General features: G+C 51.8%; 52 protein-coding genes and 4 pseudogenes (1 of these 56 cut by a window edge). 32 read left to right on the plus strand and 24 right to left on the minus strand.

Annotated features, from left to right (window positions below):
* The 5 genes and pseudogenes from C7434_RS03625 to C7434_RS03645 all read left to right on the plus strand — a co-directional run.
* A pseudogene (locus tag C7434_RS03625) lies at window positions 1-125 on the plus strand (phosphatase); the annotation flags it as partial.
* A gap of 331 nt (window positions 126-456) precedes the next feature.
* Window positions 457-861 carry a hypothetical protein gene (locus C7434_RS03630; RefSeq protein WP_133745139.1) on the plus strand — a complete coding sequence of 135 codons (405 nt, stop codon included), beginning with the start codon at window positions 457-459 and terminating at the stop codon, window positions 859-861.
* 202 nt (window positions 862-1,063) lie between these two features.
* Window positions 1,064-1,267, plus strand: coding sequence for a hypothetical protein (locus tag C7434_RS03635; RefSeq protein ID WP_133745140.1), 204 nt, complete (start codon window positions 1,064-1,066; stop codon window positions 1,265-1,267).
* A gap of 933 nt (window positions 1,268-2,200) precedes the next feature.
* Window positions 2,201-2,443: pseudogene (locus tag C7434_RS03640) on the plus strand (phosphatase); the annotation flags it as partial.
* Window positions 2,444-2,470: 27 nt separating this feature from the next.
* Window positions 2,471-3,040, plus strand: a complete 570-nt coding sequence (locus tag C7434_RS03645) for a molecular chaperone (RefSeq protein WP_006119701.1) — start codon at window positions 2,471-2,473, stop codon at window positions 3,038-3,040.
* Window position 3,041: 1 nt separating this feature from the next.
* Here C7434_RS03645 and C7434_RS03650 read toward each other — a convergent pair whose 3' ends face one another.
* Window positions 3,042-4,403 (minus strand): CoA transferase, encoded by a 1,362-nt coding sequence (locus C7434_RS03650; RefSeq protein WP_033737509.1) that lies wholly within the window; start codon window positions 4,401-4,403, stop codon window positions 3,042-3,044.
* A 47-nt stretch (window positions 4,404-4,450) separates the two neighbouring features.
* A complete protein-coding gene (locus C7434_RS03655) occupies window positions 4,451-5,335 on the minus strand; it encodes an EamA family transporter (protein WP_006119699.1) in 885 nt (294 codons plus the stop codon).
* 176 nt (window positions 5,336-5,511) lie between these two features.
* Between C7434_RS03655 and C7434_RS03660 the strand changes: the two genes are divergently transcribed.
* Window positions 5,512-6,234, plus strand: a complete 723-nt coding sequence (locus tag C7434_RS03660; protein ID WP_033737507.1) for a glutamine amidotransferase — start codon at window positions 5,512-5,514, stop codon at window positions 6,232-6,234.
* On the opposite strand, the gene C7434_RS03665 is transcribed toward C7434_RS03660, so the two are convergent.
* A complete protein-coding gene (locus tag C7434_RS03665) occupies window positions 6,222-6,785 on the minus strand; it encodes a methyltransferase domain-containing protein (protein WP_133745141.1) in 564 nt (187 codons plus the stop codon). The genes C7434_RS03660 and C7434_RS03665 overlap by 13 nt on opposite strands.
* 234 nt (window positions 6,786-7,019) lie before the next feature.
* On the opposite strand from C7434_RS03665, the gene C7434_RS03670 reads away from it, so the two are divergent.
* The 3 genes from C7434_RS03670 (at window position 7,020) to C7434_RS03680 (ending at window position 10,577) form a co-directional block, all read left to right on the plus strand.
* The gene (locus C7434_RS03670) at window positions 7,020-8,540 is read left to right on the plus strand and encodes an aldehyde dehydrogenase family protein (protein WP_133745142.1); all 1,521 of its coding nucleotides are present in this window, start codon (window positions 7,020-7,022) and stop codon (window positions 8,538-8,540) included.
* A 174-nt stretch (window positions 8,541-8,714) separates the two neighbouring features.
* Window positions 8,715-8,903 (plus strand): hypothetical protein, encoded by a 189-nt coding sequence (locus tag C7434_RS03675; RefSeq protein WP_039340978.1) that lies wholly within the window; start codon window positions 8,715-8,717, stop codon window positions 8,901-8,903.
* 465 nt (window positions 8,904-9,368) lie between these two features.
* On the plus strand, window positions 9,369-10,577 hold the full coding sequence (locus C7434_RS03680; protein WP_133745143.1) for a cupin domain-containing protein: 1,209 nt from the start codon (window positions 9,369-9,371) through the stop codon (window positions 10,575-10,577).
* A gap of 42 nt (window positions 10,578-10,619) precedes the next feature.
* On the opposite strand, the gene C7434_RS03685 is transcribed toward C7434_RS03680, so the two are convergent.
* The 7 genes and pseudogenes from C7434_RS03685 to C7434_RS03715 all read right to left on the minus strand — a co-directional run bounded on the left by C7434_RS03685 (window position 10,620) and on the right by C7434_RS03715 (window position 19,598).
* On the minus strand, window positions 10,620-11,312 hold the full coding sequence (locus C7434_RS03685; protein WP_033737501.1) for a DUF4440 domain-containing protein: 693 nt from the start codon (window positions 11,310-11,312) through the stop codon (window positions 10,620-10,622).
* A gap of 51 nt (window positions 11,313-11,363) precedes the next feature.
* A complete protein-coding gene (locus tag C7434_RS03690) occupies window positions 11,364-12,314 on the minus strand; it encodes an alpha/beta hydrolase (protein WP_033737758.1) in 951 nt (316 codons plus the stop codon).
* A 127-nt stretch (window positions 12,315-12,441) separates the two neighbouring features.
* Entirely contained in the window at window positions 12,442-13,914 is a 1,473-nt protein-coding gene (locus C7434_RS03695) for a glycoside hydrolase family 1 protein (RefSeq protein ID WP_033737500.1), read from the minus strand.
* A gap of 10 nt (window positions 13,915-13,924) precedes the next feature.
* On the minus strand, window positions 13,925-15,772 hold the full coding sequence (locus C7434_RS03700; RefSeq protein ID WP_033737499.1) for a beta-glucoside-specific PTS transporter subunit IIABC: 1,848 nt from the start codon (window positions 15,770-15,772) through the stop codon (window positions 13,925-13,927).
* Window positions 15,773-15,895: 123 nt separating this feature from the next.
* On the minus strand, window positions 15,896-16,750 hold the full coding sequence (locus C7434_RS03705) for a PRD domain-containing protein (protein ID WP_033737497.1): 855 nt from the start codon (window positions 16,748-16,750) through the stop codon (window positions 15,896-15,898).
* Window positions 16,751-17,757: 1,007 nt separating this feature from the next.
* Window positions 17,758-18,213, minus strand: a pseudogene (locus tag C7434_RS03710) (LysR substrate-binding domain-containing protein); the annotation flags it as partial.
* A 683-nt stretch (window positions 18,214-18,896) separates the two neighbouring features.
* On the minus strand, window positions 18,897-19,598 hold the full coding sequence (locus C7434_RS03715) for a helix-turn-helix transcriptional regulator (protein WP_033737494.1): 702 nt from the start codon (window positions 19,596-19,598) through the stop codon (window positions 18,897-18,899).
* Between the two features lie 127 nt (window positions 19,599-19,725).
* Here C7434_RS03715 and C7434_RS03720 point away from each other — a divergent pair, with 127 nt between their 5' ends.
* A complete protein-coding gene (locus tag C7434_RS03720; RefSeq protein WP_133745145.1) occupies window positions 19,726-21,102 on the plus strand; it encodes an MFS transporter in 1,377 nt (458 codons plus the stop codon).
* A 173-nt stretch (window positions 21,103-21,275) separates the two neighbouring features.
* Window positions 21,276-21,563, plus strand: coding sequence for a chorismate mutase (locus tag C7434_RS03725; protein WP_033737493.1), 288 nt, complete (start codon window positions 21,276-21,278; stop codon window positions 21,561-21,563).
* A gap of 111 nt (window positions 21,564-21,674) precedes the next feature.
* Here the strand turns inward: C7434_RS03725 and C7434_RS03735 are convergent, their stop codons facing one another.
* Window positions 21,675-22,274, minus strand: coding sequence for an alpha/beta fold hydrolase (locus C7434_RS03735; RefSeq protein WP_226375480.1), 600 nt, complete (start codon window positions 22,272-22,274; stop codon window positions 21,675-21,677).
* 76 nt (window positions 22,275-22,350) lie between these two features.
* On the opposite strand from C7434_RS03735, the gene C7434_RS03740 reads away from it, so the two are divergent.
* The gene (locus tag C7434_RS03740; RefSeq protein WP_033737491.1) at window positions 22,351-22,794 is read left to right on the plus strand and encodes an Lrp/AsnC family transcriptional regulator; all 444 of its coding nucleotides are present in this window, start codon (window positions 22,351-22,353) and stop codon (window positions 22,792-22,794) included.
* Between the two features lie 109 nt (window positions 22,795-22,903).
* Here the strand turns inward: C7434_RS03740 and C7434_RS03745 are convergent, their stop codons facing one another.
* The 3 genes from C7434_RS03745 to C7434_RS03755 form a co-directional block, all read right to left on the minus strand.
* Entirely contained in the window at window positions 22,904-23,113 is a 210-nt protein-coding gene (locus C7434_RS03745) for a DUF6434 domain-containing protein (protein ID WP_033737489.1), read from the minus strand.
* A 342-nt stretch (window positions 23,114-23,455) separates the two neighbouring features.
* On the minus strand, window positions 23,456-23,764 hold the full coding sequence (locus C7434_RS03750; protein WP_033737488.1) for an NIPSNAP family protein: 309 nt from the start codon (window positions 23,762-23,764) through the stop codon (window positions 23,456-23,458).
* A gap of 252 nt (window positions 23,765-24,016) precedes the next feature.
* A complete protein-coding gene (locus C7434_RS03755; RefSeq protein WP_033737487.1) occupies window positions 24,017-24,937 on the minus strand; it encodes a LysR family transcriptional regulator in 921 nt (306 codons plus the stop codon).
* Between the two features lie 119 nt (window positions 24,938-25,056).
* On the opposite strand from C7434_RS03755, the gene C7434_RS03760 reads away from it, so the two are divergent.
* The 11 genes from C7434_RS03760 to C7434_RS03810 all read left to right on the plus strand — a co-directional run bounded on the left by C7434_RS03760 (window position 25,057) and on the right by C7434_RS03810 (window position 38,228).
* Window positions 25,057-25,446, plus strand: coding sequence for a tautomerase family protein (locus C7434_RS03760; protein ID WP_033737485.1), 390 nt, complete (start codon window positions 25,057-25,059; stop codon window positions 25,444-25,446).
* Window positions 25,447-25,836: 390 nt separating this feature from the next.
* Complete coding sequence (gene dgcN / locus C7434_RS03765) at window positions 25,837-26,844, plus strand: N-acetyltransferase DgcN (RefSeq protein WP_033737483.1); 1,008 nt, start codon at window positions 25,837-25,839, stop codon at window positions 26,842-26,844.
* Window position 26,845: 1 nt separating this feature from the next.
* A complete protein-coding gene (gene dgcA / locus C7434_RS03770; RefSeq protein WP_058708467.1) occupies window positions 26,846-27,811 on the plus strand; it encodes an N-acetyl-D-Glu racemase DgcA in 966 nt (321 codons plus the stop codon).
* Window positions 27,812-27,826: 15 nt separating this feature from the next.
* Complete coding sequence (locus C7434_RS03775) at window positions 27,827-29,692, plus strand: ABC transporter ATP-binding protein (RefSeq protein WP_033737482.1); 1,866 nt, start codon at window positions 27,827-27,829, stop codon at window positions 29,690-29,692.
* Window positions 29,693-29,714: 22 nt separating this feature from the next.
* Window positions 29,715-31,256 (plus strand): glutathione ABC transporter substrate-binding protein, encoded by a 1,542-nt coding sequence (locus tag C7434_RS03780; protein WP_015065582.1) that lies wholly within the window; start codon window positions 29,715-29,717, stop codon window positions 31,254-31,256.
* 81 nt (window positions 31,257-31,337) lie between these two features.
* Window positions 31,338-32,270 carry an ABC transporter permease subunit gene (locus C7434_RS03785; RefSeq protein WP_015065583.1) on the plus strand — a complete coding sequence of 311 codons (933 nt, stop codon included), beginning with the start codon at window positions 31,338-31,340 and terminating at the stop codon, window positions 32,268-32,270.
* The gene (locus C7434_RS03790; protein ID WP_033737479.1) at window positions 32,267-33,151 is read left to right on the plus strand and encodes an ABC transporter permease subunit; all 885 of its coding nucleotides are present in this window, start codon (window positions 32,267-32,269) and stop codon (window positions 33,149-33,151) included. The genes C7434_RS03785 and C7434_RS03790 overlap by 4 nt, the downstream gene beginning before the upstream one ends.
* Before the next feature lie 2 nt (window positions 33,152-33,153).
* Window positions 33,154-34,197, plus strand: a complete 1,044-nt coding sequence (locus C7434_RS03795) for a P1 family peptidase (protein WP_033737478.1) — start codon at window positions 33,154-33,156, stop codon at window positions 34,195-34,197.
* Window positions 34,194-35,015, plus strand: a complete 822-nt coding sequence (locus C7434_RS03800) for a M55 family metallopeptidase (protein WP_033737477.1) — start codon at window positions 34,194-34,196, stop codon at window positions 35,013-35,015. The genes C7434_RS03795 and C7434_RS03800 overlap by 4 nt, the downstream gene beginning before the upstream one ends.
* Window positions 35,016-35,281: 266 nt before the next feature.
* The gene (locus C7434_RS03805; protein WP_033737475.1) at window positions 35,282-36,277 is read left to right on the plus strand and encodes an IS110 family transposase; all 996 of its coding nucleotides are present in this window, start codon (window positions 35,282-35,284) and stop codon (window positions 36,275-36,277) included.
* A 367-nt stretch (window positions 36,278-36,644) separates the two neighbouring features.
* Window positions 36,645-38,228, plus strand: a complete 1,584-nt coding sequence (locus C7434_RS03810; RefSeq protein ID WP_133745146.1) for a hypothetical protein — start codon at window positions 36,645-36,647, stop codon at window positions 38,226-38,228.
* Window positions 38,229-38,521: 293 nt separating this feature from the next.
* On the opposite strand, the gene C7434_RS03815 is transcribed toward C7434_RS03810, so the two are convergent.
* On the minus strand, window positions 38,522-39,589 hold the full coding sequence (locus tag C7434_RS03815; RefSeq protein ID WP_033737134.1) for a hypothetical protein: 1,068 nt from the start codon (window positions 39,587-39,589) through the stop codon (window positions 38,522-38,524).
* A 450-nt stretch (window positions 39,590-40,039) separates the two neighbouring features.
* Here C7434_RS03815 and C7434_RS03820 point away from each other — a divergent pair, with 450 nt between their 5' ends.
* From C7434_RS03820 to C7434_RS03830, 3 genes are all read left to right on the plus strand, one after another.
* Entirely contained in the window at window positions 40,040-40,381 is a 342-nt protein-coding gene (locus C7434_RS03820; protein WP_033737135.1) for a cupin domain-containing protein, read from the plus strand.
* A 996-nt stretch (window positions 40,382-41,377) separates the two neighbouring features.
* Window positions 41,378-42,286 carry a LysR family transcriptional regulator gene (locus C7434_RS03825; RefSeq protein ID WP_033737140.1) on the plus strand — a complete coding sequence of 303 codons (909 nt, stop codon included), beginning with the start codon at window positions 41,378-41,380 and terminating at the stop codon, window positions 42,284-42,286.
* Window positions 42,287-42,611: 325 nt separating this feature from the next.
* Window positions 42,612-43,070 carry a hypothetical protein gene (locus tag C7434_RS03830; protein ID WP_033737137.1) on the plus strand — a complete coding sequence of 153 codons (459 nt, stop codon included), beginning with the start codon at window positions 42,612-42,614 and terminating at the stop codon, window positions 43,068-43,070.
* Window positions 43,071-43,129: 59 nt separating this feature from the next.
* Here the strand turns inward: C7434_RS03830 and C7434_RS03835 are convergent, their stop codons facing one another.
* Window positions 43,130-43,312: a hypothetical protein gene (locus C7434_RS03835; protein ID WP_133745147.1), complete on the minus strand. Its 183-nt coding sequence runs from the start codon at window positions 43,310-43,312 to the stop codon at window positions 43,130-43,132.
* Window positions 43,313-43,395: 83 nt separating this feature from the next.
* Window positions 43,396-45,315 carry a methyl-accepting chemotaxis protein gene (locus C7434_RS03840; RefSeq protein WP_133745148.1) on the minus strand — a complete coding sequence of 640 codons (1,920 nt, stop codon included), beginning with the start codon at window positions 45,313-45,315 and terminating at the stop codon, window positions 43,396-43,398.
* Window positions 45,316-47,098: 1,783 nt separating this feature from the next.
* On the opposite strand from C7434_RS03840, the gene C7434_RS03845 reads away from it, so the two are divergent.
* The 4 genes and pseudogenes from C7434_RS03845 (at window position 47,099) to ycgZ (ending at window position 49,330) form a co-directional block, all read left to right on the plus strand.
* Window positions 47,099-47,266: a general stress protein gene (locus C7434_RS03845; protein ID WP_033738455.1), complete on the plus strand. Its 168-nt coding sequence runs from the start codon at window positions 47,099-47,101 to the stop codon at window positions 47,264-47,266.
* 126 nt (window positions 47,267-47,392) lie between these two features.
* Window positions 47,393-47,651: pseudogene (locus C7434_RS22105) on the plus strand (hypothetical protein).
* Between the two features lie 253 nt (window positions 47,652-47,904).
* Complete coding sequence (locus C7434_RS03855) at window positions 47,905-48,744, plus strand: MBL fold metallo-hydrolase (RefSeq protein ID WP_133745149.1); 840 nt, start codon at window positions 47,905-47,907, stop codon at window positions 48,742-48,744.
* Window positions 48,745-49,078: 334 nt separating this feature from the next.
* Entirely contained in the window at window positions 49,079-49,330 is a 252-nt protein-coding gene (ycgZ, locus tag C7434_RS03860; protein ID WP_033738451.1) for a regulatory protein YcgZ, read from the plus strand.
* Window positions 49,331-49,657: 327 nt separating this feature from the next.
* On the opposite strand, the gene C7434_RS03865 is transcribed toward ycgZ, so the two are convergent.
* Together C7434_RS03865 and C7434_RS03870 are read right to left on the minus strand one after the other, a co-directional pair.
* The gene (locus C7434_RS03865; RefSeq protein WP_133745150.1) at window positions 49,658-50,467 is read right to left on the minus strand and encodes a Brp/Blh family beta-carotene 15,15'-dioxygenase; all 810 of its coding nucleotides are present in this window, start codon (window positions 50,465-50,467) and stop codon (window positions 49,658-49,660) included.
* Window positions 50,464-51,177: a bacteriorhodopsin gene (locus C7434_RS03870; RefSeq protein WP_133745151.1), complete on the minus strand. Its 714-nt coding sequence runs from the start codon at window positions 51,175-51,177 to the stop codon at window positions 50,464-50,466. The genes C7434_RS03865 and C7434_RS03870 overlap by 4 nt, the downstream gene beginning before the upstream one ends.
* A gap of 912 nt (window positions 51,178-52,089) precedes the next feature.
* Here C7434_RS03870 and C7434_RS03875 point away from each other — a divergent pair.
* Window positions 52,090-52,497: a nuclear transport factor 2 family protein gene (locus C7434_RS03875; RefSeq protein ID WP_133745152.1), complete on the plus strand. Its 408-nt coding sequence runs from the start codon at window positions 52,090-52,092 to the stop codon at window positions 52,495-52,497.
* Window positions 52,498-52,718: 221 nt separating this feature from the next.
* On the opposite strand, the gene C7434_RS03880 is transcribed toward C7434_RS03875, so the two are convergent.
* Window positions 52,719-53,462: an SDR family oxidoreductase gene (locus tag C7434_RS03880; RefSeq protein WP_039340887.1), complete on the minus strand. Its 744-nt coding sequence runs from the start codon at window positions 53,460-53,462 to the stop codon at window positions 52,719-52,721.
* A gap of 160 nt (window positions 53,463-53,622) precedes the next feature.
* Window positions 53,623-54,474, minus strand: a complete 852-nt coding sequence (locus tag C7434_RS03885) for a LysR family transcriptional regulator (protein WP_133745153.1) — start codon at window positions 54,472-54,474, stop codon at window positions 53,623-53,625.
* A 174-nt stretch (window positions 54,475-54,648) separates the two neighbouring features.
* Here C7434_RS03885 and C7434_RS03890 point away from each other — a divergent pair, with 174 nt between their 5' ends.
* Window positions 54,649-55,134, plus strand: a complete 486-nt coding sequence (locus C7434_RS03890; RefSeq protein ID WP_226374481.1) for a hypothetical protein — start codon at window positions 54,649-54,651, stop codon at window positions 55,132-55,134.
* A gap of 78 nt (window positions 55,135-55,212) precedes the next feature.
* On the opposite strand, the gene C7434_RS03895 is transcribed toward C7434_RS03890, so the two are convergent.
* The 3 genes from C7434_RS03895 to C7434_RS03905 form a co-directional block, all read right to left on the minus strand.
* Window positions 55,213-55,707 carry a GNAT family N-acetyltransferase gene (locus C7434_RS03895; RefSeq protein ID WP_133745154.1) on the minus strand — a complete coding sequence of 165 codons (495 nt, stop codon included), beginning with the start codon at window positions 55,705-55,707 and terminating at the stop codon, window positions 55,213-55,215.
* A gap of 277 nt (window positions 55,708-55,984) precedes the next feature.
* Window positions 55,985-57,259: an MFS transporter gene (locus C7434_RS03900; protein ID WP_039340877.1), complete on the minus strand. Its 1,275-nt coding sequence runs from the start codon at window positions 57,257-57,259 to the stop codon at window positions 55,985-55,987.
* A protein-coding gene (locus tag C7434_RS03905) for an amidohydrolase family protein (RefSeq protein ID WP_133745155.1) crosses the window boundary here: on the minus strand, window positions 57,234-57,671 show its end. Its footprint extends 633 nt past the window's final position; only the last 438 of its 1,071 coding nucleotides appear in the window; the start codon falls outside the window, past its right edge — the gene reads right to left on this strand; the stop codon is at window positions 57,234-57,236. The genes C7434_RS03900 and C7434_RS03905 overlap by 26 nt, the downstream gene beginning before the upstream one ends.

Consider the following 57,671-nt stretch of genomic DNA (forward strand, 5'->3'; position numbering starts at 1 on the left):
GTCTGCGTATCGCCAGAGAAGTGGATTTTCCGGAGGATCGCGTGTTAAATGTCACGCCGCGTCGCCTGCTCGATTTTCTGGCACTGCGCACGGGCAAGACGATCCCCGAGCTGGCGGACTTTTAATTTTTCTCCTTCAAGGGATTGCTGGAAATTACTTCACTAAAAGATATTAGCGGCGCGAGATTAACTGACTTACAGGCTGGTCTTTTTTTAGATGCCTGCCATCTGGCGTTACTAAGTTTAGAGCCAGCCTGTGACAGATAAATAAGAGGTAGGAAAAGCATTTTGAACAAACAATGCATGATTATTATCGCGCTTGATAGTTCTGGTGACGCGGTTACCGGTTAGTCGACTCGTGGCCCCGTCGAAATTCCCAGGCGGCGATATACACCTGTTTGAAAACAGTCTTGTATCTCAGATAAGATTAAGCATTGCTCACCTTAAGGATGAAGACATGGACGCATCGAACATCGCACATGGCATATGGGACAGCATCAAGGGAATTCCTCAGAGCGCCTACTACGGAGCTAAACGCACTTACATCAGTACTGGTGCATTGGGTTATGATCGGCAGCTCAGAAATGAGCGGGAAAACGAGCGGTTCTATCAGGTCGTCAAATCACTTGCGAGCAATGAAGAACCTTTACGTCGTCTCGTCACCACTGTCATTACGGAGTTTTACAACAAACTTGATGAGCAGGGGAAAGAGAAAGTTCAAAATCAGGTAGCCTATGGTGCTGGACGTATCGGTGGACGAATTGGCGGTCAAGTGGTCGTGTCTCAGTCGATCGCAATGTTAATCATTAAAAATGCTCGCAGTAGCTACGCATACAAAGCACTGTTCCGCTTCAGTACTTAATTTGCTGTCAGTACTGCCTTGTGGCAAGGACTTATAGAAGAAGCAGCCCTTGCCAGCAGGCGTATGGCAAATCATTACAGTTCGACGTATTGGAAGGTACAGCCGCAAGGGCTTGATATGATTTACTTCGTAGTTGAAGATCAATTGAAACCCTACCTGGACTTTATCAGCAGCCATCCACAGACATGTAAAAGGATTAACGATGAAATCTGTAAATTTGCTGGCTAAGCTCTCGGCACATCTTCTTGAAGGAACAATTACAGTGATAATGAGTTTTCTTGCTCTTGCTTCGCTGTACGTCTTCGATAGCTGGCCATTGAAACTCTGCGGCTTCGTCGGATGTTTCCTCGTAGGTTATGGTGCTGCTTACTGGCTTGGTAAAGTCAGGGGAGAGCACAAGGAATGAATTAACGCTTTTTATCTTTAGCTCTGACATTGATAAATAATTATGCTGATCCAGCTTACTATTTTGATGTTGGCGAAAACGTAGCAAAAAGAAGGGGATTCTATTTTTTAATAATAGTAGTGATTCTTTTACAGAGTTAGTTCCAATGATCGTTGTTTCAGCAGTGTTAACCGAGCGATGAGCTTCTTTATCTCTCTAGAACTATGTTTCTATGTCGAGAAAAATTAAACCTGAAATTTATATGATGAAATAAATTTAATTTCTGAAGTCGTCTTTTTCTGCTCCTGAAGCCCAAGGTCCAATAACAGCATAAATAGCGATAGCATTGAAAATATCTATCTTACGCCTTTGCTATTGATCTTATTCCCATTTTTTAGTCCATCAGCCTAAACCTAACAGGGTGAGGATTAAAGATTCGACACCAAATATAAAGCTTCTTTATAAATTGATGAAAAGCATTAAGAATGCATTGGTTACTAGAAAAAAAGGGGGTAAAAATTAAAATGAACATTAACTCCTGTCCTTAATAGAATATTTCTACTTTATGGAATTTTTTATGTGAATCTTTATGTCCTGTTAAAGTTACTATATACACTAGCTCATCGGTTTACTTTAAGTTAATCTCAACCTCTTCAAGTTCGTGTTGATCCATAGTTCCTGTTAAAAGAATGTTGAGATTTATGTATTGGAATAATTTATGCGTGAAAGTAAGTTAAAATCATTAATTATATATTTTTATTGTCTGAGAATGATCATCACATGCTCTGATTATTAATCTTTCTTGTGCGTTTTAACAGAAAAATCGATCATTCTATAATGAGTTTTAGATAACAAGAAAATTTTAAAGTTAATAGGGAGTAAGAGGGTGTCTCTTGTTTAAAAAATTTTGAAATAGAGCTTTATCATTATATTCTGTATAGGATTTCCTCTTGGCACCCGAAATATCCCGTTAATATCACGGCGATTGCCGAAGCCGTCGGCAAGGCGGGTGGACGCCTGGCCGTCGGCTCTGATTCCCATACAGCATTTATACTGGGCAATTTTGAGCACTGCCTGCGTATCGCCAGAGAAGTGGATTTTCCGGAGGATCGCGTGTTAAATGTCACGCCGCGTCGCCTGCTCGATTTTCTGGCACTGCGCACGGGCAAGACGATCCCCGAGCTGGCGGACTTTTAATTTTTCTCCTTCAAGGAATTCTGACTCATGAATGAGTTTTCCATTCTGTGCCGCATTATCGGCTCGCTGTTTAACCGCCATCCGCAGGATCCCCTGCTGGCACCGCTGTTTACGCTGATTCGCGAAGGCAAACTGGCGGCGCAGTGGCCGCTGGAGCAGGATGCGCTGTTGAAACGGTTACAGCAGAGCAGCGATCCGCAGGCACTGACTGCCGACTATGAGGCGCTGTTTGTTGGCGAATCATGTAACGTTTCGCCCTTTGCCTCACACTGGCCGGAAGGAAAGCCGGAGTCCGAGATCCGCGCCTTTTTAACCTCGCGCGGTATGCCGCTGGGTGAAGCACCGACGGACCATTTTGGCGCGCTGTTGCTGGCGGCGTCATGGCTGGAAGATCAGTCTGCGGCAGACGAAAGCGCCGCTCAACTGGCGCTGTTTGATACGTTTCTGATGCCGTGGTGCGGCGCGTTCCTGGGCAAAGTCGAGGCGCATGCCACCACCGCCTTTTACCGCACCCTGGCCGAGTTGAGCCGTGAAGCGATTCAGGCCATGTACGATGAGCTGGTGGAAAGCGCCAGCGAGCAGGGCGACGACGCCTGATTTACCACGTCGCCGGATGGCTACCGGGTGGGCAGCCGGGCGTGGCACACTTCAGGGCGGTGCCGGGCAGCCATGCGGCGGAGTGCAGACGTACGCCGATTCCCCACGGTGTCAGTTCCAGGCTGGGCTGATTGTCGCTGTGCTGCGGGATGATCCCCGAATGGGCCATGTCGCTGGCGTAACGGTGCTGCTCCAGCAGCCAGGCGGTGCGCGCCAGCGACAGGCGCGTCTGGCTTCCGCTGCCTTCATGAAGGCGCTGACGCAGACCGGCCAGCACGGCCGCCGCTATCAGGTAACCCGTGGCATGATCCAGCGCCTGAACCGGCAGAGGCACCGGTGCAGTATGTTGCTTCCAGCGCATGCCCTGTTCGGCAATACCGCAACCCATCTGCACCAGACTGTCGAAACCGCGCCGGTTGCGCCAGGGGCCCTGCCAGCCCCAGGCATTCAGGCCCACGTCCACCAGGCCGGGACACAGGCTTTGCAGCGATTCCGCATCAAATCCCAGCTTTTCCAGCGCATCGGCACGGTAACCGTGCACAAGCACATCGGCCTGTTTCAGCAACCAGATAAACTGCGCACGGTCAGCGGGCTGTTTCAGGTCCAGCACGGCGCGGCGCTTGCCGCAGGCGAGCTCCTCATCCGCGCCCGGCTCCTGCCAGCCGGGTGGATCGATACGCAACACATTTGCCCCCAGGCCGGCGAGAAAGCGCGTGGCCACCGGGCCCGCGATGATGCGCGTCAGATCCAGCACCCTGATGCCCAGTAACGGACGCGCGTCGGGCAGCGCCCAGTCGACCGCAGGGCCTTCGGTCATGGTCTGCCGGGCAAACAACGGTTCATGTATGACGGCCAGTCCCTGCGGATGCTGTCGCCAGGCTTCAGCACTGCGCATTTCGGCAGCGCAACCGCCAGCGTCAATCACGGCCTGCTCCAGCTCGGAGGCCTGCCACTGCGCCACTTCCCGCGCCAGCGCATCCCGATCCGGATGCTGACCCAGCACGCTCTCCATCGCCAGGCGATGGTGGGGCGCATTGGTATGCAGACGGATCCAGCCGTTGCGGCAGGCGTAATCGCCCGCGAAAGCATCCCACAGTGCGGGTGCAGGGCGGTTAAGCGGCATAAAACTGTGCTGGAACCAGCGTGAGGCAAGGCGGACATTGATCTGTGCACGGACAGGACGATTGAGTAATTCAGCGATGCCCTGCGTCGCTAATCCCAGACTGGTGGCCGCCAGTTCACTGACGGCATAGGCGGAGGAAAAGGCCGCGTGATCGGTGAAAACGGGCAGCGCATGTGGCGCAGGGTTGCCATGCAATCCTTGCCACATCTGCTGCCAGAGTGCGTTGGCCAGATGATTCATGCTACAGGCTCCTGAAGCGGACGATTCCTGAAGCATAGCATGTGCCTTTAACGACGTCGTAAGCGCGGAAACCGGGCGTGCATGCGCAGATTACGCAGGTTGATTACCGCAATGGTAGTGCCGAGGATCACCAGCGAGGCACCAATAATTTTGAAACTGTTCAGGCTGTCGCCCAGCACCACAATGCCCATGATCACTGCCAGCACCGGTGTCAGCAGGGAGTAGGGCATAATCAGGTTAACGTTGTATTTCTTCAGTAGTGAATACCACAAGGTATAGGCGACTACCGAAGAGGCAATCGCACTGTAGAGAATGGCAAACCAGCCGCGCCAGCCCGCATGTTGCAGGGCATAAAGCTGATGTGATTCGGACATATAGCTGGCCGCGCCGACAATGGGCAACGCCAGAAACGCGATCCAGCCCGTCATGGTCAGCGGCTTAATCGGGGGCGATTTTTTCACAATCAGATTGCTCACCGCCCAGCCCGTGGCGCTGCACAGCAGGATACAGAGCACCCACCAGGCGGGGATCGTCGGGCTGCCGGACAGCACCACTACACCGCTCAGCGAAATCATAATGCCGATAAGCTGGATAAGCCGCAGCTTCTCTTTCAGGAATACCATCGCCAGCAGCATCGCAATCGGCGTGCCCAGTTGCACCACAATCGCTCCTGTTCCGGCATCGGTATAACGCATGCCGAGAAACAGCAGCGAGAAGTGCATAAAGCCAAACGTAAAGGCCAGCAGTAACAGCCAGGGAAACTGTTGACGGTTAATCCGGCAAAACGGTACCAGGACAATCGCCACGACGAAAAACCGCATCCAGGTCAGGAACAGGGGCGGTAAATCCACTAAGCCCCATTTCACCGCCACGTTATTAAAGGCCCAGATGGACACGACCATCAGAACCGTAAAGAAATGCCGCACTGCCACAATGTCATCCTTTGAAAAAACACGTTACCCGATAATCATGGCATGAACCCGCGCGGTTAAGACAATGATTAACGTTTTTTTTATTTAGTTAACTCTAAAAATTCATAAGACTTTTACAACAGTTGCTGTCAGACTGATTTTCCGAAACGTTAACGCCTGTGAGGATCCGATTCGGTATGACTTATGCACCTGCCTTGCCGCTTGCCCTGATTCAGTTAGATGTTCCTCCTGCCAGTGTGGTCGAAAAAATCGGTGAACAACCGGTCTGGTTTATTGATGCTCTGAATTTACAGCCTGAAGATTACCTTATCGTCCGTCCGCATCTGGGTGAGCCGTTGCCACAGTTTACTGAAATCTCCGGCGCGGTATTAAGCGGTTCGTGGGCAATGGTGACTGACCATGAGGAGTGGAGCGAACGCACCGCCGCCTGGGTTCGCGCGGGGATGGACGCGCAGTTGCCACTACTGGGCGTGTGTTACGGGCATCAGCTCATGGCGTATGCGCTGGGAGGTAAAGTCGCGGACAACCCTCATGGCTGGGAACGGGGATTACTGGCGCTGAACACGACGACCGCGGCGAAGCACGATCCCCTGCTTGCGACCCTGCCGGAACACTTCGAGGCCTGGCTTTCTCATCGTCAGTCGGTGGTGATACCGCCGCCGCAGTCGACGATTCTGGCACAGTCAGAAAAAGATCCCTGCCAGGTATTGCGCTATTCGCCGAATGCGCTGTCCATGCAGTTCCATCCCGAATTTGATCGCCAGATTATGGATGCCTGTCTGCCCGACGATGTAGACAGCGATGGCGCCGAACTGCAGGGGGCGGACTGGGCACGCAGCATTTTAACCCATTTCTGGCTGCAAACGCGCCCGGCGGTCGACAGCGCTCAGGGCGCATAGTGACGGGCGCAGCGGTAAACCCAGGCGGGCGGCACGTTTTTTAAAACCCGCTGACGTTCCCAGGTAAAGTAACGGGACAAATCGGGCTGGGTCAGGGATGTGTACTGAAACTGTACAAAGACGCCGTTTGGGCCCAGCGAGTGGAAAACCGCCTGTAAAATCGCCTCGCGCAGTTCCGGCGACAGCGACAGAAGCGGAAGGCCAGAAAAAATAGCGTCATAGCTGCCGTTCAGGTACTCCGCCGAACAGGTGCGTACCGTCATGCGTTCATCATCCAGCGCGTTAAGCTTTTGTGCCAGCGCGCTGCTGATTTCAAATACGTCCAGTGTGGCCTCAGGTGCCATCTTTGCCAGCAGGCGACGCGTCAGCACACCATCGCCTGCGCCTAACTCAGCGATCCGGAATTGATGACGCCAGTCGACCGCTTCCACCATGGTGCGACACAGCGCTTCGGAAGACGGCGTGATGCTGCCCATCTTGCGCGGATTGCGGATGAACTGGTGGACGAAATCTGCTTTTGCGCGCATTAACGTGAAAGCCGAAGCCAACATGCTGACCTACCTCCAGAGTGAACATATCCTCATATTGACCTCATTCGCGCCGAAAGTTTCCAGTTAACAGGCGAAGCGGTAAAAAGTCGGAATTATCTGTAGTGGCTCTGGCGGGTATTTCCTTCGCCGCGGTCACAGTTTAGGGACAACAAACCTGTCAGGCTGGCGCTGATCGAATATGTTAACAACAAGTTTCATAGTTGTTTCACATCACACAGCGTAAGGAGATCCAGCATGCGTTATGCCGCTCCAGGAGAACAGGGTTCTCTCATCACTTTGCAGAAGCACTACGGCAATTTCATCAACGGCGAGTTCGTCGCCCCGGTAAACGGTAACTATTTTACCAATACGTCCCCCGTTAACGGCTCAGCCGCGGGCGAGTTTCCCCGATCGGACAAGGCCGATGTCGATAAGGCCGTGGCGGCGGCCGCCGCAGCCGCTGACGCATGGGGCAAAACCTCACCTCAGCAACGTGCGCTGGTACTGTTAAAAATTGCTGACCGCCTGGAAGAAAATCTGGAATACATGGCTGTCAATGAAACATGGGATAACGGTAAGCCGGTGCGGGAAACGCTGGCTGCGGATATGCCGCTGGCGGTGGATCATTTCCGTTATTTCGCCGGTTGCGTCAGGGCGCAGGAGGGCAGCGCAGCTGAAATCGACGAGTTTACCGCCGCCTATCATTTCCACGAGCCACTGGGCGTGGTGGCGCAGATTATTCCGTGGAACTTCCCGCTGCTGATGGCGGCCTGGAAGCTGGCACCGGCACTGGGTGCGGGCAACTGCGTGGTGCTTAAACCGGCAGAACAAACGCCGCTGTCGATCACGCTGTTTGTTGAACTGATTCAAGATCTGCTGCCGCCCGGTGTGGTGAACGTGATTCACGGCTACGGAAAAGAAGCCGGTGAGGCGCTGGCCTCGCATCCCGGTATTGCCAAGGTGGCCTTTACCGGATCGACGGCGACGGGCGGACACATTCTGGAGCTGGCGGCGAAAAGCCTGATCCCGTCCACCGTTGAGCTGGGCGGTAAATCACCTAACATCTTCTTCGAAGACATTATGCAGGCCGAAGAGAGCTTTATTGAAAAAGCGGCAGAGGGCGTAGTGTTGGGCTTCCTGAATCAGGGCGAAGTCTGTACCTGCCCGTCGCGCGCGCTGGTGCAGGAATCCATCTATGAGCCCTTTATGGCGGCGGTGCTTAAACGTATCAAAACCATCAGACGCGGCGATCCGCTGGATACGGAGACCATGGTCGGTGCTCAGGCGTCACAGCAGCAGTTCGACAAAATACTCTCGTATCTGGAGATTGCCCGTCAGGAAGGGGCCGAAATCCTCACCGGCGGCGGCGTTGAAAAGCTCGACGATGCGCTCGCCAGCGGCTACTACATCCAGCCGACGCTGCTGAAAGGCAACAACAGCATGCGCGTCTTCCAGGAGGAGATCTTTGGGCCGGTTGTCGGCATCACTACCTTTAAAGACGAGGCAGAAGCTATCGCCATCGCCAATGATTCCATCTATGGGCTGGGCGCGGGCGTCTGGACGCGGGATATCAACCGCGCCTATCGGGTGGGCCGTGCGATCAAAGCCGGTCGCGTCTGGACTAACTGTTACCATCTCTATCCTGCCCATGCCGCCTTTGGCGGGTACAAGAAATCGGGCATTGGTCGTGAAACCCACAAGATGATGCTTGATCACTATCAGCAGACTAAAAACCTGCTGGTGAGTTACAGCATTCAGCCACTTGGCTTCTTCTGACCTGGTGCGGCGTGCCCTGTGCACGCCGCATTTTCCTCTGATTGTTGTCATATAAGCGTAATCTGCTTGTGACAGGGTGATTAGCGGCTATTATCGATCCTTCGCAGTGATCATTTCGTGCCTGTGTTGACTGGATTACCTGCTTCACTATGGATAACTGAACAGAGACGATTTATGCAAAATGCTTACGACTATCTGAACCTGATGGATGAGGTGCTCGACGGACCGGAAGAGAGCATCATCATCGTTAATCTGCCTGAACGGCACAGCGCTTACCCGTCTTGTGCGCAACAACCTGATGCGCCTTTCTCCGCACGCGCACCCCAACAGGCCGCCAGACCGCGTCGGGACGGCGTGTTCTGACAGGACGTTCACGTCGGGTCACGCAGGTTATGTCGGCCAGACGCCGCACTCATCCGACTTATCTGCGCCCTGGTCAGGCGGTCAGGACACCACCGTCATGCTGGCCGGATAACCTGATCGCCCGTTATGCAGTCAATTCACCTTATGCCTGCTCAGTCACCCGCCTGCGCCGGTGCACTCACTGCTCTGCACCTGTAACAAAGTGTGATCAAAAACGATACGAAGGCCGGACGCGAAAATTATCTTTTCATGCCAGTTCTGGGGCAGTATCAATAAGAAAACTTAACCATTCCTAAACCAGCGGCAAAAAGTTCGCACGCGTTGATAACTTCTGCGCCATACCTGTCTTGTGGTTGTCATCAAAATTTACATATCACATAAATAAAATTTAACTTTCCCCGCTATACATTCCTTAGGACAGTGCATGTCGGCGACTTTATCAGCAAGGAACGAGGTAGTGTATTTATGAGTAAATTAACCCGAAGAAGTTTTATGGCTTTTGCGGCGGGCGGCACCGTCGCGCTGGCGGCCGGACAGGTGCACGCGCATAACAGCATCCAGTCTTTTTCCGGCGGGGGCCGCGATCCCGGCCCGCACGATCCGATCCGCGAAGCCGAAAACCCGGATATCGTGAATCCACCGGCGACGGACAGCGGCACGTTACCGAATCTGCGCTTTTCCTTCAGTGACGCGCACGTACGTAAAAGCAGCGGTGGATGGACCCGCCAGGTCACTCAACGTGAGCTCGGCGTCTCCACCACGATTGCGGGCGTGGATATGCGCCTCAATGCAGGGGGCATTCGTGAGCTGCACTGGCATAAAGAGGGCGAATGGGCCTACATGACCTATGGCAACGCCCGCGTCACGGCGTTTGATACCGACGGCACCTGGTTCGTGGACGATATTGGCGTGGGTGATTTGTGGTATTTCCCGCCGGGCATTCCGCACTCTATTCAGGGCCTGGGGCCGGACGGCTGTGAGTTCCTGCTGGCCTTTGACAACGGTGGATTCGATGAAGACAGCACCTTCCTGCTGTCCGACTGGTTTAAACATATTCCGCCCGAGATCTTGGCGAAAAACTTTAAGGTCCCTGTCTCAACCTTTGCGAAATTACCGTCGCCGCAGGACGAATATATCTTTGCCGCACCGGTGCCCGGCAGCCTGTCATCGGTGCAGGTACAAGGGGCAACCAAAGCCAAGCGCACCTTTACTCACCGTATGCTGGCGCAGGACCCGATCAAAGCGCCAGGCGGCACGGTCCGCATCACCGACTCTTCCACCTTTAAGGTCTCCAAAACCATTGCGGCGGCACTGGTCGAGATCGAACCCGGTGGCTTGCGTGAGCTGCACTGGCATCCAAACAACGATGAGTGGCAATACTATCTGGAAGGCGAAGGACGCATGGGCGTGTTTGGTTCATCCGGCCAGGCCAGAACCTTTGATTACCGGGCCGGAGATGTCGGCTATGTGCCGTTCGCCATGGGGCACTATGTGGAAAACACCGGCAAGGGGCCGCTGCGGTTCCTGGAGCTGTTCAAAAGCGATTATTACGCTGACATTTCACTGAATCAATGGCTGGCCGGTACGCCGCGCGACCTGGTGAAACAACACCTGCAACTGGACGATGCGTTTATGGATGCGCTGTCGTTGCAGAAAAACCCGGTAGTGAAATAGCCAGGCGGGCGCATCCGTCTTCAGGATGCGCCGGTATCCGCACTAAAAATCCGGTTCTGCTGCGGGGCTGGCCTGATGAAAAATCATCTGCCAGCCTTGCGTTGCGTGATACACCCAATGGGACGACCGCCATGCGGCATGGCGGCCATCGGGTCTTGCGGTACGGTAAAGCAACAGGGCGTGATGTGTTCCTGTCTGTATCAGCTGAAAATCGCGGCTGACGATTGCCGGCGCATGCGCTTCAGCTTGTAAGGCCGCAATCGTCTGCGCGCGATTCACCCGCACGCCCGAGCGGGTAATTTCCTGAAATTCAGGATGCAGTCGCTGCGCCAGCCAGGCTGCATCGTAACGTTTTTCCTGATGCAGACTGCATTCCAGCGCCGTCAACGCGGCAAGCAGTGTCTGATAGCGTCCTGTCTCCGTCTCACAGGGGGCGGAGTGATGTATCACTGCCACCTGAGAATCGAGCTGAATCGCGGGATAGTGCTCCTGCATGCCTGCCAGCAGTTCCGCATCGGGCCATTCCCCATCTTTGCCCAGATGCTGCGCGACGGATGACAGCGGCATCATGACAACCCGTTCAACAGTCACAATGACGCTGTCAGCAGGATCTTCGTGGTTGATATAACGCAGTGGACCGGGCGTAATGGCCTGTTCCTGCCAGCGTATCGTATGGCGTTTGTTGCCCGCCCGCACCGCTGTCATCAGGCGAGGCACAATGTGCAGCATTTGCATCACTTCACTCCGTGAGCCCTGGATGGACGTTAACCCTGGCTTGGCTGAGTATCAGGGCGCAAAGCGCAACAGCCAGATTTGGCGCAGTTCCCGGGCCTGCAACGATACTGCCGCCGTCTCACTGCCGTGGAAACCATGAAACGCGCCTGGCCAGACGTGCAACTCCACGGCAACCCCGGCGCGGATTAACCGTTGTGCATAGTCGAGGTTCTCATCCAGAAACAGGTCCAGCGTGCCCACGCCAATCCAGGCCGGGGGAAGTCCGCGCAGGTCTGTGGCGCGAGCGGGGGCCGCATAAGGCGAAACGGCTTCGCCACCGGGTGCTTCGCCCAGCAGCGCCGACCAGCCGATGCGGTTGTATTCCCGCGTCCAGACAAACTCGCCGGTCACGGGATTGGGACGGGTTTCGGTGACTGTGCGGTCATCCAGCATCGGGAACATCAGATTCTGAAAGGCCAGCGTGGGGCCATTCCGATCGCGGGTGAACAGCGCCAGTGAGGCCGCCAGCCCGGCACCGGCGCTGTCGCCCATAACACCGATACGTGCCGGATCGATGCCCAGCATCGCGGCTTCATTCACCATCCAGTTCAGCACCTGATAGCTGTCTTCCAGCGATCCCGGAAATACGGTTTCCGGTGACAGCCGATAGTCCACCGAGACCACCACACAGTTATGTCGCCGTGCCGTCGCGCTGGTCAGCGACAGGGACTGCTCCGGGCTGCCAAACAGATGACCGCCGCCATGAAGATGTAATATGCCCATGCGTTTACCGACGGCCGCAACGGGCGTGATCACACAGACTCTGACCGACGGATGGCCGGGAAACGCGATCAGGTGTTCATCAATGTTCAGCCCCTGGTCGCGGTACGACGGGACCTGCTTAAGCGCAGCATCCTGGCGCTGCTGGCGTAGCGCAATGATTGCGTCAGGCGTGAGTTCCAGCGGCGCGCTGTTAGCGAGCAGGGGACGTAGCTCGGGATCGACGAGATGCAGCGTGTTCAACTTAACCCTCTCTTCAGGTTGATGTGACAGCAACGTGTTTCTGCCAGATATGCATGGTAGCGGCTGAGATCAAAATGACCTGCTGACAGCGACTGCCAGCAGGTCACAGCAATGGCGTTCAACCGGCTTAATGACCCGTGTCTTCGCCATTAGAGGCTATCAGTTTTTTATACCAGTGATAGCTCTTTTTTAAGGTACGTTTCTGCGTGCCATTACCCATATCGTCCTGATCCACGTAGATAAACCCATAACGTTTAGACATCTGCGCCGTACCTGCGCTCACCACGTCAATCGGTCCCCACCAGGTGTAGCCAAACAGGGGAACGCCATCTGCAATGGCCTCTTTCATTTGCACGACGTGCTGGCGCAGGTAGTCAATGCGGTAATCGTCATCAATACTGCCATCGGGCTTGACGGTATCCACTGCGCCCAGGCCGTTTTCGGCAATAAAGAGCGGCTTTTGATAGCGATCATACAGCTGATTCAGTGCCAGTCGCAGGCCTTTGGGATCGATTTGCCAGCCCCATTCACTGGTTTCCAGGTGCGGATTTCTGATGCCGCCAGTGATCAGGTTGCCCTGCGCGCCGGTGAGTTTTTCAGGATGGGCGCTGACCGTACTGGACATGTAATAGCTAAAGGAAACAAAGTCCACCGGATGTTGCCGCAGGATTTCATCGTCGCCCACGGCTTTAATCAGCTGTACGCCTTTTTCCGCCAGCATTCTTTCTGCATAAGCCGGATAGTAGCCGCGTGCCTGCACATCGCTAAAAAACAACGACACGCGCTGCATTTCTTCGCACGCCTGCACATCATCCGGATGGCAGGTGTGCGGATACAGGATTTGATAGCTGATCATACAGCCCACCTGCGCCCCGGGAATAATGGCGTGGCAAGCCTTTGTCGCCAGCGCGCTGGCGACAAACTGATGATGGGCACCCTGGTATTTATCCTGTTCAATATGCGGGTGACCTTCTTCAATTACGCCAATGCTCACGTAAGGGTGATGCTTAACACAGTTGATCTCGTTGAACGTCATCCAGTATTTCACTTTTTTGCGATAGCGCATAAAAACTGTGGTGGCAAAACGCACATAGAAATCTACCAACTGGCGATTGGGCCAGCCGCCGTAATCCGTCACCAGCGCAAGCGGCATTTCGTAATGTGACAATGACACAATCGGTTCGATCCCGTGAGCGAGCAGAGCATCCAGCACTGCATCATAAAACTGCAGGCCCGCCTCGTTGGGTTCTGCTTCATCGCCGCGTGGAAAGATGCGCGTCCAGGCAATCGACATCCTGAAGCACCTGAATCCCATCCCGGCGAACAGCGCGATATCCTCTTTAAAGTGGGTGTAAAACCCGTTGCCTTTACGTTTGGGATAATATTTTTTGCTCTCCGGATTCTGTGCTTCCGCTACCTGCGCATGGGTCATGCTTAACCACTGATCCAGCCACTGGTCTTGCGGTGTGGATGCGTCAAAGGTGTACACATCCGATACGGACAGCCCTTTACCGCCGACATGCCAGGCGCCCTCAAGCTGATTCGCGGCCGTGGCACCGCCCCACAGAAAACCTTCGGGAAAAGAGGGTGAATACGTCATGCTTTGCTCCTTAAACCGCCGCAGCGGTGAGTGTCAGAAAAGCGTCACGGCAGGCGATATGTCCCCCGGCTTTTACCGGGCGAACCTCGCCATAGCGTTCGCAGTTGGTCACGATTACAATCACGCTCGGATCGATGCCTTCGGCCTCAAGCGCGTTCAGATCGAATGTGATCAGCAGATCGCCGGTGCGGATAAACTGGCCCGGCTGAATATGGCTGGTGAAATGGCGGCCGCCGAGTTTCACGGTATCGATGCCAATGTGGATCAGGATTTCCGCGCCAGTGTCACTTTTCAGCCCCAGCGCGTGGTGGGTTTCAAAGAGCGACTCGACGCGGCCATCAATGGGGGAGCGCAACTTGCCGCCGGTCGGGTAAATCGCCAGCCCTTTGCCAAAAATTTCATCGGCAAAAACCGGATCGGCTAAGGCGCTTAACGGAGTGATCTCACCGCTGACCGGCGCAAAAAGCCTTACGTGGTCCTGCGTATGATGACAGTGTGAGGAGGCTGTATTGTCCACGTTCTTCCGGGTCGCTTCCTCAAAACCCAGTATGACGGTCAGCAGGGCCGCACTGGAAAAGGCAATGACCAGACTCAGCAGTGCTGATAAGAAGGTGGGACCAACCAGGGCGGGAATGCCGGGCAGGCCGCTGAGTGCAAACGCATAGGTTTTTACGCCCATCGCCATCGCAAACGCGCCACCACAGGCACCGCCAAGCAGAGCGGCGGCAAAGGGACGTTTGTAGCGAATGTTGATGCCGTACATCGCAGGCTCGGTGATGCCCATGGCAGCACTGAAGCTGGTGGTAAGCGCCAGCGATTTAAGCTTTTTATCCCGGGCCCGCAGAAAGACGCCAAACGCCGCACCGGCCTGACCAAGGTTGGCCACATAGAAAAGAATTTTAAACGGGTCGAATCCCAGATGGCTGATGTTATGGATCATGACCGGCACCAGCACATAGTGCATGCCGGTAATAATAATCAGCGACAACGTCCCGCCGACCACCACGCCCGCGATAATGCCCATGTTTTCGACCAGCCAGATAATGCCCCCGGTCAGCGCGTTACCGGCAAAAATCCCTAATGGCCCGATAGCGATCAGCGTCACCGGCGTGACGATAAGCAGGCTTAAAAGCGGAACAAACATGGTTTTGAGGGCGGCAGGGATAACGCGGTCAATCAGGCGCTCCACGTAACTCAACAGCCAGATTGATAGCAGGACCGGAATGACTGTCGAAGCATAGTTCACCGTGGGAACGGGTAAACCCAGAAAACGTATCGGCTCACCTGCGGTAAAGAGGGTTTGCAGGGCAGGGTGAAAGAGTGATGCCGCCAGCGCAACAGCGACATAAGGATTGGCACCAAAGCGTTTTGCCGCACTGAACGCCAGCGCCAGCGGCAAAAAATAGAACACGCCATCGCTGATCGCCAGCAGGATCTGGTAGCTCTGGTTTTGTGTCTCCAGCCAGTGAAACGCCACCATTAGCGCCAGAATGCCCTTGAGAATCCCTGCACCCGCTATGGCCGGAATAATCGGTGAGAATATGCCGGACAACCCTTCAAGCACTGCGGAAACAGGGTTACAGCGCGAAGCAGGGCGGACAGAAGCTTCCTGAAGCGGAAGCTGACTGAGCAGCGCATCGCACAGTGGTTTGACATCATTACCGATGATGAGTTGAAACTGGTCGCCAGAAATATTAACCCCGATCACGCCATCCAGTGCTTCAAGCGCGTGACGGTCGGCTTTACTGTTATCTCTTAGTAAAAAACGCAGGCGGGTAATGCAGTGAAATAAAGACTGTACGTTATCTTTTCCGCCTATCAGGGGAATAATTTGCTGTGCGGTGTCCTGATAATTCATAAATCCCTCCAGACTGAAGTCGATATGACGTCATCCACAATGACCGGCATAAACCGGGTGGCATATTTTCTGGGGTTTGCCTGATTAAACAGTCACAAGCCGGTAAAGCAATTCAGTAATGCATTATGGGGTGTCAACATCATGCGCACTGCGCTGCACGATGTTTTCAATGTGTACCGTTAGATAGAGTTTTTCTGAGTGACTCATACTGTGGTGATAATGTTTTTTTACGAAGGTGCTGATGGCTTCTACGCACTCAAACGTTCGGGCATATCGCTGTTGTGCCAGCGTGAATAATTCCTCGTCGTCGTTATTTAATACTTCGCCATCAATGACCCGCTGCGCAAAGAATTTTAAATGGGTAATGAAGCGCTGGTAATTCAGACTGTGTTCATCGCGGGTCAGCGTAAAAAAGTATTTTACGATTTGTTGTAACTGACAGAGGAGTTGGGTGATTTTAGTGGTTTTGCCTAAGTTATCATTGAGCCCGGCATTCACGATATGCAGCGCAATACTGCAGGCTTCGCTGTCTGGTAGCACGGTGCCGGTGCGGGCCACTACCATGCCCAGTGCCTGGCGGCCAATCGCATATTCTGCGGTGTAAAAATGACGGACTTCCCATTCCAGTGGGTTGGCGAGCAGCGCGTTATTTTTATGCCGCTCCAGCGCAAAGTAGAGGTGATCGGCCAGCGTAACATACAGCCCTTCGCTTAGTTTATGCTTCAGCGTTTCATGCGCCAGGCTGACGATATCGGCGGTCAACTGGAGAATATCGATGGGAACTTCACTGACCAGATCTTTAAAGCGTGCAGAGATGCCTGAATCTTGCAGCCGAAATATCTTTTCTGCTTCGTGCAGATGAATACGGGCCCCGTTGCGTGTATTAAATCCCAGCCCCCGACCGGTTAAAATCACTTCAAGGCCGTTATCATCTACGGCACTGACCACATTATTATTCAGTATTTGTCTGACCAGCATCGCTCACTCCTGAAACACAATCGGGCAAAACATAAATACAGCGTTGAAGGGATTATCCCTCAGCCTGCATTCAGGTTTTGCCCGATAATCGGTAACAAGCGTGATGCCGGTTAATCCTGGCACCTGGAAAATTGATATTCAATATGAAATTGTGCAGTGAGTCATCTGGCGCGCTGATTTGTGATCCGCTTTACGAAAAGTAATAGATAAAGCCGTTACGTGATCGGGGGGAATGGGCGATGCCGGCGAGTTATTGCGCTGTCAGGTGAGGGGCAGGGTGTTGGGTAGCAGGCAGATCGGGAATAAGCAGGGACGTGATGGCTGTTAAAAAATGAACGTCTGCTATGAGCGAGAAGCGGACGTTAAACGGACTCACTTCAGGATGAATTTCGGGTCGATTTAAACTCTTTCGCAGCAGCATGTGGCCAGCAACGTTCATAGATTATGGACGTGTAATCTTGACCGGTATCACTCGTTATCAGACAGGTGCACTGAAAAGGTTCGCCTGAGGCGGTGCATTTGTGTAGTCGTGCCAGTTCCACCTTAGGATTAAAGTCAATCTTAATGACAGCGTTACTCACCCAATGGTTAGGTAATTTCTGTTTGATTAACAATAATTTGAGCATGTTAGCGTAGTGACAAACCGTGTAACTTTGTAGTCCAGATGTGGCATTAGCCCTGGATAGCATAAGAGGAAAAGTCATTGAGGTAATGCCGTTATCAAGAGCGAGTGATTTAAGCTGGCCAATAGTCCAGTACCCTTTGAAGTCGTTGTTTCTACTTATGAAACTCTCATTAATAGCATTCGCTATGCCTTTTAATTCCCTTCGGCGGGCCATAACTTATTCCTTGATTTTACCTATAATCTATTTAAGCAACTTTAATGTTCATCATCTTGAGAATGCAAATTTTTAGGCTGGCATCTCCGAAATAATGGGTTTATCAATCATTACCATCGGGAAATTTTTTTTGTCCGCATCTGGCACAAAGCGGACGAGCTGACACTGCTACCGGAGCATTCTTTTACCGTGAAGGCCCATTCCCTTTACGCCATCGCTGAACAGTCCGGCGACAAAGTCAGCAAAAGCGCGCACGTCAGGAGAGAGGAAACGCTGATGGGGGTAGAGTATGTTCACCGGCACGGACGGTAGCTGCCAGTCCGCAAGAACCTCAACCAGCGTCCCCTGTTGCAGCTTCTCCGAAACGATATTCTCAGCAAGCTGCGCCAGCCCAAAACCCTCAAGACACAGCCTCATATACAGTCCCGTTTCGTTAACGGCTGCATTTCCCGCTACCGGCACAGAGAGCGTTTCCTTGCCTCGTGTAAAATGCAGTTCATTAGTGCGTCTTCCTGACCCCGAAAAGTAATGGATAGCCCGATGCTGCGACAATGCTTCTGGCGTCTCAGGGATACCGTACTCTTCCAGATAATCCGGAGAAGCGCACGTTACCCAGCGGAAACGTCAGGAGAACCCCAAAATCCGTCATCACGCCTCTGAATTCAGGGGATCGTTTTTCAACCCTTGAACGTCACTTTCCTTAACCCGTAATACCCGGCAAAAAGATATACCACCATAGTACTTACTATAATCCCTGAGAAGGTCAGTGCTATCCTTCTTACAAAAAAATAGATATGGCTTGATGTCAAATTCTCTTCAATATCGAAATATTTTTGAGAATACTGCTCCGCGTAACGATAAATATCACTACTGCGATATGTTACCTGATAAAATGGTAGTCTAGGCTTAATATCTTTGGAATTAAGGTTAACTTCTTGCTTCGTTTGTTCGACTCCTTTGCCTGGCGGGCAGTAAGCCCTGCAGGCGTATTTGTACATTTGTTGTATTATGACTGGTCACATGATACAAATAATCTGGCATTTCTTCCTCACAGATAAAAATTCAACCATTCACGACCTAATATTGATTCATTTCTTTTACTGAATCAAAAAAATCAAAAATAAATTGATGACATGGCTTTGTACTGCAGTGATATTAAGTGGGTGAAATTAATAATCGGCAGGCGAAAGCAGTAGATTTAGGGCATGCTAACAGTAATCGTCTCCGGGGTTGGTGTCAGTTTCACTCGGCAGTAACGGTCACAGGAATATAAACCGGCTGGTTCACATGACTAAATTAAAAAAGGACTATTCTGCTGTGGGGTTACCCTGTAGCTGACGAAGACCAAAATGGTGCCCGAAGGCTTTCCAGCCTGAGGGGGTTATCTTCAGCGCTCTGGATTTACCCAGACGACTCAGCCATTTCCATGAGACAAAAGCATCCAGAAGAGCGGAAGCGAGTGGACCTGCAAGGTGATACTGACGCTCGGTCCAGTCGAGGCACATGCGATGATTCCCTTCCCATTGTTCAGGAATTTCTATTCCCTGTTGCTCTAACCAACGATGTCCTGCGTCTGTCAGCACATAGCGCTGGCTTTCCCTGCTGACAATCAGTCCACGGTTAAGCATCCCTTGCGTGATCGCCACACCGATTTGCCCGGCCAGGTGATCGTAACAACAGCGCGCAAAACGCAGTTCACGGACTGAACTGTTTGAGGTGGTCTTCCACTGCTGGCTCACCGTTCCCACTGAGGCCAGATTTTCCAGGAGCTGTGAAATGTGTGGCCCTGCCAGCCGGTAATACCGATACCGCCCAACAGATTTCATGGATATGAGTCCGCCATCACGCAGTTTAGCGAGGTGAAAACTGGCGGTCTGTGCGGTAACGCCGGCGGCACTGGCCAGGGCACTGGCAGAAAGTGCTTCTCCTCCTGCGAGGTGAATCAGCATTACTGAGCGCACCGGCTCTGCGATGAGATGCGCCACGACTGAAATGTGAAACTGGTTCATAGAATGCGCCACAAAAAGCGAAATCAGTTTAATGGAGGAATTTAACAGTTCGATACGGCTCGAAGCATTATTCAGATCGCCCAGGATATAGTCAATCCACCCTCAGAACAGACAATAACCCCGAACAATGGACACGACTTCTTCAGCTCAAAAACGGTTGTTAGCTGCTGTCAGTATCAGTTACATCATCGTTATCCTCGACACGTCGATTGTCAACGTTGCACTTGCACCAGTGGCTGCAGCGCTGCACGCTAACATGAGTGGGCTACAGTGGATTGTCAGTTCCTATACTGTTACTTTTGCCAGTCTGCTGCTCAGCGGAGGTACGCTTACTGATAAGCTTGGAGCAAAAAACGTTTATCTTACCGGCCTGCTGCTTTTTGCTCTGGCTTCGGCAGGATGCGGCTTTTCGACAACGTTATCCGTTATGATCGTATCAAGGATCTTTCAGGGCGCTGGAGCAGCCCTGCTGGTTCCCTCGTCCCTGGTATTAATAAACAATGCATATCCGCAGCCTCAACAGCGTGCTAAAGCCATCAGTGTCTGGTCTGGTTGTGGTGGGATCGCAATGGCGGCCGGACCATTATTAGGGGGAGTACTGATACAGTTTTTAGGCTGGAGAAGTATTTTTCTGGTCAATATTCCCGTCGCTTTAACCGGAGCTGCGCTGGCGCTGCGCATTCCAGCAGTAAATATCTCTGCCAGAGAGACATCAACAGATTTTGCCGGACAGTTAATGGCCATTGTTGCGATGGGTACATCTGTCGCCGTAATGATTGAAGGTTTTCATCTGGGATGGCGTGATCCATGGATATGCAGAGGAGGGCTGGTGGCTGTAATAGCATGGGGAGCGTTTGTTTTTAACGAGTGCGTAGTGAATCAGCCGGTGCTACCGCTGAAATTGTTTCGCCTTGCTGATTTTTTAGCCTCAGTTACCGTTTCGTTCATTTCAGGATTGGTATTTTACGGACTGTTTTTTCTTCTGAGTCTTTACTTCAGCACGTTGCGTAACTGGTCATCACTTAACGTAGGTCTGGCTTTTCTTCCACTGACTCTGATTGTCACACTGGGCAGCTTTAGTGCTGGAAAACTCAACAGCCTTTTCGGCCCTTTCAGACTGATAGCCGGCTGTTGTGGACTCTACGCTGCAGGATTCGCAGGACTAATGATACTGAGTGAAAATGCATCCTACTGGCAGATCGCGCTTTGCTTTCCGCCTCTCGGTCTTGCTGCCGGCGTCATTACGCCAGTCGCTACAGCCGCAGTCATGAATGCTGTTGCTAGAGAACAATCGGGACTTGCTGCTGGTGTACTCAATGCCTGCCGGCAAGCGGGTTCTGCGCTGGGCGTCGCGATCTTTGGTGGTCTTCTTGGTAATATAAAAACCCTCGCAGAGAATCTGGACGGCGCAATTTATATCGGTATCGCTTTCTCACTGCTTGGCGGTCTGTTATGGATCATTTGCCTGAACAGACATTCAGCCTCCGAAAAGTCTGATTATTGAGAGAATGTCCGCTATGAGCGAAAAGCGGACGTTCGCGGTTATAAGATCGTGGAGGAGGAATTTGCGAATGAGGCCGTATATTCATTTTCAGGGAACAGGTCAAAATTGAAGACTGTTTTAATCGAAAATTTGTGTAACCTGACGTACTCATGTACTAGCTATATGGGGTTGAAATGGATTTTTCATCAATTGATGATGTCAGAAATCGTATCGATCAAATTGACAGTGAACTGGTTAAAATGATCGCGCAACGTGGCCGATGTGTTAAAGCTGCAGCAGCTTTTAAAAGTGACCACTCAGCTGTGCGTGCTCCAGACCGCGTCCAGCAGGTAATCGACAAAGTCAGTAAACAGGCAACTGAAGCAGGACTTCCCGAAGTGATTATCGAAAAGGTCTACCGGGCGATGATCGGTGCGTTTATTGATTATGAACTCGAGCAACACGACCAACTGCGGCAGTAAAAATCCTGACATCGTGCGCCAACATGCCATTCAGCTTCTGGCTTTTACTGTAGCGGGTATCGAGGCGGTGAACGCCAGCAGCGATATCTCTTTTGGGCGGCATACTCACGATCAGTTCGGCATTGTGGACATGGCAATAAGCGCTTTTAACCATGCTCTCCCTTGAGGCCAGTCACCGAGTCCGCTGGCTGCGTTGATATGCCCTCGCTCACCGATATTGACCAGACGACTGCCCCAGGCATCGGCACGGCACTGGCTGTAATGGATATCGGCATAAGGGTCATTGGAACTGACAATCATTATGCTCGGAAATGCGAAATGCTTTTCACTTCGGGAAACACTAAACCCCTGAGCCTCTTCTGGAAACGCATCGCGTGTGGGATCTGGCACTGCGACCAGCAGAGCGCCTCTCACAACCGTGCGGCTATGTTGTGCCCAGTTCGCAACCTGCAGGCAGCCAAGGCTATGGGCGACCAAAATGACGTCTGGCCCGATCTTTCTGACGGCAGTTTCTAAATTTTCGACCCACTCTTCGCAAATCGGGTGATCCCAGTCTTGTCCCGAAATGAGAGTCATTGACGCGTCAGTTTTTGCCCATAGCGTTTGCCAGTGTCCGGAGCCCGAGTTGCCAATTCCCGGAAGAAGCAATATTGGAGATGTCATGTCTTGATTCCCAAAGAGGTGTTCACATAATGTAGTCAAATGCCACATCGTTCCTGAATGGCAAATCATCGAAATACAGCCCGATTAGCCGATGATTCATCTCTGTTTTGGGCAAAGGATCAGCATGGAGCTTGACAGTAAAGATCGGCAAATTCTGGAAGCACTCCAAACGAACGCACGTCAGAGTCTGGCGTCTCTGGGCAAATGCATTGGACTTTCGCAGCCAGCGATGAGCGAACGGGTCAAAAAACTCGAAAGTGCAGGCGTCATTGAAGGTTACGGTGCCCGCGTCAGTTTGCGAGAGATTGGACTGGGATTACAGGCGATCCTGCGAGTACGCACCACCCACCAATACATCAAACAATATCTGGCGTTATTTAACGCTATTCCTGAAGTGATAGAAGCTGACAGAATCACAGGAGAGGACTGCTTCATCGTACGTTGCGTTTTTTCTCAACCGACTGATCTGGAGGCCATTGTCGATGCCCTTGCAGTTCATGGTTCAGTGACGACATCCTTAGTTCTGTCGAATGCGGTACGTAAACAGGTACCTGTACGCCTGAGGTGACCGACTCGTATTTGATCGATATGGCAGAACATTAGCAAGGTTCGCTCTTTGCACGTAACGGGCAGTATCACGGTACAATTTAAGCTGAGAGTAACCAGTTGGGTAACTTTTAAAGGCAATGTCTGCGTTTCCACTCATCCACCACATCACCTAAATTTTTAGGGATATCGTTTCGAATCCAGGCCATAAAAGCACGATCAAATCTAAAATCTGGCCCACATTCATCAGTCATGAAACGACGAACGTTTTGTGTGTTTTTGTAGCTGTTATCCACGACAGTGTTACGAGTCAATGGAGAACCGTGCCAGTCTGTTTTCATTCGTTTACTCCTGTACAGGATGAACGGTAGCAACGATAAAAATACCAGACTGATTTAAGTCCGTCAGCTTTTGGCGCAGAGCGAACGAGCTGACTGAGATGAAGGTCCGCTTTGAGCGAAAAGCGGACGCGCGCAGTTAGTCGAGAGTAGCTGAAGAATTTGCGAATGAGGCCGTATATTCATTTGCAGAGAACAGATCAGGTCACTCGCGATCGTTGCGCCTGTTGCCGTAAAGGCTGTATTCAGTCAACCTGCGCTTTCCCATACCCATTCTGCTCATTCTCACGTGATCCTGCGGACACTCTCTTTCAGGGCATTCGTGCCGCTCTTTTTCACGGTTTCCTACCCCTGAGTGACTGGCCGCATGAAGCTCCGTTCATAACTTATGATGCTTCGATTAACCTGTTCAGTTGCAAAGACAGAAAGGCATTCAGGATCTCTCTTCATTTCTTCACGGTACGCTTCATATGCCGCAAGGCTGGGGAAACTAAAAAGAGCATAGGCCAGATTGTTCGCTCCCTCGTGAGGCAGGTAATAACCGTGATGACTTCCCCCCATACGGTTCACAATAGGAATCCATGCCCGCGCGTAAGACTCAAACTCATCCAGCTTATAGGGATCTATGACGTACTTTAGAAAACAGGTGACCATATCAGTGATGCCTTAAGATAAGAGGGTGATTAGGGATAAGATTACTGACCCCTATAAAACGTGCAAAAACCACGATGTTTTATCACAAGACCACTGTTGCGTCCTTACCTGGTGCCATGACAACGTGAAGTTAAGGAAGCTCTGTGTACATAAAACACTTACCCTCTCATTAAAACAGTGATATGAGCAACGTCCGCTCCTGACACAATGCAGCCCATCCGCACATAATCACCACCACCATTCTACTAAACTCTACTCCGCAAACCTCGCCCGCAGCCACCGAATAAACGTGGTCACAGCCTTAGGAACCTGCGCAGTATGCGGACGTACTACCCATAAGCTTTCGGCAAATGCGTCTACCGTTCGCCATGCGGGCAGAACCTGCGTTAGTGTCCCTGCAGCCAGCGCGGCTCGCGCACTAAAATCAGGAAGCAGGGCGATACCGAGTCCCTGTAATGCCGCATCGCGGACGGATTCGCTGTTGTTAGTGGCAAAATTTCCCTGTCCCTTCACCATTACGGTTTCCTCTCCGCCCGTCACTTTATGGAAATGCCATCGCGGCGGTTCCTGTCCGCGCAGATAGTACAGACAGTTATGCCGCTCCAGGTCGTCGGGCTTTTGCGGGGTGCCGTATTGCGCCAGGTAAGCGGGGGAGGCAACCAGAACCGCATGCGTGTCACACAACTTCAGCGCAATGTGGGTTTCCGGAAGTGTCTGGCTGTGACGGATGGCCAAATCAAAACCTTCACGAGTCAGTGATACCAGACGGTCGTTGACATCCAGTTGAATAGTGACCTGCGGGTACTCCCGGACAAAATCGCCAATGACCGGGACGAGCTGCTGGCGCGCAAAGGCTACCGGCGCACTGACACGCACCAGGCCTCTCACCGGGCCGGTTTCATCACGAATGCGTAAAAAGGATTGCTCAATTTGCGCAAAAGGATCGCGTAAGTTATCCACCAGTTTTTCGCCCGCCGAGGTCAGACGGACGCTGCGGGTAGTGCGCTGCACCAGTGCTGTGCCGGCCATATTCTCAAGCTCTTTGATTTTCTGACTCATGGCTGCCTTGCTGACCTCCAGCCGATCAGCCGCGCGGGTAAAACTTCCCGATTCAGCGAGTACCGTCAGCCAGTACAAATGCACCCACAGTTCATCCGTGCGGAATGCTTTCATCGGGATTGTTCAAAATAGCGAATAATCATTTCAGTCCTGTCTCTTTTTCTTTTCAACAGCAGTCGTCAACATAGCGCGACATCATACACTTACGATTTAGACCAACCGAGGGTTTATTTATGCCATTGCTGACATTCGACATCATTGAGGGACGTTCTGCTACGGAAATCAGAACAATGCTGGACGCTGCACATCGGGCTGTGCTCACCGCGTTTAACGTTCCCGCACGTGACCGTTATCAGATTGTTCACGAAAATAAAAATTACCAGATGGTGTTCCAGGATACCGGGCTGGGGTTTGAACGCAGCGACCGTCTGGTGATGGTCCGGGTGTTTACCAGCCCGAGAAGTGAAGAGCAAAAAACGCGTTTCATGGCGGAACTGGCACGGGAGTTGGCAGAACACTGTGGGGTGGATGGGAAAGATCTGATGATCAGCTTTATTACCAATGCGCCGGGTGACTGGAGCTTTGCGGATGGTGAAGCACAGTATCTGACCGGAAAGCTGTAATTACCGCGTTTCCTCTCGGTTGTCAGTCACAGCGTTTTGAGAGGAAAGATAACATCCTCACCACGCCCAAAGCGTGTTATCCGTGGCACCCGATACCACGCCGGGGCATTATGAAAGACAGCGTCGAAGTAAACGGCCTTGCTTCCCGTTGACTGACATTAAACGATATCTCTCCATGGATTCCCCAGCGGATATTATCCTTTTCCTATGACTCGTCCCGGCACCGGGGCCGATTTCACCCGGATTCGTTGAAATAACGCGGTTGCCATTACTTTTTTATCTGACTATAGCCTGCCGTTATACCCCGCCACCAAACAAGCATTCGTCACCTTTCAACACGCATGAAATAGTGGTTTCAGAACCTTACCTTTGTCTGAAACGAGAACTCTCATGCTAATCCCACAACCCTATTTACTTTTTCTTGGCGATGTTACCGATCCCCTCGCGGCAAAAACGGCGCGCGGTATTCATATCTGGCGACCGGAACAGTGCGTTGGCGAAATTAAACTGCCGGGCTGTACGGTCAGCCTGGGGCTGGATGAACTTGATATCGCCAGCGCCAAAGCGCGCGGCGCGAAAACGCTGGTGCTGGGCACCGCCAACGCAGGGGGTTATCTGCCCGAACACTGGCTGGATACGGTGAAAAGTGCCATTAAAGCCGGCATGAACGTGGCCAGTGGATTACATCATCGTCTGGTGGATGAGCCCGAGCTGGTCACGCTGGCAGAGACGTTTGGTGTTGCGCTTTTCGATTTACGTCATATGCGTCCGAAGCTGAGTGTCGGTAGCGGTAAGAAGCGTTCAGGCAAGCGGATACTCACGGTGGGGACCGACTGCTCAGTGGGCAAGATGTACACCTCACTGGCGCTGGAAGCGGCAATGCGTGCGCGCGGAATGAAAGCGGATTTTCGTGCCACGGGACAGACCGGGATTCTGGTTGCAGGGGAAGGCATTGCTGTGGATGCGGTAATCGCGGACTTTATTGCCGGTGCGGCGGAAGCCCTGTCTCCTGCCAACGATGATGATCACTGGGATATCGTGGAAGGGCAGGGATCGTTGTTCCATCCCTCTTACGCGGGCGTCAGTATGGGGCTTATGCACGGTGCGCAACCGCACTGGCTGGTGATGTGCCATGAAATGGGCCGTCCGCATATGCGCCATTTGCCGCATCAACCGATGGTCAGCCTGAAAGACTGCGTGGAAGCCAATCTGCGCGCCGCCCAGGTGACCAGTGAGTCCGTTCAACTGGCTGGCTTTGCGATTAACACCTCAAACTACACGGAAGAAGACGCGCGCGCCTATTGTGCTGAAATCCGTGCCGAATTCGGTTTACCGGCAACCGATCCGGTGCGTTTTGGTATCGATGACATCGCCGCGCTGCTTCAGGAGCGGGGCTGAGATGAGACAGGTGCAGATCAACGTGGTGGAACTGCCGCTGGCGCGACCGTTTGCTATCTCGCGCGGTGTGCGTACCGCCGTGACGGTTATCCGTGTCACGCTTGAGCAAAACGGCTTTATTGGGCAGGGCGAATGTACACCAACGGCGCGCTACGATGAAACGCCAGACAGCGTTCAGGCCCAGCTTGAGGCGGTACGTGCTGACGTGGAAGCAGGCCTGAGCCGCGATGATCTGCAACACCGTTTGCCCGCCGGCTCCGCGCGCAATGTGCTGGACTGCGCACTGTGGCGACTTGACGCCGCACGGGCCAGTCAAACGCTCTGGCAACAAAGTGCATGCCCGCCGCTACGCTCGGTCGTGACGGCGGAAACCCTCAGCCTCGATACGCTGGAAAACATGGCGCTGGCGGCGGCGGATGCCGTCTCGCGGGGTGCCATCCTGCTCAAAATCAAGCTCGACCGCGATGCGGTTCTGGAAAAAGTGGCGGCGATTCGTGCGGCGGCCCCGCGTGCGACGCTCATTATCGATGCCAATGAAGCCTGGTCGGGAATGGATCTGGAAAGCCTGCTGGTGGCGCTTCAGGCCTTTAACATCGCGATGGTCGAGCAACCGCTTCCCGCTGGTCAGGATCATGACCTGCAACGCTTTCGTCATCCTGTTCCCGTCTGTGCGGACGAGAGTTGCCACACGCGAGAGGACATTGCCAGCCTGCGTCATCGCTACGAGATGATCAACATCAAGCTGGATAAGTGCGGAGGTCTGACGGAAGCGCTGGCGATGGTCGATGAAGCGCACAAGCAGAACATGCGCATCATGGTCGGCTGCATGCTGGGTTCATCCCTGGCGATGGAAGCGGCATTGCCCGTGGCGGTGCACGCAGAGCACGTCGATTTAGATGGCCCGATCTGGCTGGCGGCCGACAGCTCTCCTTTTTTGAATTACTCCGATGGCCGTATCTGGCTGTAACGCGACGAGGCATTGATGACGGACACACGACTCACTTCTTCTGCCACAAGTGCTGACGGCGCATCACCGGTGCTTGCTGTTCAGGACCTTAGCGTCTCATTTCGTGGACGTAGTGGTGAGAATCAGGCGCTTAAAGGCATCAGTTTCGCCATTTATCCAGGCGAAATTGTCGCCGTGGTGGGCGAGAGCGGCTCAGGTAAATCAGTCACGTCGCTGGCCGTGATGGGCTTGCTGGCGAGCAGCGGCCGTATCGATCGCGGCAGCATGCAGTTTCGCGATCGCCGCGGAGAAGTTCATGCGTTAGAAACGCTGGATGACAGTCAGCGCCGCACGTTGCGTGGCCGTGAAATGGCGATGATCTTTCAGGAGCCGATGACCTCACTGAATCCGGTGCTGCGTATCGATGATCAACTCACCGAAGCGTTACGCGACCATCATCAGTGCGACAAGAAACAGGCTCATGCGCGCGTACGTGAACTGCTGCGACAGGTACGTATTGCCGATGTCGATCGCGTCATGAAAAGCTATCCGCACGCGCTGTCTGGCGGAATGCGCCAGCGCGTAATGATTGCTCAGGCGCTGGCCTGTGATCCGCAACTCCTGATTGCCGACGAACCCACGACGGCGCTGGACGTCACCGTACAGGCGCGCATTTTACATATCCTGCGTGAGCTGCAACGCGAGAAAAACATGGCGGTCTTGTTTATCACCCATGATATGGGCGTTGTGGCGGAAATTGCGGATCGTGTTGTGGTCATGCTGCGTGGCGAAGTGGTCGAGCAGGGCACCGTGTCAGAGATTTTTGCCGCCCCGCAGCATGCATATACCAAAGCGTTGCTGGCAGCCGTGCCAAAACTGGGCGATATGCGCGAATACGCGTGGCCGCAACGCTTTCCCCTGTTGGGTGCACAACAGGCGGCGCAACACGAACAGCTGACGGCGCGCTACGACAGCGAACCGCTACTCGATGTACGTGGGCTAAAAGTGTATTACCCCATCCGCAGCGGCATCTTCTCGACCCATACGCATCATGTGCATGCGGTTGAGCAGATTGATTTCAGTCTGTGGCCGGGTGAAACCCTGGCCATCGTGGGTGAAAGCGGCTGCGGTAAATCGACCACCGGGCGTGCGCTGATGCGCCTGATCGCCAGTGAGGCGGAAAGCATCCACTTTGAAGGAAAGGAAATCTCTCATCTGAAAGAGACGGCATTCCAGCCGCTGCGCCGTGAAATTCAGATGGTGTTTCAGGACCCCTATGCGTCACTGAATCCACGTCTGACGGTGGGGTTTACCATTGCCGAGCCGTTGCTGTTGCATGGCATGGTGGACTCACTGGAACAGGCTTCTCCACACATCGATGCGCTGCTGACAAGCGTTGGGCTGTTGCCGGAGCACGCGCGTCGTTATCCGCACGAATTTTCGGGCGGTCAGCGCCAGCGTATTGCCATTGCCCGCGCGATGGCCCTGAAACCGAAAGTGATTATTGCTGATGAAGCCGTATCGGCCCTTGACGTTTCAATTCAGGCGCAGGTGGTGAATCTGATGATGGATCTCCAGCAGCAAACGGGCGTAGCTTGGATATTCATCTCTCATGATATGGCGGTCGTCGAGCGCATTGCCAACCGCGTGGCGGTGATGTACCTCGGCCAGATTGTCGAGCTCGGACCGCGCCAGTCGGTCTTTAATCAACCGCAACATCCTTATACCCAACGTCTGCTGGCCTCCGTGCCGGTGGCAGATCCCGAGAACCGTCAGCCTCGCCGTTTTGATGACAGCGAAATTCCTTCGCCGTTGCGAAAGGTGGGCGAAACGGTCACGAAACCCCGTTATCGGCAGGTTGCACCGCAACACTGGGTCGCTGACGGCATTGCATTGCGATAATCCTTAACGACCAGGAGATTTTATGAAAACGCTGTTCCGCCGTACTTCACTCGCCCTCGCCTTAACGACGACACTGGTCATGACCGCGCAGGCACAGGATCTGCGCATTTCAATGTATGCCGATATTACGGGGCTCGATCCGCACGATACCTCGGATAATGTCAGCTACTCGGTGCAGAGCGGTATCTTTGAGCGCCTGTTTCAGTTTGATCCCCAGATGAAGCTGGAGCCCTGGCTGGCGACCGGTTACACCTCCAACGACAGTGCGACGGAATTTACGCTGACGCTGCGTAAAGGCGTTACCTTCCAGGATGGTACGCCTTTTGATGCGGAAGCGGTCAAAGCGAACCTTGATCGTCTGGCAGACCAGAAAAAAGGGCTGAAGCGCAACAGCCTGTACAAAATGATCGATAAGGTGACGGTGCTGGCACCCGATCAGGTGAAAATCTCACTCAATCAGTCATTTGGTGCTTTTATTAACACGCTGGCGCACCCTTCGGCGGTGATGTGGAGCCCGTCGGTTCTGAAACAGTATCCGGACGAGGCCCAGTTGCGGCTGCATCCGGTGGGGACCGGGCCATTTAAATTCGTAAACTGGACTCCGGGCAAAGCGGTCACGCTGGCGAAGTATGACGGTTACTGGCGGCAGGGCTGGCCCAAAGTCGATCAGGTGATTTTCTCACCCAGCCCGGAAGATGCGACACGGGTTGCCGCGTTGAAATCGGGTCAGGTGGATGCCATTTGGCCTTTGCCTTCGGATCTGATCGCGGCGGTGAAGCAGGACAGCAACCTCGCGATTCAGCGCGATCCGAGCATCTATCTCTATTACATGGCGATCAATACGCAGCATAAACCTCTGGCCGATGTCCGCGTGCGCCAGGCAATCAACTATGCGATTGACCGTAATCTGTGGTTGAAGGTGGCCTTTGCCGGTTTGGGTAAACCGGCCACCTCCGCGATGCCGGAAGGGGTGCAGTTCTATGAGAAGCAGAGCGATCCTGATTACCACTATGCGCCGGATAAGGCCAAAGCGTTGCTGAAAGCGGCGGGCTACCCGAATGGGCTGGATCTCAAGCTCTGGGTCACCAATGCGACCGCCAGCGTGCGCGCCGCCCAGGTGCTGAAGGCGCAACTGGCCACGGTGGGTATTCGCGCCACGGTGACACCGATGGATTCCGGAACGCGCAACGCGAAGCTGTGGGGCGTTCAGGACCCGAAAAAAGCCGAATTTGACCTCTATTATGGCGGCTGGTCGACGTCTACAGGCGATGCCGACTGGGCTCTGCGTCCGCTGTTCGCCACCGAATCATGGGTACCTACCTCGTACAATGTCTCCTATTTCAGCAATCCTGACGTCGACAAGGCGATTGCTGCCGGGCTGGCGACGGCCGATCCGGCAAAACGTGGTATCGCCTATGCACAAGCGCAAAAGCTGTTGTGGAAAGAGGCCCCCGTGGCGTTCCTTGGCACGCCAGACAATCTGGTAGGCAAACGCAGCACCCTGAGCGGCGTTTCGATGCTGCCTGATGGCAATCTGTTGTTTACTCAGGCGTCGTTTAAATAAGTCGCGGATGTCCCTCACGTGCCTTTGCCGGTTGCGGCGGCACGTGAGGCTCCCCGTCTCACCTTTATTTCAGGGAATGGCATGTTTGCATACATCATTCGCCGATTGCTGGAGATGATACCGGTTTTGCTGGTGGTCTCGCTGCTGGTTTTCGGTTTCATCAAGCTGCTGCCGGGCGATCCGGCGCGCATTTATGCCGGGCCGGATGCACCGATTGAAGCGGTCGAAGCGGCACGTCAGCACCTCGGGCTCAACGACTCGTTGCCGCAGCAGTATGTTAACTGGATAGACAGCCTGTTACATGGCGATCTTGGCACCACGTACCGCACCCAGCAACCGGTGCTGCAGGTGATTAAGCAGGGCTTCCTGCCCACACTGTGGCTCGCCTTAGCCGGTTTCGCCTGGTCTGTGCTTCTCGGCCTGATGCTTGGCGTACTCGCGGCCCTGAAACGAGGGAAATGGCAAGACTGGACACTAATGAGCGTGGCGGTGGGCGGTATCTCGATGCCAGCGTTCTGGCTGGGGCTGCTGCTAATCCAGTTCGTTGCGATGCCTTTTGGCCTGTTCTCGGTCAGCGGCTTTAACAAGGCCAGCGATATTGTCCTGCCCGCCATCACACTGGGATCGTCCGTTGCGGCGGTCATGGCACGCTTTACCCGCTCGGCCTTTCTTGAAGTGGCACAGGAAGATTACGTACGCACCGCGAAAGCTAAAGGGTTGCGTAACCGTCTGGTGACGTGGAAACACGTGATGCGTAATGCGCTCATCCCGGTGATCACCATGCTGGGGTTGCAGTTTGGTTTTCTGCTGGGCGGTTCGATTGTCGTGGAAAGCGTCTTCAACTGGCCAGGGTTAGGCTGGCTGTTAATTGAGTCGATCAAAGCGCAGGATCAGCCGGTCATTCAGGCGCTGGTGATGCTGTTTGTATTTGAGTTTATCGTCATTAATCTGCTGGTGGATCTGCTTTACGCGGTCGTCAATCCGGCAATTCGTCTGCGACAGGAGCCGAGATGAGTCATCAATCGCTGACTGATAACCCGCCTCAGGTCATTCGCTCGCCGTGGCGCGATTTCCTGCATGCTTTTGTGCGCAATCCTCTGGCGCTGGTTTCAGGCGGATTTGTCCTGCTGTTGATTCTGGTGGCGATCTTTGCGCCCTGGCTGGCTCCCTGGGATCCGATGGCACCCGACTGGATGGCGTTATCCTCGCCCCCTTCGGCAGCACACTGGATGGGCACCGATGAACTGGGGCGCGACCTGCTCAGTCGTATTATCTATGGGGCGCGTATTTCGCTGTATGTCGGCGTGCTGTCCGTGACGCTCGGCATGATTGTCGGCGTCGTGCTGGGGTTGCTGGCGGGCTATTACGGTGGCTGGGTCGATATGCTGATCATGCGCGGTGCCGATGTGTTATTCGCGTTTCCCGGCATGCTGCTGGCCATTGCGGTGGTGGCGCTTCTGGGAACGGGGCTGAACAATGTCATCATCGCCGTCGCGGTGTTCAGCGTGCCCGTCTTTGCCCGGATTGTGCGCGCCTCCACGCTGTCATTGAGACAGGCTGCCTATGTGGAAGCCGTGCGCTGTGCCGGTGCGCCCGACCGAATCATTATCCTGCGCCATATTCTGCCGGGCACGCTTTCCAGCGTCATTGTTTATTTTACGATGCGCATTGGCACCAGTATTCTCACAGCGGCAGGCTTAAGCTTTATTGGCCTCGGACCGGAGCCGGATGTGCCTGAATGGGGCAATATTCTGGCCATGAGCCGGAGCATGATGATGGCGGGCGCGTGGCACATGAGCGTGTTTCCGGGGCTGGCGATTTTTATCACGGTGCTGGCGTTTAACCTGCTCGGCGACGCGCTGCGTGACACGCTCGACCCGAAACTCAAGGGCTGACGATGGACTTTCAACAATGGCAGTGCGAACTGCTGCTGGATCGCTGGCGTAACGAGCGTCAGTTGGGGCAGCCGCGTAGCGCATGCGGCCCCACTAATCGCATCAGCGATGTGGCTGGTGTGCGCGTCGGCCACGTCACGCTGGCTGAGGGAGGGCGGCAGACTGGCGTCACCGCTATCGTTCCGCCGGGTGATAACCTGTTTCTCACGCCGCTGCCGTGCGGAGCTGAAGTTCTGAATGGCTTTGCGAAACCGGTCGGACTGACACAGGTCGAGGAGCTGGGTGTGTTACACACGCCGATTCTGCTCAGTAACACGCTGGCGGTGGGCACGCTGTTTACCGCGCTGGTACGGGACGCCATCCGTCGTAACCCGGAACTCGGGCGGACGCTACCGACGGTGAACCCGCTGGCCCTGGAGTGCAACGACGGCTGGCTCAATGATATTCAGGCGCTGGCCATCAGTGAGGCGATGGCGCAGGAAGCATTGCATACAGCCGCAGCGGACTTTTCCCGCGGCAGCGTTGGCGCAGGACGCGGGATGAGCTGTTTTAATCTGAAGGGCGGGATCGGCACGTCCTCGCGTGTTATTCCGTCGCTCAATGCCACGCTGGGAGTATTGGTGCTGGCGAATTTTGGCACGCTCAGCGCGCTCACGCTTGACGGTGTGCGACTCGGTGAAGTGATTGCACCACTGCTGGCAGGAGAGGCACCGCAGCGTGATGCCGGTTCTGTCATCATCGTGATGGCGACGGATGCGCCGCTGGATGCGCGTCAGTTGAAGCGTATCGCGAAGCGTGCCGGCGCCGGCCTCGGGCGGCTGGGCAGCTACTGGGGCCACGGCTCGGGCGATATCGCCGTAGCGTTTTCAACGCAACCGCTGCCGCAACCGCCGCAGGACGCCATGCTGGAGCCGCTGCTTGCCGCCGCGGCAGATGCCACCGAACAGGCTGTACTCGATGCCTTGTTGAACGCAGAGCCTGTTACCGGCTTTCGGGGTCACCATCGCCCCTCACTGACTCAGATTCTGGACAGGTTAACCACATGAAAATTTTTATTTCTGCCGATATTGAAGGTATCGCGGGCGTTATGCGTCCGGAGCAATGCACACCCGGCAACCCGGAATATCAGTTGGCCCGTGGTCTGATGGAACAGGAAGTGAATGCCGCGATTGAGGGGGCGTTCGCGGGAGGCGCAACGGAGGTGGTCGTTGCAGACAGCCATGCGCAAATGACCAACCTGCGGGCGGAAAATCTTGATCCCCGCGCCCGGCTGGTGCAGGGCAAACCGCGCGGCTTGTCGATGGTTGAAGGCATAGAACAGCAGACGTTCGACGGATTATTTCTGGTGGGCTATCACAGCGCAGCAGGCGAACCCGGCGTACTGGCGCACACCATTAATGGCCGTGCATTCTGGCGTATCCATATCAATGGCCTGGTGATGGGCGAAACCGATATTTACGCCGCTGCCGCCGCTGAGCAGGGCACGCCACTGTGGCTGGTCACGGGCGACGATCAGCTGCAGAGCTGGATAGCAGAGTATTACCCAACGGTTGACTACGTTTGTGTCAAGCGCGCCATTTCCCATACCTGCGCAGAATCCATTAGTCCCAAAGCGGCACAACGTGCCATAGGCAGTGCTGCACGCGCCGCGCTTGAGCATCAGCGCGATACGCGCACGACCCGGTTGACCGCGCCTTATCATATGCAGCTTCAGGCCAGCAAACCCGTGTTGGCCGATCTGTTCTGCCTGATCCCCGGCGTCACGCGCATCGATGCGGTTACCGTGGGATATCAGGCAGAGCGGATGGAGACGTTGATCAGCTTGCTCAGTGCATTTTCTTACCTGGCGAGTACCCAGTCGTAGCACAGGGACAGCCATGAGGTCAGGGGCGGGTAACCTTCGCCCCTTGTATCTAACCATATGTGGTGATTAGCTACCACCACTGAAGCAGAGTGAGCCGGTCTTCGCCCTTAAGGTCAGATATTGACGATCGCTGAACCTTCTTTTGCAGCATATGGCCCTCCGCTTCACCTTTCACGCCAGCACATCAGGTTGAACGGTTACCGGGAGCACGACTCCGTATGTACAAGGCAAACAGGCGTGACGGTTTATGTGAGAGGAGTGAAACCATGTTTCCAGTCGGTATTGATGTCAGTAAAGACACTCTCGATCTCTGCATGCTTTACGACGGCATGAAAGGTCGCGTCAAAACACGAAATATCCGCAACGACCGCAGCGCAGTTGCGCACATACTTCGCTGGCTCAGGCTTCAGCACTGCGGTCCGGAGGATGTTCATGTGGTGATGGAGGCTACCGGCGTGTATCACGAACGGCTGGCCACGTCCCTTCACGACGCCGGTTTCTTTGTGTCTCTGGCCAACCCTCACCGCAGTCGGGAGTTTGCCCGTGGCATGGGGATTATGACCAAAACGGACAAGGTGGATGCGTATATGCTTGCCTGTTACGCACTGCTGAAAAAACCTCACCGGTGGGAGCCGCCCGCAGCGGATATCAGATTTCTCAGCGCACTTCTGCGCCGGCGGGATGTCCTGCTCGCTGACGCCGTGCGTGAGGAAAACCGGCTCGAAAAGTATCAGTCCACAGACACGCCTGCAGACGTCGTCAGTTCATGCATCAGGATGGCGCAGCTGCTCCGTGAAGAAGTGAGAAGTATTGAACGGCAGGTTAAAGCGCACATTCAGTCCAGCCCGGATCTGAAAAGGGATTATGCGCTGCTGACGTCGATTAAATCTGTCGGGCCCCAGCTGGGTATGCATATGCTGGTTGTGCTCCGCAGCCATCACTTTGAATCAGCAGACCAGGCGGCGGCTTTTCTGGGCGTGGTGCCAGTCGAGAAGCGATCGGGCACGTCGGTTCGGGGGCGTCCACGCATGTCTAAAATCGGGCCGCCTCAGCTGAGAGCAAAGCTTTACATGTCAGCTCTGTGCGGAAAAATTCATAACAAACGTATGCGTACTGTCTACGAGGAAATGTGCTTGCGGGGCAAACCTAAAATGGTGGCTATTGGTGCACTGATGCGAAAACTGGTTCACTGGTGTTATGGCGTACTGAAGACGGGTACTGCCTACTGTGACGGAGGCCCCTATGCTGCGCTGAATACCTGACTCAGGTTGAGTTGGCACTAGACTGACAGAATCACTCATGAGGGCAACCGGGCGGAGTCCGTTATGAGCGAAAAGCGGAAGTTCACCTCAAAACGCCTTATGAGGACTAAGGGTAGTTGTTAGCGGAAATATTTTGGCGGTTTACTCATGCTTTCAGTAAGAGGATCTGCTTTATGCAAAGCGCGTTATCTGTCACTGTGAATTGGTGCTATGATCGTCATCGCCCAGTCTGGTTGGTGAGTTGTAATATTTGCCGATCGGTAAGTTCATACAACCCGGGCTGAGTTACCTTCAAATGATCTACTATTCTGCGTACCTATGTAGGATAAATCACTAATTTTTGGATGTTGATATAACAGAGCGAAAAATGATATTTGAAAGAAAAAAAGACATAGAAGAAACATATGATTGTTCTAAGCTTTTATGTAATAGGTACAACTACACGCCAATTTTATATGCACTAAACATTGCTGAATCTCTACACAAAACCCCTCCAAATGGTCGCTATACTTCTAGGCGTGAACGTTTTATATTGAGTTTGGATGTGAACCAATATAGCCAAAGCTCTTCTTTGCCTAATGCTGTAAATGATTACATAATTCTTGCCGTTAAATTCCTGAGTGAAGAACAAATAAGTATAAAAAATAAATCGAGGAATTACTTTGTAAAATTTAATGATCAAAACTATTTGGTTGAGTGTTACCATGATAGCCTAGTAAATAACACCCCCATGCCAAATTTATTCACTAGATTTGCATGCGGGTGGTTTGTGGATTTTCCCGGCTACGCCTTATGCTTCCTTGACAGTTCGCTGAAAAATAAATATGAAGAGCTTTTCGTTCTTTTCAAGAAAAATTTAGTTTTGTGCATTTCAAGTGAAGATTTTTCTGACGAAGAAATTCTGAAGCTTTACACTTTAGGACCTATTTCAAAAGTTATTTTGATGAGCAATAGTGGGCATGTATCTCATTACAGTTGCACCGCTTTTTTTGACTTTTTTCGCAAAAACATGTATGGGCTTGAGTGGAGTGTAAAAAATACTCATAGTGCGAGTTATATTATAGATGATACATTAAGAAGCAAAGTGGTATCCAGGGTTAAACTCCTAATCAAAAAAATTGAACTCAATAAATATCGCATTGGCATTTACTTTGATTACGGGATCGAATCTGAGTATATAGATTATCACCTGACCGATCTTCGCTCAACTTGTGAAAAACTTATTAATGATTTATTTTCAGATGCATTCCACGAACATAGCAGCGCTATTCAGAACATCCAGAAATTTGTTGATAATTGTAACTATAGGATTGATACCATAAATGGAATAAATTCATTATTGAATGATCTTAACAAGTGTGTTTATGTTATCCCACATAATAAATACCTTTATAAAATAGAACATTCAAGCACATTATTTCACGAGACGAACATCGCAGGTATTTACAAGGAGTTATTATCAGTTAATAACAAAAAACCTTACATTTATTTTACTCAAGAAGAGTTAAACGGCAATGGAAGGACAGACATACAAATAAAATACAATAAGGAAACTATCGGCATTATAGAGGTCAAGCTTTTAAAGCCAGGAGATGAAAATAGAACTGAGGTTATTCGCAAGGGATTGGATCAGTTGTATGATCGATATTCACAAAATCATTATAGGAGAATAGAAAATAACATAATCCTCCAATTGGTTCTTTTTTGTTATGACCCGAACATGACAAATTTAATTAATACTGTGACAACTGCTATCGAAGAGCATGAGAAAAGAGTTAAAGTTAAGTTTTCTGCTTATGATACAAATAGGAGGAATGTAATTAGGATTAAATTAGAAGAAAGTTATAATTTATTAAAAACAAGGGTTGAATATATTGATATAATCATTGTGAAACTAGAGAATAAATATAACAACGATAGGTTGGCAAAAAAGAACTATAAAATATCTTAATGTTTACCCATAATTAATTGCTGCTGCAATCGTGTCATAAGTGATCGCTCAGGCAATCACTTAACTCGATCCTAAAACTGCTCATCGCCAGTCTAGGATTGTGATCTGCTCCCCTTGTTCCATACAGACTATTGTTAGCTACTACCGCTTCTGGCACGAAGCGGACTGCGCACTTCCCCTGATGTTCGCTATGAGCGAGGAGCAGACGTTAAACTTCAGCTATTACAAACATGAAGCTAAAATCACATCATTAATTGTGATTTTATTATATCTGCCCCCGCACGATTATAAGCTCAAAAGAATTCTTCCATTATCATAAATGATAGCTGAGTGCCCGCACGTTCTGGTCTTAAGTATGGGGCTATTTGATTATCAAATAACTTCTTGCAATCAACCAGTTCGTCATCTGTATAAATTAGTGTAAAAACACCATGACTATTAAAATACTCTCTATGTTTGCTCATTTCTTTTGAGAAATTATCAGCGGCCATTTTATTAATTTCTTTTTGTGTCAAGCCTTTAATCTTATGAAGATAACCATGTGAAGACCATGGAGATAGTTCAAATCCTACACGATTTAATGTATAAGGGTTAGTAATCATGAAATCTAATCGATATTTATGTTGTTTCTTCAGTCCTAAATACCTGAACTCTGGAATCATCAAGGGAACCGATAAAGGATTGGCTGAGTTTCTAACAAAATCATTATAATACTCGGAAATTTCATATTCGTATTTAGACCCGGAGTTGCGAACTAATACATTGCGGAAAAATACTAGGTAATGTTCAATACTATCAAATTTAACCTTTTCGTCTTGACCGGGTATGACTAAACCAGTTGTTAATACATGACCTATCGTCCAATACCCGTGATTAAAAGCTCTAATCTCACTCCGATCATTTTCCCACTCCCCATTGTTGAATCGCGGTGTAACCAATAGGCCATAATTTGCATTTTGCTGACCAATCCATAGTTCTGAATCATCTTCATCGGGGCGGTTCTTTGATAGTTCATCAAAATGCTTTAAAAAACTCCTTTTAAGAAATAGCAGTAAGTATTTTTTAAAGTTTGTACTATTTTTGCACTGCTCATCAATCCACTTATAAGCAGGCCCCGCATCACATTCAATTGCTTGTTTTAAGCCACTTAGCCACTTAATCGTGAACTCATTATCAGAGTGAATCACCTCATTTTTCAAATCAATAAAATCATCTGTTTTACTGCCTATTTTGGCATTTAGCGAAGCCTCATTTTCTACTCCTGTATCATTCAAAACAGATGGAAGCAACTCCCGTAGTTCATCCTTGATTTTTGAAATTATTCTATTGCGCGCCGACTTGTTTGGGTCTCTTTTAGCCATTGATGCCACATTCCTTTTTTTAGGATATAAACTGATGAATTGAACTATCCTTTCTTTCGATCTTGGAAGATCCTTCATCACTTTTAAACTCATTTGAATTATCGAGCTTATATCGTTTTATAGAAAAATAATAAACTTAACAATAGAAGGTAAAACACACATAGCCATGAACATACATTAAAAATTATTATTAATCTAGTTCGGCTTATGTCTGCTTTTGGCACAAAGCGGACAGGCTGACTGAGCTGGACGTCCGCTATGAGCGAGGAGCGGACCTCACGACCCTGTTTATAAACTCCTGAGCCCATTAATCCATGGCTATCCATGTATATCGAAACAGGCAAAACAGCGTCCTAATGCACTAACTCATAAAAAAGACATTTACAATCAATGCAATATCAGAATACAACTTTATTAGATTATTGCAAAAGTCGCATAAATAGGAGAGGTATGAAAATTTCAAAAGAAAATGCAGAGCATTATGTCTGGGGCGATGATTGCGACGGTTGGTATCTGGTAAACCGACAAGACATGTTGGTCATTCATGAAAAAATGCCGTCGGGTACTGCTGAAAAGCGACACTGGCACTCCGTCTCAAGACAGTTTTTCTTTGTCCTCAATGGTGTTTTATCTATGGAGTTAGAGGGTGAAACGCACAATATTAAGCCCCTGCAAGGATTAGAGATTCCCCCAGGGGCAAAACATCAAGCCAGAAACGACACGGAGTCTCCCGTGGAATTTATTGTGATTTCGCATCCCACGACAAGAGGGGATCGCTCTGACCTTCTTTAATCCTGCTGCGAACTCACGAAAAACGGCTATGGCTTGTCATAACGCAATGTCAGCGTGGTGACGCTAACGTACCTGAGTATTGGCAACGTCCGCTTCTGGCACAAAGCGGACGTTTTAATTTGAGTTTACCCCTGAAGTGAGAGCCGTATTCAGAATGCCGCTTCAGCGGCATGAAGGCGCCAGATGACGTAAAAGATGGCTGAGAAGTTTAACGGCGCCGTACGCCCGGCGTAGCCGGTTATGAACGTATAAATCGTGCCATTCCCCACCTTTCCCTGAACAGCCTTGCGGGCTTTCAGCAATGAAGAAATCTAGGTAACCCCTTTTAACCCCGGTGAGCGGGCTTCACGGCGCTTGCGACGTGAAGGGCGTGATTTCCGGGGCCTTGGCGTCGGCAGCTTGCTGCTGACGCTTAGGGGGGTGTTAATCGATACTTTCAGCGAAAGTCATGGAACTTAACACGGTAGCTGCAGCTTCCTTTTTTCAGAAACATCGCCGCCGGGCGCGATCGTGCGCACTGACCGACAATCCGCCACCAGGCACCGTCGATCCACATGAGATAACCCGGCCGTCTCCCCGCTGCACCATGGCAGGGCGAACGCCTGGCTTTACCCTTTTCAATAATTCAGCCAGTGAGGGGAAATGGGCCGATACCGGCGCGATTTACACCTGTTTCCCCTTGCTTAAGCCCGGCGCCGCCTTATTTCAGCGCAAGGCGGTAGCGGGTCGCTTCGCCTCCCTCTGTTTTACGGTACAATTTTTGCAGCAGGGATTGTCCTGTCTTTACCCGCCCGGATCGTATCGGCAGTAAGGAATAACGACAGAGGCAGGACAGATTCAGGCGCTGGTCGTTTCTTTGCCCGTACCGCGGGTGAGATGACAGATGGTTCAGGTTTTCCATTTTGATTCAGGCGTTGGCGGTGCTGTAAGTGAAGCGCTGAAAAGGGTGCATCACAGCGGCCTGCGGGTAGCTGAATCCACACAGGGTAAATAATGATGCGGCTCCGTCACATAGAAGTCTTTCAGGCCATCGTACAGACCGGCAGCATCAGCGCAGCCGCGCGCCTGCTCAACGTATCGCAGCCCAATATCAGCCGCGTGCTGAATCATGCAGAACAGCAACTGGGCTTTGCGCTGTTTGAGCGGCGTATCCAAGGCATGAGCGTCACGGCAGAAGGGCGACGGCTGCTGCCAGAGGTGGAAGACCTCTACCAACGCTTACAATCCATCACCCAGCTCACTGAACAACTGCGACGCGGCGAAGGGCAGATCGTCCGTGTTGGTGCGGCTCACGCTTTCGGTCAAATGGTGTTGGCACCGGCATTGGTCACCTGGCGACAACAGGTGCCCTCGGTCAGCGTTGAGCTGGTCACGGAACACTTTAGTACCTTATGCCAAATGATCCTGGAGAATCAGCTTGATTTCGCCCTGGTCTTTGGTCAGCAGGTGGATGCAGCGCTGCTGGCGGAACCGCTGTTTCAGTCGTCAATGGTGGCGCTGCTGCCGCCAAATCATCCCCAGCATGAACCCGTTACGCTGGCATGGTTATGCGCGAATAACCTGCTGATGATGCAGACCCAGGATCCGCTTGGGCGCGTCCTGCACCGCGCGCTACGCGATAAAAAGCTGAATCCGGCGGTGTCGTTATCGATTAAAACCTACTCGGTGATTGCGGATATGGTACTGGCAGGCGGCGGTGTGGGCGTGGTGGATCTGTTCACGGCTTGCCGCTATGCCGAACAGCTAAAATTACTCCCCGTCGCACAGCCGTTGCCGTTTGAAGTGATGCTGATCAGCCGTCGCGATCAACCCCAGTCCCAGTCCACGCTGCAACTTAAGCAGGTCATTCGCAACAGGCTGTGGGACATCGCTCGCCAGTGCGAAGCGCAGTTTATTTGTGACTGAGCAAATAAACGATGGTACGAGGTGCGTTCAGGCCTTTCGCCGCGCCTGAACGGCCCTGGTCGGGCTTTTCAGATGCGCGTTGTGGCTGGCCTGACGACAGGTTGCGCCGTTTTTCCTGCACCGGTTTACGTCATTTCTGATCGGGTAAGGCGACAGAGGGCTTTATGATGGTGCTGTTTAGCCAACCTGTCGCGATTCTGACTCTTCCTTGCAGTTGCCTTCAGATGTCATAAACCTGGCATACAGTTATCCAGTTGCGTTAAGACAACGTCAGCACAACGAAACATTACGTCGTAAAACGCGCTCAACCGAGTGATAGTGATATATGGACGATTTAGAATTAACCCTGGCAAAAATGGCACAGCAACTGAATCAGCACGCTTTGCCCTGGATGGTGATCGGGGGAGCGGCCATGGTGCTTTACGGCCTTGAAAAGGGGCCGGTGAACGATATCGATATTGTCCTGCCTTCGCATGCCGCGGCTTTTCTGAGCAAGAAATACGCCTGGCCCAACTATGCTGATGAGACGTCTTTACGGTTCCGCTCCGACTTTTTGCTGCGACCTGAGCCTGGTCCGGTGCCGGTTGAACTCCTCGGTGGCTTCCACATTTTGACAGAACAAGGCTGGACAGCTCTCTCAGTAGGCGAAACCGTTACCGTGAGTATCAAATCGCAGCAGGTGTTTTTACCCGTGAAAGCACAACTTGCGGCCATTCTTCGCCTTTGTGGTCGTGAGAAGGACCTCAAGCGTATGATGCGCCTGAGTGGCACTTACGTTTCGTAAGGTAAGGATGCTTCCTGACTGAAGGGCTTTCACATTTCCTCAGGCACTGAGTGTACAAATCAAATGAACAGTTTTATTGCTTCGATGATTGCGGCTTTACGCTGACTGCCTGTTTCCTGCTGCAGAATGCTGTAGAGCTTATCAATTAACGTTTTCCGCGTGATTGAATCGGCTTCATAAAACAGGGCTTCGGCTGCCTCACCAACGATAATGTGAGCGGTATGCATTTTATTTTCAGTCACGTATCCTCCCGATGCCGTCAGGCGCATCAACCCTTGCTGAGGCGCGTCACACACAGCGCCCCAGCACGGCCTTGCGTTATGCCTTAAAATGTCTCCCAGTTGGCGTCTGAGGTTTTCACTGAAGCCGGAATGTGCCGACTGCGCGCGATCACCGGAGCGCTGGTCACGGTCATTGAAGAGGGCGCCGGTAACCGAAATACGGCCACGGTTTTTTCAAGTTCCAGCGCCTGATCCTCCAGGCTGCTGGCCGCCGCAGATGACTCCTCAACCAGCGCAGCATTCTGTTGCGTCGTGGTATCCATTTCCGTCATCGCCTGCGCTATCTGGGTAATGCCCCGGTTCTGCTCGTCAGACGCGGCAGCGATTTCGCCCATAATATCTCTGACCTGAGTGACGGATTTGACGATATCTCCCATGGTATTACCGGCACGGTTAACCAGTTCGGTACCGTTGTTTACGCGCTCCAGGGATTCGCGAATGAGTGCCTCAATTTCTTTTGCCGCAACAGAACTGCGCTGTGCCAGGCTACGTACTTCACCTGCTACCACAGCAAAGCCGCGTCCCTGTTCGCCTGCCCGTGCCGCCTCGACCGCGGCATTCAACGCCAGAATGTTCGTCTGGAAAGCAATACCGTTAATGACAGTGATGATTTCTCCAATTTTGCCCGAGCTCTGACTTATCCCACCCATCGTGGCGATCACGTCGCTGATAATTTCCCCGCCACGGCTGGCGTTATGTGATGCTTCGGTAGCCAACTGGCTGGCATGATGGGCGTTCTCAGCATTCTGTTTTACGGTTGAGGTCAGCTCTTCCATACTGGCAGCGGTCTCTACAACGGCTGCGGACTGCTGTTCTGTTCGTGAGGAAAGGTCAGTATTACCTGCTGCAATTTCAGAGGAGGCGCGAGCTACGCTGTTCACACCGTCACGGACTTTTGAAATGATAGTGCGCAGACTGTGATTCATGGCACCGACGGCGGTCATCAGTTCGCCCAGTTCATCAGTACGCGAACTGGTTATTTCTGACGTCAGGTCGCCTGCTGAAATGCGTTTTGCTGAAGAAAGCGTCTCTTTCAGGGGAACGGTAATGCTACGGGTCATTCTCCAGGCGACAACAAGGCTAAGAATAATACAGGTAATCGTAGTGAAACCTATCTGCCAGAGGGCGGTATGTATGTACTCTTCAGCCATCTGAGACTGGAAGAAAGCCAAATCTGTCATGGACTGATTGAGTTTGCCTGCGGCGGCCGTCATGTCGTCTGAGGCGTGTTTCTCTGCGTTAACGGCAAGAAGATAGTTGTTCAACAGCACAGGGCCGGCTGTTGTTTTTTGCTCCACTTCGGCTAACAAGGTAGTGAATTCTGAAGCGGACGGACCGGACAGCTGGGTCTTAAGCGATGAGAGGGTATCCCTGATGCCAGCAAATTTATCCAGCGATGACGAATCTGGCGTTTTAATAAATGCCTGCACATAAAACGCGGCCTGTTCGATCTTCAGGCTCAGCGTGAGCAGTTGAGCAGCAGCGTCAGCAGGAACGGACGTCTGTCGGGCAGCCAGTTTTTCTGACAGCGCGGCCAGTTCCAGGCGGTTCAGTTCATTCAAGGAGAGGACGGTTTTGTCTGTACTCGCAAGAAAAGTCTGCCGTTTCTCCCGATACTGATTCAGGGCAACGCTGAGAACAGAAAGCTTTTCACGCCCGGCCGTGGACCAGGAGTAGTGCTCCAGGCTTTGCCGTAAACCCGAAAGCTGGTTCATTGCCTCGCCATTGATTTCGATAAACTTCGTCTCACGAGTATACTGAAAAAGTGTGCGGTTAAGCCGGGCTTTAGCCAGTGAATCCAGCATTTGTACGGTAATGTCACGTTTGGCAGAGTTCTCTTTGATATTTAAAAAACATTTGAGCGCCAGCGAAGAGATAATCAGTGAGGCAAGAATAACTAACAGAAAACCCAGAACCAGTTTCCCGCCTATCTTTAAATTGTAAAAGCTTTTTATAATTTTCATTTAATTAACCCTGTGTTGAACGTTACCCCGAGCCTTAGGTTTTCTCAGGCGGTAATCGTATATCGGCACAAAAGATACATTCCTTATGCTTCTTTTGTTTTTTATCTGCCGTTTTTAACTTTCTATGATTTTGATCAATTTTATTGTTCTTTCTCCACAGGTTGAAAATCATGGCGTTAACTATTGCTCGCGTTACCATCTGTATTCTAACTGTGTTTTTTAAACGAGGCGGGATGTCGCCGGCGGCACGTATTACCTTGACAGGTAAAAAGGGCAGTGTGCTTTATTGATGTCGAAATACAGGCTAAGCCTTTTCACACGAAACAGAGTAAGGAAGGTGTCAGTGGTACAGGGAGAGGCGTAGTAAAGACAGGCTAAGTGTGTGTACGGTTATTTCTGTTAAATAAATTTCAAAAACATCCTGACTCGCTTAATCATTCCCACGTCAGCTCTTTTTAACCAAAGCAATTGCCCGTTTACTTTTCAGGAGCATTTAATATTGCAGTAGACCTGTAAAAAGTCCGGCAGATAATCCTGAGTGGTATTACCGCCTCGTTTGCAACGCTCAGGCATCAGTACAATAATAATTTAACGTGGGTGCCTGCTGGCGCCTACAGCTAAAGTAGCCTGGAACTGTTTAGTTGGTTCACCCCCGCTATTGAGTGGGGGCGTTTTTTTACTTCGGCCCAGGGCTGACGCAGCATCTGTATTATCTTTGCGATGAAGAAGCTGACGCGCAGGATGAATAATATCCGCAGGAATGTCTGATTAAATTCGCTGAAGCAGGAATCTCACAGGGAGGCTTATGATGTTACCTATAAATAAAAATCGCAGTTTTCAACCAGACATGGGCGATTCTTAGTGAAATCACAAGCCAGCCTCAGTGGGCTTAAACCGAAACTGCCGATATGTGGCAATAGCATCGTCTGGGCGTGAGCCCGTGACTCAGACATGGCAGGTTTCGTTTCGGACGGGTAAAGCGTTAACCCCCGATTACGCCTGATACAGGGCGGCCAGCGTCAATCGTTCTGTAAAAGGATGTTAACGTTAGATGCCACTCTCTTTTTGTCGAGCCCCGAACGTCTCTTTAGGATGTGTAGCTGAATGTCTGCCACCGCCACGGCGCTTATCCCTCTCTTCTTAACCCCTCTCCGCCAGTCCTTGCCGGCTAAGAATATCGCATAAGGTTTTTTAAAGTACCAGTGAGAACTATTTTTCATGACCGCTACTTTTATTCGCATCGGATAGCGCTTTAACTTTACCCGGTAATAATTCTTTTATTGAAGACGGTTAATGGGCAAATTTGTACAATAATCCTGATTCCTGTACAAATTAATGGCGGCGGCTTTTGAGAGTAATCTTATAAACGCGTCAAGCATCCGGAAGAAAGCGAAAACCTAACGGTAAAGCACCATAAAACATCGGGCGTGTCATGCGTGTATGACAATGAGCATAAGTGAGATGGAAAAAGGGTTAGCAAATAATTGTCTGGATTTTTTCAGGCGGGAAAATTTCCTTAAGAAATAATTCAGGAAGGTGGGTAATAATCAATGATTCACATCCCGCTGTTCTGTTTGTTTTTTCTTTAACCGTGGGACGAAGTGAGGGTAAGAAACGGAGAGAAAGCGTTAAGCCGGATGCGAGATTTGTATAAGGTTGCCCCGTAAAATCCTCAGAAAGAATTCCTGTCACGCTTGCAGTATTAAAAAAGTTTTATAGCCTTACAATGCCATGCTTAGCATGGAAATGAAGCATGTAACTTTTACTTTTAGGAGGAAATATCATGACTGAACATCGTGGCGGTTCCGGTAATTTCGCTGAAGATAAAGAGAAAGCTTCTGAAGCCGGCAAAAAAGGCGGCCAGCATAGCGGCGGTAACTTCAAGAACGACCGCGAAAAAGCCTCTGAAGCAGGTAAGAAAGGTGGACAAAACAGCCATCGTGGCTCCTGATTCACTTTAATTAAAGGACAGACTGGGGAGCAGGGAGCGCTCCATGAACAACGCCCGTTGAACGCTGCTGTTATTCGTAGTGATCCTTCTTTTATGTTTATCACTGGCCGGAAGGGTGATTAATTTGTGAAAGTAAAAACGTTACTTGATCTGTTTATTCATGACCTCTCTGACGTTTACAGTGCTGAAAAGCAAATTTCGCGTCTTGATCAGATTATTGATGCCCGCGATAAACGTCGCATTGTTCATCTGAAATGCCACGCTCTGGAGGGACTGGTTGCAGACGCGCATTGCGCTTGCCTCTCCACTCGGCCTGAAAGAAGCATCACAACGGCGTGCGGAGAGGCTTGAAGAGGAAAAATCCACCGATGTAAAACTCAGCTGAGCAACACCAACGATAGCCAGGCCGGAGGCGCTTCGTTCCCCATGCACTGCTTATTACTCATGTACGTTCTGAACGCCAGGCATCGTGCATTCCGACGGCTGTCTGCCTGCGCTTCTTTTGTTTCAAACACGTGCGTTATCAGGAACAGCCATGCAGTACAGCCATTCACCTCATGCTCTCAGAGCCTTTAGTCATACAGGTTTTCAGATACCACCTGTCTGAACGTTTACAACATTTTAAAGCTGGGTAAATTATGAAAATTCATCATCTTAATTGTGGATGTATGTGCCCGGTGGGCGGAGCGCTGTTTGATGGTTTCAGTAAAGGCCTTTATGCCCATCTGGTGTGCCATTGCCTGCTGATAGAAACAGATCGACACGGTCTGGTCCTGGTCGATACCGGTTTTGGACGGGATGATATGCGCCACCCAGAAAAACGTCTTTCTGGTTTTTTTCGGTTGCTGAACAATATTCAAAGGCGGGAAGCCCTCACTGCACGCTCCCGCATTGAGGCGCTGGGATTCAATGTTAACGATGTGCGTCACATCGTTCTTACTCATCTTGATTTTGACCATGCCGGGGGGCTCACTGATTTCCCTGGCGCACAGGTACATCTGCTACAAACCGAGATTGATACATCACAACAGCGGCACAGTTGGCTGGCCCGCGAACGCTATCGGCCCGGTCAGTGGACCGGACTTTCTGGCTGGACAGGCTATCAGGTTCAGGGGGAGCAATGGTACGGCTTTGATGCCGTAACCGCACTCAAAGGTCTTCCCGCTGAAATTCTGCTTGTGCCACTGCCCGGCCATACGCAAGGCCATGCCGGTATTGCAGTCAGTCGGTCGGAAGGGTGGTTGCTTCACGGCGGCGACGCCTGGTTCTATCGGGGCGAGATGGCGCTGCAGGAACCTCATTGTACGCCAGGGCTACGTTTCTATCAGTGGATGATGGCCATGGATAACGAAGCCAGAAAGCGTACACAACAGCAGCTTCGTGCGTTGTTGAGGCTGCATCACCAGGATATCACCTTCTTTTGCAGCCATGATGCGAAACAACTCAATGCCCTGAATCCCGGGGCGGAAAAAGAGTGATCATTCCCGATCACCTTAACGTGTTAAGCAGGGCATTTTCGATGTGAAAGAGAAAATGTCGCTGCGATTAGCGTGTCGGTAACATCATTCTTTCTCTCATCTCGCAGAATTCAGAACCAGTTCAGGAATGCTGTGGCGTCGGTGGTGAACCCACCCGGGATCAGGACTGAAAAGCCTGTCAGACTCTCGTGAGATCAGCCAGGATGGAGGCAAAAGCACGTTTTGCAAAAGAAAACGAGCGTTTCCAAAAATACACCTGTACAGCGGACCATCAAGTCTATAACTTTACCCACACGTAATAGTTAACTCATTAAATATTTCCCCAGAGCCGACATTGTATAAAAACTCGCCCAGACCCGACGCCATGAGCGCCATTGCCCGCTATTTTGAAAGCGCGTCACTGCCTACGCAGCAAGAAACGCTGGGCAGCATTGCATCCGAAATACTTCGAGCAGGAAAAAGCCTGAACCGCACGGCTATTTGCAGCAAACTCGTCCGACGCCTGGAGCTGGCAGGAAGTGCAGAAGAAGAACAGCATTACCGTGAACTGCTGGGTCTCTTGTTCGGTCGTAAATCAGGTAACTGATCCGTTACGGTTGCCAGGCCAAACCTGAATATCTGTCCTTGCCTGCTGATTCCTTGTATCACCTTCACTGCCTGTGCCGCTGTAAACCCCTGGCGGCATTGGCGTCATTCTGACTGAAGCGCACCGCTTCACATGCGGCTCTCCCGGAAAGCGAACAGTGATCCTCGCGTGATAGCGGTATTGCGTGCGTGCAGCTATGCAGCGATTTTCAGCGGAGCCTTAAACCGGTTTGCTGGGAAGCCACAGTAACTGTCTTTCGCGGGGGCATCCTGCAAGAGGAGGGACGCTTCTGCGTGTTTCCGGCGGGGGCTGCGCACATTAAGTTCACTATTCATGGCTACCTGGCTCGAAGTAGGGCGTAACCAGCATATGGGGAATAGCGAGCGAAGCGAGCGCAGCAAACAGCGATTTAATGTCTGCGTCACTGGACGGGTACATCATACAGGTTGTCACCGCCGCCAGCAGGATCGCTCCTGCAAACACCGGCCAGGTTGCATAAAGGTAACCTGTGTAATGCGCATAGCCCAGCTGAAGACGGCGTAACCGGGTTTGTGGCAGGGCATGCAGAATCAAAAATCCCATAGAAAAGCCGACAAAAGGCGGAAGGAGCAGCAGCGCCAGCGTCCCGGTCATGAGCCGCACATCGTGACGACTCACGCCGGTAATGAGCAGGCTAATGGCACAAAGTGCGCCGGCAATCGCCATGCATAACGTCACGGAGCCGGGCAGAGTGGGTGCCAGCCCTGCCTGGTGAAGAATGATGTTGTACTCTCGCGGGTGAAAGAGGGCCGGCGTCGCTATCATGCTGACGCCTCTGGCCAGACGTTCGGTTATCGCTCCCTTTGGGGCATCCTCAAGGGCAAAATGCAGCGCAGATGCCAGCAAGAAACCGGGTAATGCCAGTGCCGGTGACCAGTGCCACCAGAACAGGCAAAGCAGAATGATCACGCCATAAGCAGCCAGAAAGGGCACCTTACGTCCGCGTTTTACTACTGCCAGATCGCTGGCACCGTGAGCCATGCCAATAACACCTATTGCGACAATGGCAAAAATCAACTGCACGGGCATCGGACTGAAAGAGGCAGCCAGCGCTGCCCCCCAAAGTCCTGTCCAGCCGGCAATCTGCCGCAGAGTCATACCCGCACAGCACCATCAAAGGTGGTATGGCGCAGCGCTTTTTCAAGACTGGACGCCGCGTAAAAGGCGTAAAACACCTTGGCGATGATATCAAGAACCAGGAATGCCCATACGGACGTAGGATCGGTGATGATTTTTAATCCTTCCGGACCGACAAGGAAAACGATGGGGTAGATGAACCAGACCACCGTCAGCAATGCGACGTTTTTGTTGTAAGCCTCTGCCATCGCCCTGCCGCGCTCAGCGGCAATCGTGCGTAACGGTCCCCAAAGAAGGTAAACCACGCCAAGAAACGCAGCACATGACCAGAGATACCAGACCCATTTAGCGGCGAACGTTTCCGCCAGCGAAGAGACCAGACCGGTGATAATCATCATCACATCCAGAATGATGATGGCTGTTAAAAACCCGCCCATTTCACCCGGTTTACTCTGCTCATGAAAGGCAACCATAACAAGCCCTGCCAGTAAAACAGGCGTGGTGACAGACCAGTCAGCATAGCGGGCGAGATAAACGATGCTGCCACTCTCTGTGGCCAGATTTCCGAAACCAAAGGCCATGGCCAGATAAGCGGTGGCGGCAATAAAAGGCACTGAGGCATGCATTAACGTGTGATGTCGAAAGGGAAAGGTTTTTTTGCCTGTGGCATAAATTACCAGTGACGCAATTGCCATGACCGAAAACCCGATCAAAAATGCGGTTTGATCCATAATACTGTCTCCTTGCACAGACGCCTTTACAGAACAGTTTGTGCTGCCATAAATTGAAATGAGTCGTTATATTCCGAATGAGAATATGTCTGAAGTATATGGCAACCTGTTCAAAGCGCGAGTGACTGAAGCGTATTTCAAAAACGGCTGGAGAAACAGGTTGAATAAATGCTTTTATATTCGGCACTGGCCAGGCGAGAAATGTAAAGAGCTGTTTCACCGGTTTTCACTTTTAACAGTTTGCGTCCATCAATAAAAGATTGCCAGGGGTTTTTTGCCTTTATTATTAATGGTTTATTTTTAAATGGTGATTTTGTGGAAAAGGAGAATAAATAACCCGAAAGGAACAGAATTATATTTTTCACTAGAGAAAATAGAATGGTGTACTAAGCGCGGGATAAGATTTTCAGAGGGCGTTAACCTGCCGCTATTAAAGAGCTTCTCGTATAATCACTGTTAGTGACTATATGGCTGACGCAATCCCCTTTCTCTGTGACGGAATACGCTGGCATTACATTGCTGTTAAGTCAGTCAGCTCACTATTACAATAAGCTGCATTTCATCTCAGAGAGAGCGGTAAAAGCGATTATGCGGCGTTACCCTGTGGAGAGATTATCCAGAATAACTCGCCCGGCATGACTAAATGTTTTTTCAGAACAAAGCGAACAGGTCTTGAAAGCGGTTCGTCTTCATTTTGCCTGAATAAAACCGCGTTAATGATCGCGACATTATCTCAAGTGACGAGGTAAAGGGGAAACCGCCCGCGTTATGCAACATGCTCTTCGAAACACGATCACGTCAGTGACCCGAGTTTTGATCTGGAGCATTCAACCGCATCTGCAGATAAGCCGCTTTCCGCAATACTAAATTAATCTTGAGGGCCTGGGCTTCAGTTAACGGGAGTGACACTTTATGACGACGCCAACACCTCAGGCTGTAGTCGAAACCTTCTTTCATCGTATCGCCACCTCCGAGGCGGTGAGCGAGATCGCTGAACTGGTCAGTGAAAAGGTGGACTGGCTTATCGCCGGTAATACACAAGTGGTTCCCTGGATTGGGCGTAAAAAAGGCAGAGCAGGTGTGGCCGAATTCTATGCGCAAATCCGGGAGCAGACGACGTCAGAAAAGTTCGACATCAACGACATTCTTATCAACGGCAACCACGTCGTCGCCACGGGCGAGCTTGCCACGCGCGTTAAAAAAACCGGTAAGTTAATTGAGACCGAATTTGTACTTGATATGTACATCGAACAGGGGCTCATTACGCGTTTCCGTATGTTTGAGGACAGCTACGCCGTGTCGGAAGCCTGTCGTGAGTGAGAAGCCTCATCCGGTACGAGGAGAGAGAGGCGGCACGACCAGCAGGCGCAATACAGGTGAGACCGGACGCAAAAGCGCCCCGCAGCATTCGCGGGGCTTCTTCCTTTACGGTGACGGATGCGCATCTTTCATGGGCCCACGGCTTCCGTCAGGGAAGCAATGGAGAAGATGGCATGTTTCTTGTGCCCCTGCCGACATTCCAGCTTGTCTCAGGGCAATGATCAAAAGTCTATTGCGGTGGGACGTATAACGATTTCGTTGATGTCGATGGCTTCTGGCTGGCTGATTGCAAACGCGATGGTTTCAGCCAGTTTTTCTGCCGGGATAGCCGTTTCGTGTATCTTTCTGACCTGCTCTGCTACGGCAGCATCTGTCACGCTTCCCGGTAAATCCGTATCAACCGGTCCGGGCGAAATAATCGTGCTGCGAATATTGTATGGCGTCATTTCCATACGCAGGCCCTCTGATATAGCCCGTACCGCAAATTTAGTCGCTGAATAAACAGCCGTGGTAGGGCGAACACGCAGGCCAGCTACAGAAGACACGTTAATGATATGGCCGCTTTTCTGGTCTTTCATAAAGGGCAGGGCTGCGGCAATGCCATACAGCGTGCCTTTAAGATTGATATCAATAGCCTTTTCCCAGTCCTCTACCCGCAACTGGTCCAGTCGTGAATTAGGCATAATACCCGCGTTGTTAATCAGCACATCAATCCTGCCGAACGTGTTTACAGCTGTCTTAATCAGTTTTTCGGCATCCTGACGGTTTGACACGTCCATCTGCACGACTTCTGCTTTTCCGCCCGCCCGTGTCAGTTCATCCGCCAGAGCAGTCAGCTTTTCAAGACGACGGGCACCCAGCACGACACTCGCGCCTGCGGCGCTTAAAAGCCGGGCAGTGGCTTCACCAATACCACTGCTGGCACCGGTGATAACAATGACTTTTCCACTCATATTACTGTTCATAGAAGATTACCTTTACTGGGTTACCGGAAATGACGAGAGAACCTGAACGGGTCGGGTAATAAACACCGGGTTTATTACCCGTCTTCAGAGTCAGGGAGAGTATAGGAGGCTGCAACGCTGTGTGATATTCCAGATTATCACCTGCTCAGTATGCAAAAATTCACAAGCTACATGCAGGCTCAAGGCAGCCTTTAAGGAAGTCCAGGACAGTACTGATGCGTCTCGCATACCGGACATCTTCATGAACGCTCAACCAGATGTCCTGAATGAGAACCGGGCCGTCGGGATCTGTCGGCACAAGGTGATATTCCTTCGCCAGGTATTCGGGTAACAGCGCTATACCGGCATGGCCAGCCGCCGTAATAGCCTGTATACGTAAATCATTACTGAAGAACACAACTTTCAGCCCCGCGCACTGCGCTTTAAGCCAGGCCTGCTGTGGCGTCTCTGTCACGTCCTCATCGTAAGCGATGACGCTCCGTTCTCCCGGTGTGGCGAGATATTCTGCACTGCCGTAAAGCCTGAACTTAACCTGGCCAACGCGCTGCGTACGAACGGCAGACTCAACGGGACGGACCATACTGATGGTTATGTCTGCCTCACGACGGGTAAGTGAAAGACGTTCTTTGGTCACCAGGAGACTCAGGCGAAGATCCGGGTGATCCTGACGGAGACTTCCAACGTAAGGGGCTATAAAAGCACCAATGAAAGCCGGAGGAGCAGCAACCACTACGTCACCTTCTGCAACATCCTGTTCAGCACTGGAGTAACGTTCCAGTGAGTAGGCTGCCGCATTCATCTGTTCTCCGTAACGTGCTATCTGATGCCCGTCTTCCGTCAGAACATAGGCCCGCGGCCGACGGTCAACCAGCCTGAGATTAACCGACGCTTCAAGTGAGGCTATCCTTCGGGCAATGGTTGCATGATCGACGCCCAGTTTTTTTGCCGCAGAGGCAAGTGAGCCAGTCTGGGCAAAGGTTGAAAAATAGCGCAGATCTTCCCAGTCAAACATAAGGCCTCTCAATACCGGTGAATCAAACTAAGGGTAAAAAGCGATAACTTGCGGCATGCCTTTGCTGCAAGGCAAGACATCGTAACGGTGCATCAGACGGCTCCTGCACCTGAAAGGTAGCCGGAAAAAGCGTAAAAAACAGCGCTGTTAAACGGTTTTTTTGCCTCTGGTCAGGTGAACGATTGTCTGTGGGACGACAACCTCGCTCCGCGCGAAGCCATTGAACTGGCGTTGCGCCGTTCGGTAACTATGCAGACAGAGCAGGGGCACCCAAGCGGTTGCCTTATCGCGTTATCCGTCAATACCTGTTCGCCCGGGCATGAGCATATCCGTAAGCTTCTTGAAGCACGCCGCAACCGTATCCGCGAAGGGTTCCTGAAATGCGTTCTCAAAGCAACAGGCTCGGGCGAACTGGCTGCAGACACGAATGCACAGGCACTGGCCAGGTATCTGCACAGCGTTGAAACAGGTCTGTCAACCGAAGCGCGTGATGGTGCAACAGGCGAGGAACTGAATGCCGCGGTAACCTTCGCGATGAAGGCCTGGGACGCCAGTCGTTTGCAGCATGTTAATGAGCGAGGGCGAGAGGTTGTTTTAGTCTGCTTTTGGTACAGCGCGGACATCTGCATCCTTCATCGACTGCTATGCGCGGAAATGTGACGTTCGCAGTTGCTCTTTCAGGTGACAGTGAGCGTTGTTCAATTGATGGCAAGTGTATCAACTAAGGGAGCGATCTGGTTATGCTGTATCGCTTAATGCCAGCTGGCTCAGGCTCGCCCCATGCAGATAGTAATTTACGATCTTGTCATTTATTCTGCCGCCCAGAGACTGATAAAAACGGTTAGCGTCAGAATTAGATTTCTCAGCGTTCCAGCTGAGGCTATGGCATTCGTGTTTAAGCGCAAGCATGGCTATAAAGCGCATCATCGATTTACCGATACCTTTACTTCGAGCGTCCCTGGAAACATAGAGCTCTTTGATGTGCAACTGACTGCTGTATCGGGGAGAAGGGAAAAGCAGGCTGCAACAGGCCAGTCCAGTAATGCTATTGTCGCTGTGAGCCTTGATTACCATGGTTCCGGAAAGCGGGTTAAACAAAAAATTACGGAGATAATCCTTCATCAGCGATTCATGAATTGTTCCCTTGCCATAATAATGTTCTTCCATTTCAGTAAAAATGGTTACCCTGGATTCCCATTCCTCAGGTGGACATAATGCTACCTTTCCTTCCATGTTTATTCCCTTTCGTTAATTCAGTATCGTGGTCGCCAGGGGACATTTTCGCGCATCAATCTGCATTATTACCAGAACTTCAGGCTGGCTGGCAGATTTGCAGGGGCGGCTTTGTCATTCAGAAAGGCCCGCTCGTTTCTCTCTTGATTGTCCCGATGTGTCGATTGTGGCTCTTTCTCAGTTGTTTAAAAAGTCTTTAAAGAGCGAGGAGAGCCCATTACATACTAAAAAAAGCACGACCAAAACAGTCGTGCCTTATCAGGCTTAAAGAAAAGGGCTATTGCAGCTTAATGCCTTTCGTTTCGGGTGCCATCCACACCACAACCATTGCGGCGATAAAGGCCAGAACCGTGGTCGCCAGCCCTGCGGTAAATCCCCCTATGCTGGCAACATAGCCAATAAGTAGCGGTGCAATAAACCCACCTAAGCGACCACCGTTATAAGCCAGGCCCATTAAAAAGCCGCGTGACTGTGTGTCGCCAATAATCTCAGCAAGGAAGGGCCCGGAGCCGGCAAAAATACCGTTTACACCAAACCCCGCCATAAAGATGGCTGCCATCAGAACCAGTGGCTGGCTTGTCGCCAGATACAGGCCGACTGCCACAGCGCCGATAAACAGGTAGAGCAAAAACATGGGCCTGCGCCCCCATTTATCTGCCAGGAGTGAAAACACAAGGAAGCCGGCAATCGCACCTGTTTGCAAGGCCAGCACAAATTTCAGGCTGTGCAGGAAATCAAGGTGCTTCACTTCACGTAGATAGGTGGGCGTCCAGGTAAAAACACCCCAGAACAGGTACTGAATGAAAAAAATAAAGGTAAAGGCCAGCAACAGTCCTTTTAGATTCGTTTTGCCCGACCGCGCCGTCTGGGTCGGTCTGTGAGCCCGTTCCCGCTGGCGTGCCAGCCACACTGGCGATTCAGGCGTGATATAGGCAATGACCATCATGATAAAAACCGGCAAGGCGCCAATCATGAAAAGGTATCGCCATCCGCCGTTTTCCAGTTTGCCTGTCATCGCCGTGACCAGTGCCGTCAGTCCAATCGCTAAAATGGCCCCCACCGGCAAACCCATTTGCATCAGTGCACCACCCCGGGCACGGCGTTCAGGGCGCCACGTTTCGGCGATGAGCGCTGCCCCTGAGGTCCACATCCCACCCATTCCCAGTGCCCCGCAAAATCGCAGCAAAGCAAAAGTTTGTTGATGATGGGAAAAGGCCAGCAGTCCTGAGAAAAGCGAATAGATCGTAATACAAATGAAAGCGGTTCTGACTCGTCCGATTTTGTCGGCGACCATCCCGAACAGAATGCCGCCAATGATCTGTCCGCCAGCCGTGGTGCTGATAAACAGACCCAGTTCAGTTTTGCTGACAGCAAATACCACGCCAAGCACAGGCAATAAAAGCGAGAGCAAAAATGAGTCATAGCTTTCAAAAGCCCACCCGAGCCCACCCAGCGCGAGCGTTCGTTTTTCTGCCGATGTTTGAGAGAGCGTCAGGCTGGCTTCATTCTGTTCCAGTGGATGAGCCTCATGCGGTCTTGATTTGATATTCATCAGCATTCTCCAAGGAAGATAAGCGATAGCTCAACGCTGCGGTGCGCCAGAAAAGGTGTGCTTTTTCGTCGGCAGACATGTGTTCAGCCAGCCGTTTGCAGGCGTTCCAGAACACGCCATAGCTGAACATGCCTTTGTCGACCGGGAAATTGCTGGCAAACATACAGCGTGTGACGCCGAACGTTTCGACCAGCGTTTCAAACAGTGGCCGCCAGGCGAGAGAGAGCGTCAGCGAGTCCGGTGGTGTGGCGTTTTGTGCGAAGGGAAAGCCCATGACAGTCATGCCAAAGCCGCTGATCTTCATGCTGACGTTTGGTCGTTCAGCCAGAGCGGTAATGGCGTTTTGCCACGTCTGAAAGGTGGTATCCCTTTTGCCAGCATAAGGCCCCGTGCCGATCGGCCCGCCGCAGTG

The sequence above is a fragment of the Pantoea sp. PNA 14-12 genome, assembly GCF_004364735.1.
Classification (GTDB): domain Bacteria; phylum Pseudomonadota; class Gammaproteobacteria; order Enterobacterales; family Enterobacteriaceae; genus Pantoea; species Pantoea stewartii.

Bases quoted from the DNA above. Each gene is read 5' to 3' on its own strand.
- C7434_RS03800 (WP_033737477.1), top strand. From the start codon at position 34,194: ATGAAAATTTTTATTTCTGCCGATATTGAAGGTATCGCGGGCGTTATG.
- C7434_RS03785 (WP_015065583.1), top strand. From the start codon at position 31,338: ATGTTTGCATACATCATTCGCCGATTGCTGGAGATGATACCGGTTTTG.
- C7434_RS03810 (WP_133745146.1), top strand. From the start codon at position 36,645: ATGATATTTGAAAGAAAAAAAGACATAGAAGAAACATATGATTGTTCT.
- C7434_RS03645 (WP_006119701.1), top strand. From the start codon at position 2,471: ATGAATGAGTTTTCCATTCTGTGCCGCATTATCGGCTCGCTGTTTAAC.
- C7434_RS03760 (WP_033737485.1), top strand. From the start codon at position 25,057: ATGCCATTGCTGACATTCGACATCATTGAGGGACGTTCTGCTACGGAA.
- C7434_RS03740 (WP_033737491.1), top strand. From the start codon at position 22,351: ATGGAGCTTGACAGTAAAGATCGGCAAATTCTGGAAGCACTCCAAACG.
- C7434_RS03815 (WP_033737134.1), bottom strand. From the start codon at position 39,589: ATGGCTAAAAGAGACCCAAACAAGTCGGCGCGCAATAGAATAATTTCA.
- C7434_RS03720 (WP_133745145.1), top strand. From the start codon at position 19,726: ATGGACACGACTTCTTCAGCTCAAAAACGGTTGTTAGCTGCTGTCAGT.
- C7434_RS03875 (WP_133745152.1), top strand. From the start codon at position 52,090: ATGACGACGCCAACACCTCAGGCTGTAGTCGAAACCTTCTTTCATCGT.
- C7434_RS03715 (WP_033737494.1), bottom strand. From the start codon at position 19,598: ATGAACCAGTTTCACATTTCAGTCGTGGCGCATCTCATCGCAGAGCCG.
- dgcN (WP_033737483.1), top strand. From the start codon at position 25,837: ATGCTAATCCCACAACCCTATTTACTTTTTCTTGGCGATGTTACCGAT.
- C7434_RS03825 (WP_033737140.1), top strand. From the start codon at position 41,378: ATGCGGCTCCGTCACATAGAAGTCTTTCAGGCCATCGTACAGACCGGC.
- C7434_RS03670 (WP_133745142.1), top strand. From the start codon at position 7,020: ATGCGTTATGCCGCTCCAGGAGAACAGGGTTCTCTCATCACTTTGCAG.
- C7434_RS03830 (WP_033737137.1), top strand. From the start codon at position 42,612: ATGGACGATTTAGAATTAACCCTGGCAAAAATGGCACAGCAACTGAAT.
- C7434_RS03745 (WP_033737489.1), bottom strand. From the start codon at position 23,113: ATGAAAACAGACTGGCACGGTTCTCCATTGACTCGTAACACTGTCGTG.
- C7434_RS03735 (WP_226375480.1), bottom strand. From the start codon at position 22,274: ATGTGGCATTTGACTACATTATGTGAACACCTCTTTGGGAATCAAGAC.
- C7434_RS03700 (WP_033737499.1), bottom strand. From the start codon at position 15,772: ATGAATTATCAGGACACCGCACAGCAAATTATTCCCCTGATAGGCGGA.
- C7434_RS03865 (WP_133745150.1), bottom strand. From the start codon at position 50,467: ATGACTCTGCGGCAGATTGCCGGCTGGACAGGACTTTGGGGGGCAGCG.
- C7434_RS03725 (WP_033737493.1), top strand. From the start codon at position 21,276: ATGGATTTTTCATCAATTGATGATGTCAGAAATCGTATCGATCAAATT.
- C7434_RS03685 (WP_033737501.1), bottom strand. From the start codon at position 11,312: ATGCAAATGCTGCACATTGTGCCTCGCCTGATGACAGCGGTGCGGGCG.
- C7434_RS03805 (WP_033737475.1), top strand. From the start codon at position 35,282: ATGTTTCCAGTCGGTATTGATGTCAGTAAAGACACTCTCGATCTCTGC.
- C7434_RS03855 (WP_133745149.1), top strand. From the start codon at position 47,905: ATGAAAATTCATCATCTTAATTGTGGATGTATGTGCCCGGTGGGCGGA.
- C7434_RS03630 (WP_133745139.1), top strand. From the start codon at position 457: ATGGACGCATCGAACATCGCACATGGCATATGGGACAGCATCAAGGGA.
- C7434_RS03840 (WP_133745148.1), bottom strand. From the start codon at position 45,315: ATGAAAATTATAAAAAGCTTTTACAATTTAAAGATAGGCGGGAAACTG.
- C7434_RS03895 (WP_133745154.1), bottom strand. From the start codon at position 55,707: ATGGAAGGAAAGGTAGCATTATGTCCACCTGAGGAATGGGAATCCAGG.
- C7434_RS03705 (WP_033737497.1), bottom strand. From the start codon at position 16,750: ATGCTGGTCAGACAAATACTGAATAATAATGTGGTCAGTGCCGTAGAT.
- C7434_RS03845 (WP_033738455.1), top strand. From the start codon at position 47,099: ATGACTGAACATCGTGGCGGTTCCGGTAATTTCGCTGAAGATAAAGAG.
- C7434_RS03880 (WP_039340887.1), bottom strand. From the start codon at position 53,462: ATGAACAGTAATATGAGTGGAAAAGTCATTGTTATCACCGGTGCCAGC.
- C7434_RS03820 (WP_033737135.1), top strand. From the start codon at position 40,040: ATGAAAATTTCAAAAGAAAATGCAGAGCATTATGTCTGGGGCGATGAT.
- C7434_RS03790 (WP_033737479.1), top strand. From the start codon at position 32,267: ATGAGTCATCAATCGCTGACTGATAACCCGCCTCAGGTCATTCGCTCG.
- C7434_RS03695 (WP_033737500.1), bottom strand. From the start codon at position 13,914: ATGACGTATTCACCCTCTTTTCCCGAAGGTTTTCTGTGGGGCGGTGCC.
- C7434_RS03650 (WP_033737509.1), bottom strand. From the start codon at position 4,403: ATGAATCATCTGGCCAACGCACTCTGGCAGCAGATGTGGCAAGGATTG.
- C7434_RS03750 (WP_033737488.1), bottom strand. From the start codon at position 23,764: ATGGTCACCTGTTTTCTAAAGTACGTCATAGATCCCTATAAGCTGGAT.
- C7434_RS03755 (WP_033737487.1), bottom strand. From the start codon at position 24,937: ATGAAAGCATTCCGCACGGATGAACTGTGGGTGCATTTGTACTGGCTG.
- C7434_RS03885 (WP_133745153.1), bottom strand. From the start codon at position 54,474: ATGTTTGACTGGGAAGATCTGCGCTATTTTTCAACCTTTGCCCAGACT.
- dgcA (WP_058708467.1), top strand. From the start codon at position 26,846: ATGAGACAGGTGCAGATCAACGTGGTGGAACTGCCGCTGGCGCGACCG.
- C7434_RS03635 (WP_133745140.1), top strand. From the start codon at position 1,064: ATGAAATCTGTAAATTTGCTGGCTAAGCTCTCGGCACATCTTCTTGAA.
- C7434_RS03775 (WP_033737482.1), top strand. From the start codon at position 27,827: ATGACGGACACACGACTCACTTCTTCTGCCACAAGTGCTGACGGCGCA.
- C7434_RS03870 (WP_133745151.1), bottom strand. From the start codon at position 51,177: ATGGATCAAACCGCATTTTTGATCGGGTTTTCGGTCATGGCAATTGCG.
- C7434_RS03680 (WP_133745143.1), top strand. From the start codon at position 9,369: ATGAGTAAATTAACCCGAAGAAGTTTTATGGCTTTTGCGGCGGGCGGC.
- C7434_RS03675 (WP_039340978.1), top strand. From the start codon at position 8,715: ATGCAAAATGCTTACGACTATCTGAACCTGATGGATGAGGTGCTCGAC.
- C7434_RS03660 (WP_033737507.1), top strand. From the start codon at position 5,512: ATGACTTATGCACCTGCCTTGCCGCTTGCCCTGATTCAGTTAGATGTT.
- C7434_RS03900 (WP_039340877.1), bottom strand. From the start codon at position 57,259: ATGAATATCAAATCAAGACCGCATGAGGCTCATCCACTGGAACAGAAT.
- C7434_RS03795 (WP_033737478.1), top strand. From the start codon at position 33,154: ATGGACTTTCAACAATGGCAGTGCGAACTGCTGCTGGATCGCTGGCGT.
- C7434_RS03665 (WP_133745141.1), bottom strand. From the start codon at position 6,785: ATGTTGGCTTCGGCTTTCACGTTAATGCGCGCAAAAGCAGATTTCGTC.
- C7434_RS03780 (WP_015065582.1), top strand. From the start codon at position 29,715: ATGAAAACGCTGTTCCGCCGTACTTCACTCGCCCTCGCCTTAACGACG.